This window comes from Paenibacillus sepulcri (genome assembly GCF_042647105.1).
GTDB lineage: Bacteria > Bacillota > Bacilli > Paenibacillales > Paenibacillaceae > Paenibacillus_Z > Paenibacillus_Z sepulcri.
The window spans coordinates 288,358-346,028 of sequence record NZ_JBHRUP010000002.1 but is presented as its reverse complement, the minus strand read 5'-3'; the positions used below and the strand labels follow the sequence as shown (position 1 = coordinate 346,028).

The 57,671-nt window shown below is 51.5% G+C and carries 43 protein-coding genes (1 of these 43 running past the window's edge); 9 read left to right on the top strand and 34 right to left on the bottom strand.

What is annotated here, in order from left to right:
- Positions 1 to 226 carry the 5' end (the start) of an ABC transporter substrate-binding protein gene (locus ACFOLF_RS36570; RefSeq protein ID WP_379113173.1) on the bottom strand. Its footprint begins 1,046 nt before the window's first position, so only the first 226 of its 1,272 coding nucleotides appear in the window; the start codon lies at positions 224 to 226; the stop codon falls past the left edge of the window.
- Positions 223 to 2,040 carry a cache domain-containing sensor histidine kinase gene (locus ACFOLF_RS36565; protein WP_210040087.1) on the bottom strand — a complete coding sequence of 606 codons (1,818 nt, stop codon included), beginning with the start codon at positions 2,038 to 2,040 and terminating at the stop codon, positions 223 to 225. The genes ACFOLF_RS36570 and ACFOLF_RS36565 overlap by 4 nt, the downstream gene beginning before the upstream one ends.
- Positions 2,041 to 2,428: 388 nt before the next feature.
- On the opposite strand from ACFOLF_RS36565, the gene ACFOLF_RS36560 reads away from it, so the two are divergent.
- Together ACFOLF_RS36560 and ACFOLF_RS36555 are read left to right on the top strand one after the other, a co-directional pair.
- Positions 2,429 to 2,872 (top strand): MarR family winged helix-turn-helix transcriptional regulator, encoded by a 444-nt coding sequence (locus ACFOLF_RS36560; RefSeq protein WP_210040088.1) that lies wholly within the window; start codon positions 2,429 to 2,431, stop codon positions 2,870 to 2,872.
- Between the two features lie 107 nt (positions 2,873 to 2,979).
- A complete protein-coding gene (locus tag ACFOLF_RS36555) occupies positions 2,980 to 3,732 on the top strand; it encodes an SDR family NAD(P)-dependent oxidoreductase (protein ID WP_379113175.1) in 753 nt (250 codons plus the stop codon).
- 177 nt (positions 3,733 to 3,909) lie between these two features.
- Here the strand turns inward: ACFOLF_RS36555 and ACFOLF_RS36550 are convergent, their stop codons facing one another.
- Positions 3,910 to 4,440, bottom strand: a complete 531-nt coding sequence (locus tag ACFOLF_RS36550; RefSeq protein ID WP_379113177.1) for an SRPBCC domain-containing protein — start codon at positions 4,438 to 4,440, stop codon at positions 3,910 to 3,912.
- Between the two features lie 225 nt (positions 4,441 to 4,665).
- Between ACFOLF_RS36550 and ACFOLF_RS36545 the strand changes: the two genes are divergently transcribed.
- Positions 4,666 to 5,850: a cytochrome P450 gene (locus ACFOLF_RS36545; RefSeq protein WP_210040089.1), complete on the top strand. Its 1,185-nt coding sequence runs from the start codon at positions 4,666 to 4,668 to the stop codon at positions 5,848 to 5,850.
- A gap of 205 nt (positions 5,851 to 6,055) precedes the next feature.
- On the opposite strand, the gene ACFOLF_RS36540 is transcribed toward ACFOLF_RS36545, so the two are convergent.
- Positions 6,056 to 6,346: a hypothetical protein gene (locus ACFOLF_RS36540; RefSeq protein WP_210040090.1), complete on the bottom strand. Its 291-nt coding sequence runs from the start codon at positions 6,344 to 6,346 to the stop codon at positions 6,056 to 6,058.
- A gap of 24 nt (positions 6,347 to 6,370) precedes the next feature.
- On the bottom strand, positions 6,371 to 7,039 hold the full coding sequence (locus ACFOLF_RS36535) for a helix-turn-helix transcriptional regulator (protein ID WP_210040091.1): 669 nt from the start codon (positions 7,037 to 7,039) through the stop codon (positions 6,371 to 6,373).
- Between the two features lie 164 nt (positions 7,040 to 7,203).
- Between ACFOLF_RS36535 and ACFOLF_RS36530 the strand changes: the two genes are divergently transcribed.
- From ACFOLF_RS36530 to ACFOLF_RS36520, 3 genes are read left to right on the top strand one after another with little or no spacing between them, the layout of a single operon-like run.
- Positions 7,204 to 7,818, top strand: coding sequence for an FMN-dependent NADH-azoreductase (locus ACFOLF_RS36530; RefSeq protein WP_210040092.1), 615 nt, complete (start codon positions 7,204 to 7,206; stop codon positions 7,816 to 7,818).
- Positions 7,819 to 7,858: 40 nt separating this feature from the next.
- A complete protein-coding gene (locus ACFOLF_RS36525) occupies positions 7,859 to 9,394 on the top strand; it encodes an MFS transporter (protein WP_210040093.1) in 1,536 nt (511 codons plus the stop codon).
- 38 nt (positions 9,395 to 9,432) lie between these two features.
- Positions 9,433 to 10,572, top strand: a complete 1,140-nt coding sequence (locus ACFOLF_RS36520) for an NADH:flavin oxidoreductase (protein ID WP_210040094.1) — start codon at positions 9,433 to 9,435, stop codon at positions 10,570 to 10,572.
- 274 nt (positions 10,573 to 10,846) lie between these two features.
- Here the strand turns inward: ACFOLF_RS36520 and ACFOLF_RS36515 are convergent, their stop codons facing one another.
- The 6 genes from ACFOLF_RS36515 to zwf all read right to left on the bottom strand — a co-directional run bounded on the left by ACFOLF_RS36515 (position 10,847) and on the right by zwf (position 19,201).
- On the bottom strand, positions 10,847 to 11,668 hold the full coding sequence (locus ACFOLF_RS36515) for an alpha/beta fold hydrolase (protein ID WP_210040308.1): 822 nt from the start codon (positions 11,666 to 11,668) through the stop codon (positions 10,847 to 10,849).
- A 459-nt stretch (positions 11,669 to 12,127) separates the two neighbouring features.
- Complete coding sequence (gene gndA, locus ACFOLF_RS36510) at positions 12,128 to 13,540, bottom strand: NADP-dependent phosphogluconate dehydrogenase (RefSeq protein ID WP_210040095.1); 1,413 nt, start codon at positions 13,538 to 13,540, stop codon at positions 12,128 to 12,130.
- A 16-nt stretch (positions 13,541 to 13,556) separates the two neighbouring features.
- Positions 13,557 to 14,906 (bottom strand): glucose-6-phosphate isomerase, encoded by a 1,350-nt coding sequence (locus tag ACFOLF_RS36505; RefSeq protein WP_210040096.1) that lies wholly within the window; start codon positions 14,904 to 14,906, stop codon positions 13,557 to 13,559.
- 42 nt (positions 14,907 to 14,948) lie between these two features.
- Positions 14,949 to 15,614, bottom strand: coding sequence for a fructose-6-phosphate aldolase (gene fsa, locus ACFOLF_RS36500; protein ID WP_210040097.1), 666 nt, complete (start codon positions 15,612 to 15,614; stop codon positions 14,949 to 14,951).
- Between the two features lie 82 nt (positions 15,615 to 15,696).
- Positions 15,697 to 17,694, bottom strand: a complete 1,998-nt coding sequence (tkt, locus tag ACFOLF_RS36495; RefSeq protein WP_210040310.1) for a transketolase — start codon at positions 17,692 to 17,694, stop codon at positions 15,697 to 15,699.
- A complete protein-coding gene (gene zwf, locus ACFOLF_RS36490) occupies positions 17,678 to 19,201 on the bottom strand; it encodes a glucose-6-phosphate dehydrogenase (RefSeq protein WP_210040098.1) in 1,524 nt (507 codons plus the stop codon). Before zwf ends, tkt begins: the two co-directional genes overlap by 17 nt.
- Before the next feature lie 196 nt (positions 19,202 to 19,397).
- Between zwf and ACFOLF_RS36485 the strand changes: the two genes are divergently transcribed.
- Both ACFOLF_RS36485 and ACFOLF_RS36480 read left to right on the top strand, forming a co-directional pair.
- Positions 19,398 to 20,276 (top strand): LysR family transcriptional regulator, encoded by an 879-nt coding sequence (locus tag ACFOLF_RS36485; protein ID WP_210040099.1) that lies wholly within the window; start codon positions 19,398 to 19,400, stop codon positions 20,274 to 20,276.
- Positions 20,277 to 20,546: 270 nt separating this feature from the next.
- The gene (locus ACFOLF_RS36480; protein WP_210040100.1) at positions 20,547 to 21,500 is read left to right on the top strand and encodes an L-lactate dehydrogenase; all 954 of its coding nucleotides are present in this window, start codon (positions 20,547 to 20,549) and stop codon (positions 21,498 to 21,500) included.
- A 113-nt stretch (positions 21,501 to 21,613) separates the two neighbouring features.
- On the opposite strand, the gene ACFOLF_RS36475 is transcribed toward ACFOLF_RS36480, so the two are convergent.
- From ACFOLF_RS36475 to ACFOLF_RS36385, 19 genes are all read right to left on the bottom strand, one after another.
- Complete coding sequence (locus tag ACFOLF_RS36475; protein WP_210040101.1) at positions 21,614 to 22,843, bottom strand: MFS transporter; 1,230 nt, start codon at positions 22,841 to 22,843, stop codon at positions 21,614 to 21,616.
- 235 nt (positions 22,844 to 23,078) lie between these two features.
- Positions 23,079 to 24,344 carry an FAD-binding protein gene (locus ACFOLF_RS36470; protein WP_210040102.1) on the bottom strand — a complete coding sequence of 422 codons (1,266 nt, stop codon included), beginning with the start codon at positions 24,342 to 24,344 and terminating at the stop codon, positions 23,079 to 23,081.
- Between the two features lie 107 nt (positions 24,345 to 24,451).
- Positions 24,452 to 26,263, bottom strand: a complete 1,812-nt coding sequence (locus tag ACFOLF_RS36465; RefSeq protein WP_210040103.1) for a sensor histidine kinase — start codon at positions 26,261 to 26,263, stop codon at positions 24,452 to 24,454.
- Positions 26,206 to 27,843 carry a response regulator transcription factor gene (locus ACFOLF_RS36460; protein WP_210040104.1) on the bottom strand — a complete coding sequence of 546 codons (1,638 nt, stop codon included), beginning with the start codon at positions 27,841 to 27,843 and terminating at the stop codon, positions 26,206 to 26,208. The genes ACFOLF_RS36465 and ACFOLF_RS36460 overlap by 58 nt, the downstream gene beginning before the upstream one ends.
- Positions 27,844 to 27,950: 107 nt before the next feature.
- Positions 27,951 to 28,862 carry a carbohydrate ABC transporter permease gene (locus tag ACFOLF_RS36455; protein WP_210040105.1) on the bottom strand — a complete coding sequence of 304 codons (912 nt, stop codon included), beginning with the start codon at positions 28,860 to 28,862 and terminating at the stop codon, positions 27,951 to 27,953.
- A 27-nt stretch (positions 28,863 to 28,889) separates the two neighbouring features.
- Positions 28,890 to 29,852 (bottom strand): ABC transporter permease, encoded by a 963-nt coding sequence (locus ACFOLF_RS36450; protein WP_379113179.1) that lies wholly within the window; start codon positions 29,850 to 29,852, stop codon positions 28,890 to 28,892.
- A gap of 17 nt (positions 29,853 to 29,869) precedes the next feature.
- Positions 29,870 to 31,225 (bottom strand): hypothetical protein, encoded by a 1,356-nt coding sequence (locus ACFOLF_RS36445; protein WP_210040106.1) that lies wholly within the window; start codon positions 31,223 to 31,225, stop codon positions 29,870 to 29,872.
- A 135-nt stretch (positions 31,226 to 31,360) separates the two neighbouring features.
- Positions 31,361 to 32,974: an ABC transporter substrate-binding protein gene (locus ACFOLF_RS36440; protein ID WP_210040107.1), complete on the bottom strand. Its 1,614-nt coding sequence runs from the start codon at positions 32,972 to 32,974 to the stop codon at positions 31,361 to 31,363.
- A 254-nt stretch (positions 32,975 to 33,228) separates the two neighbouring features.
- Positions 33,229 to 38,841 carry a carbohydrate-binding protein gene (locus tag ACFOLF_RS36435; protein WP_379113181.1) on the bottom strand — a complete coding sequence of 1,871 codons (5,613 nt, stop codon included), beginning with the start codon at positions 38,839 to 38,841 and terminating at the stop codon, positions 33,229 to 33,231.
- A gap of 657 nt (positions 38,842 to 39,498) precedes the next feature.
- Complete coding sequence (locus ACFOLF_RS36430) at positions 39,499 to 41,355, bottom strand: sensor histidine kinase (RefSeq protein WP_210040108.1); 1,857 nt, start codon at positions 41,353 to 41,355, stop codon at positions 39,499 to 39,501.
- Positions 41,352 to 42,041 (bottom strand): response regulator transcription factor, encoded by a 690-nt coding sequence (locus ACFOLF_RS36425; RefSeq protein ID WP_210040109.1) that lies wholly within the window; start codon positions 42,039 to 42,041, stop codon positions 41,352 to 41,354. Before ACFOLF_RS36425 ends, ACFOLF_RS36430 begins: the two co-directional genes overlap by 4 nt.
- 80 nt (positions 42,042 to 42,121) lie before the next feature.
- Positions 42,122 to 43,243 (bottom strand): efflux RND transporter periplasmic adaptor subunit, encoded by a 1,122-nt coding sequence (locus ACFOLF_RS36420; RefSeq protein ID WP_210040110.1) that lies wholly within the window; start codon positions 43,241 to 43,243, stop codon positions 42,122 to 42,124.
- Positions 43,244 to 43,264: 21 nt separating this feature from the next.
- Positions 43,265 to 44,143 (bottom strand): carbohydrate ABC transporter permease, encoded by an 879-nt coding sequence (locus ACFOLF_RS36415; RefSeq protein WP_210040111.1) that lies wholly within the window; start codon positions 44,141 to 44,143, stop codon positions 43,265 to 43,267.
- Between the two features lie 12 nt (positions 44,144 to 44,155).
- On the bottom strand, positions 44,156 to 45,043 hold the full coding sequence (locus tag ACFOLF_RS36410; RefSeq protein WP_210040112.1) for a carbohydrate ABC transporter permease: 888 nt from the start codon (positions 45,041 to 45,043) through the stop codon (positions 44,156 to 44,158).
- Positions 45,036 to 46,448 carry an ABC transporter substrate-binding protein gene (locus tag ACFOLF_RS36405; protein ID WP_210040113.1) on the bottom strand — a complete coding sequence of 471 codons (1,413 nt, stop codon included), beginning with the start codon at positions 46,446 to 46,448 and terminating at the stop codon, positions 45,036 to 45,038. Before ACFOLF_RS36405 ends, ACFOLF_RS36410 begins: the two co-directional genes overlap by 8 nt.
- Positions 46,449 to 46,657: 209 nt before the next feature.
- Positions 46,658 to 47,197 carry an NADPH-dependent FMN reductase gene (locus ACFOLF_RS36400; protein ID WP_210040114.1) on the bottom strand — a complete coding sequence of 180 codons (540 nt, stop codon included), beginning with the start codon at positions 47,195 to 47,197 and terminating at the stop codon, positions 46,658 to 46,660.
- A 154-nt stretch (positions 47,198 to 47,351) separates the two neighbouring features.
- Positions 47,352 to 48,128: an SDR family NAD(P)-dependent oxidoreductase gene (locus tag ACFOLF_RS36395; RefSeq protein WP_210040115.1), complete on the bottom strand. Its 777-nt coding sequence runs from the start codon at positions 48,126 to 48,128 to the stop codon at positions 47,352 to 47,354.
- A 479-nt stretch (positions 48,129 to 48,607) separates the two neighbouring features.
- Positions 48,608 to 49,579 (bottom strand): oxidoreductase, encoded by a 972-nt coding sequence (locus tag ACFOLF_RS36390; protein ID WP_210040116.1) that lies wholly within the window; start codon positions 49,577 to 49,579, stop codon positions 48,608 to 48,610.
- A gap of 240 nt (positions 49,580 to 49,819) precedes the next feature.
- On the bottom strand, positions 49,820 to 50,704 hold the full coding sequence (locus ACFOLF_RS36385) for a LysR family transcriptional regulator (protein WP_210040117.1): 885 nt from the start codon (positions 50,702 to 50,704) through the stop codon (positions 49,820 to 49,822).
- A 153-nt stretch (positions 50,705 to 50,857) separates the two neighbouring features.
- Here ACFOLF_RS36385 and ACFOLF_RS36380 point away from each other — a divergent pair, with 153 nt between their 5' ends.
- Complete coding sequence (locus tag ACFOLF_RS36380; RefSeq protein WP_210040118.1) at positions 50,858 to 52,267, top strand: MFS transporter; 1,410 nt, start codon at positions 50,858 to 50,860, stop codon at positions 52,265 to 52,267.
- 344 nt (positions 52,268 to 52,611) lie between these two features.
- Here ACFOLF_RS36380 and ACFOLF_RS36375 read toward each other — a convergent pair whose 3' ends face one another.
- From ACFOLF_RS36375 to ACFOLF_RS36360, 4 genes are all read right to left on the bottom strand, one after another.
- Positions 52,612 to 53,607, bottom strand: coding sequence for an oxidoreductase (locus ACFOLF_RS36375; RefSeq protein WP_210040119.1), 996 nt, complete (start codon positions 53,605 to 53,607; stop codon positions 52,612 to 52,614).
- 608 nt (positions 53,608 to 54,215) lie between these two features.
- Complete coding sequence (locus ACFOLF_RS36370) at positions 54,216 to 56,273, bottom strand: molybdopterin oxidoreductase family protein (RefSeq protein ID WP_210040120.1); 2,058 nt, start codon at positions 56,271 to 56,273, stop codon at positions 54,216 to 54,218.
- Positions 56,274 to 56,430: 157 nt separating this feature from the next.
- On the bottom strand, positions 56,431 to 56,877 hold the full coding sequence (locus ACFOLF_RS36365; RefSeq protein ID WP_210040121.1) for a DUF2269 family protein: 447 nt from the start codon (positions 56,875 to 56,877) through the stop codon (positions 56,431 to 56,433).
- Between the two features lie 180 nt (positions 56,878 to 57,057).
- Positions 57,058 to 57,642 carry a TetR/AcrR family transcriptional regulator gene (locus ACFOLF_RS36360; protein ID WP_210040122.1) on the bottom strand — a complete coding sequence of 195 codons (585 nt, stop codon included), beginning with the start codon at positions 57,640 to 57,642 and terminating at the stop codon, positions 57,058 to 57,060.
- Positions 57,643 to 57,671: the final 29 nt, after the last annotated feature.

Genomic DNA, 57,671 nt, shown 5'->3' with positions numbered 1-57,671 from the left:
TATCGTCGTATTGGGAAGTGACAATCTCCACATCGATCCCCTGATGACTGTCCTTATAGGCTTGAATCAGTGATTCCAGACCGCTGCCCTGCCAAAGCCATATGCGGATTGTGGTCTTGTCCGGATGCGCTTTGATGGTCGGCAGGGATGTTTGCGGCATACAGGAACACACGACGATCATGAACGCCGTCATCAGAAAAGGCAGAATGAACCCATGTCTGCTCAACGGCCGTCACCTCCAAGCAAATCGCTCCACACCGATGCCGGTTTTGCCTTGTCAAGGGGGAGCGACAGAATGACTCCAAGCCCGCCAAGCGGACTGGCAAAAAGCCTTAAACCGTAAGGCTCCCCGAAGAAGGATTGAAGCTGGCTGTGCAGATTGGAAAGGCCGATGCCGCCATCTTTTCCCTCGGGCATCTGATTCTGACGAACCCGTATTTCCAGCCTTTTCATGGCATCCGCATCCAATCCCGTACCGTTGTCTTCCACCGCACATAGCAATCGGTCGCCTTTTCGGCAAATGCAGACGCGAATGCGCCAGTCGCCCTGCTCCTTCTGTTCGAGCCCGTGCCGGATCGCATTCTCGACAAGCGGCTGGAGCATGAGGCGGAGCACCCGCTGCTCCTCGAGTCCTTCTTCGACCTCCACGTTCACCTGCAGGACCCTCCCGTAACGGGAACGCTGCAGGAACAGGTACCGCTCCAGCTGATCCAGATCATCCCTGAGCATGACCATATCCGACGTGGGATGAATGCTGTAACGAAGCAAATCGCTTAAGGCAAGCGTCATCTCCTGAGCCTCCTCGGCGCGTCCGTCCTCGATAGTCCAATAGATCAAATTCAGCGAATTATACAGAAAATGCGGACGGAACTGCGCTTTTAGCGCGACGAGCTGAGCCCGCTGCACGCTGATTTGCTGCTCCGACAACCGTTTGATCAGCGTCTTCAGCTGGTTGACCATCTGGTTGTAATTGGCATACAAAAGCGATATCTCCCTGCTGGTAAACCGCATCTTCACCGGATGGACCGCCTGTCTGCCGATTCTGTTCATCCCGAGCGCGAGGTAGCGGATAGGCTTGGTGAGCGTCCATGTGAAATAAGCGACCAGAATAAGGGCGACAGCCGTGCCTGCGGCGATGGTCAGCAGGGCGTGGATCCAGATTTGCGAGGTGTCGCTGTACACCGCTTCTTTCCTGAAATAAGCAATCGTTGTCCAGCCCGTATAGGCGGATTTTGCGTAGGTTACATACATCTGCTCGCCTTCTTCCCGGGTAGTCCAGTCGAAGAACAGCGGTCCTCCGTCGGCGAATTTGGCGAACAGACCAGTATCGGCAGCCGTACCTATTTCGCTCGATTGCGTAGAATAGACGATGTTGCCGAGCGGATCCATCACCTGTACCTTACGCTCAATCGGTTGAACGGTCTGCCCGATCATCCGGTTCAATTTATCGACAGGAAAAACGAGGAATTCGTCGCCGATGATATGAAGGTCTTTTGTATACTTGATTTTGCGCGCCCCGATGATGGCCGGGATTTCACCGTCCCTCCATGCGGGACCGTACACCCACAGCATTTTACCGTCCATGCGGGCCATCTTGCTGTACCATGTTACAGAGGATGCTTCGTCATATTCGCGCCAGAACAGCTGCAGCGAATCCGTTGAGGAGTATCCATGACCGCTTCTGTCAAACAGATGAATCAGCATGCCATTTGCAATATGCCGCGTTTTCTGGCCAATGTACCTGCTGAATTCGATCGGATCTTCCGCAACGCGCTTCCCGCTTCCTGCTTCGTTCAATGTTTGCTGGACACGGTCGTCAAACACGACAAGCTGCGATAACTGATCATACTGAGCCAGCAGCACATCGATTTTATCCGAGAGCTGCTCGACTGATTGCTGGGTGTAATCCGCCATCCGGTTAAGCATCACCTGGGAGGTCAGGCGGTAATTCAGAATATTCGTGAGAGCGATTACAAGAACGGAAATGAGGAAAATCCCGGCCAGCAGCTGCACGAATATTGGCAAAGGACGGCGAAGCATCGCGGATCACATTCCCTTCCGTTACAAATTCCGACACAATTGAAATTTCAGTGAGTCTCCATACTCAGGCACGATAACCCTCCTTTCAAAAATAAAGTTAACATAAAAAGATTCCACCTTTCCATAATAAATCCTTTTCTGATGTTATTTAACTGTCCTTTCACTTATTGCAGCTGTCCACTCTCCACCCGTGACGGCGATTTGAATCCACGAGCCCCACCGCAGCTGCACCGACAATGCAGGCAGCTTGACAGGGAACAGGTAAAGTATTATTGTTAAGTAGCTAATAGTTAAACATTTAACTATAGAGCGGCAAGCGGGACAATGCGAGTCCGCTTCACGGCAAATTGGAAAATCCGCTTGGTGCGACAGGCTGCGGGGAGGTTATATGAACGGGAAATGGGATCCATTTGAACAGCCGATTATGTCAGTTGATGTTTTTTTGACTCTCTATAAGACCAATCATCATTTGGTCAAACAGCTTGAGGAGCAGCTGGGGAGCTTCGAGCTGACGCTCGGCCGATGGTGCTTGCTGGTGGCGCTGAAGTCTGGAGGAAGAGCGATGCTCCCTTCCGAATTAAGCGACGATCTTGCTGTTACACGGGCCAATATAAGTAATTTATTAAATGCGCTGGAGCAAGCGGGCCGGATCAAAAGAGAATTCGACCCCTCCAACAGGAGACGAATTTTTGTCAGTTTAACATCCGAGGGTCATGATGTGATATCGCAGGTATGGCCTGTTTATGAGCAGACGATCACCCGGAATGTTGGCAGCAAGCTCACCATAGAAGAACAGGAGCAGTTAAAAGGACTGCTGAAAAAGTTGTTTTAGACGCAGCTCGCACTGCCCGCCGAAATTGAGCGGAATTCCCTTTTGATTTGGACAAGAAGTTATAGGTGAAACGGTGTGTGAAAAATTTAAAACTGAAGGAGAATCTTATGAATATACTCGAAGACAAGGTTGTTATTATCACAGGTGGCGGCGCGGGTATCGGACTTGCAGCGGCAAAGCTGTTTGCTGCAAATGGAGCAAGGGTGCTCATCACCGGGCGGCGAAAAGCTGCTTTGGAAGAAATATCGGCCGGCAACCCGGGCATTAAGGGTTTTGCGGCGGATGCAAGCGATCCGGATTCGGCTGCCCGGACGGTCGCAGCGGCCATCGAACATTGGGGCCGCCTCGATGTCATCGTCAACAATGCAGGTGGCGGCAACCTCCAGCCGCTCATCCAAGCAAATGCAAAATCGATATCCGATATTTTCAACGTCAATGTCGCCGGCCCAACACTGCTTGCTGCCGCCGCCATCCCGTACCTGGAAAAAACGAAAGGCACAATCATCAATTTGTCGAGTACCTATGGAAGCAAGGCGGCTGCCGAGCTGTCGCTTTATGCCGCGAGCAAGGCAGCTTTGGAGCATTTGACGCGCTGCTGGGCGCTTGAGCTCGCCCCGAAGGGCATTCGCGTGAATGCCGTTGCGTCCGGTCCGGTCGAGACGGATTTCCTCCGCGAGCGGATGGGGCTTTCCGATGAGCAAATCAATGCCGTCAAGGAGCAGGAGCGCCAGGCTATCCCGCTTGGCCGCCGTGGCGAGCCGGATGATGTAGCACGCTGGATTGTGAATTTGGCCGCTCCGGAGGCAGACTGGATCACGGGACAAATCATCGCGGTTGACGGCGGTCTTGTGATTGCCTGACCTCTCCCCTATGCTGTTCCCCCCACTTTCTCATACCTTCCAGCACCGTATAAGCAATTGGCGTATTGTCTATTCATAAACCAAAGAGGAGCTGCCTTAAGGGCTAGCTCCTCTGCTATTGCGATTTATTTGAAAGAATGGATTGCCTTCATCCTTTGGGGTATTAATGAATTCCCGTCAAACCTTCGCCAGATATTCATCGAGCTGATCGAAAGTATTGCCGAAGCCTTCCTTCATGGACTCGAACATGCCTGCAAAGAAGCTTCTTTCTTCCTCGGTTGCATGGATCGGACCGCCGCGCAGGGTAATGGTGGTTTTGCCGTCATTTTCAGCAAGGGTCAGAACATTGCGTATTTTCAGCGGAAACTGATCGCTGAAATCCGGCCGGACAATATTGCCCTCCTCATCCGAAAAACAATTGTCCCAAACGATCTTCTCCAGTGCCTCAATTTCATGATAAATAAATTTGGCCCACATTAGGTAACCATCCGGGGATTGCATACTGTAATGGAAAAAACCGCCCGGACGAAAATCCAGTTCAGCGAAACCCCAGTTGAATCCCTTCGGTCCCCACCAGTGCTTCAGATGCTCAACCTCGGACCATACTTTGAACATAAGCTCACGAGGCGCATTAAAGACACGTGTGATTACCAGTTCGTTATCTTCCATTTTCACTGTCATGTTCTTTGCTGCATGGCTTTCAGTCATTTCAAATTCCTCCATTCAAGATTAATCAAAGCAACAGTAATTCCTGTTTACAATATACCCTAAATGGAATATTCCTGTAAAGGAATATATTTAGTAAATAGCTGCCATGTTGATAGGGAAGAATGCTTCAGCGCGAGGCTCCGGATGCTCTAAAGTTTGTATCTCCGGATACTTTCCTGTATATTCCTAGTTGTTAGAAACTTTCTCAAAGGATGGTGTCCGATTATGATTAATCTACTATCTCCTGAGTTTTTATCAAATCCGTATCCTGTTTATGAGATGTTCAGAAAAAATCAACCCGTCGCGTATATGGAGTCGCTTCAGTTATGGTCCGTGTTTACCTATGATCACGTCAAAACGGTACTGACCGACCATGCCCATTTCTCCTCGGGACCGAATGGCCAAGCCAAGACTGCAGAACCATCTGAACAAAAGCAAGAAGGATTCAGCTTGATTACTACGGACCCTCCAAGGCATACCGACCTGCGTTCTTTAGTAAATCGCGCATTTACTCCAAAAGCCGTCGCCGCTCTCGAGCCAAGAATTGAAGAGATTGCGAATGAGCTGCTGGATAAAAACGCCAATACTGGCGAACTCGATCTGATCAGAGACTTTGCTTATCCGCTTCCCGTTATTGTGATTGCTGAATTGCTGGGAGTGCCTGCCGCAGACCGTGACCGTTTCAAGGAATGGTCGGATGAAATCGTGGCGGGCGCCGATGCCATAATCGGCGGCGGCCAAGCAGGATCCCGTCAGGCACATATGGAGATGAACGACTATTTCAAAGACATCATCGCGCAGCGCCGGGTCCAGCCTCAAAACGATCTGGTCAGCACATTGCTGGCAGCAGAAGAAGGAAACTCTCATCTGTCGGAATCGGACATCCTGTCTTTTTGCCGCTTGCTGCTGGTAGCCGGTAATGAGACGACCACCAATCTCATTGGCAATGCCGTTCTTGCTTTTCTGGAGCATCCGGCTGAGTGGGACAAGCTTGTATCCCGGCCGGAAATGCTGCCCAATGCCATTGAAGAAGTGCTCCGCTTTCGTTCTCCTGTTCAGGCCATGTTTCGGACCGCCAAACAGGATGTGCAGATCGGGGACCAAACGATTCCGCAAGGAACCCGCGTTGTGGCATGGATCGGCTCTGCCAACCGGGATGAAGCAAAGTTTGACGAACCTGCCCGTTTTGATATATCCAGGGAATCCAACGCGCATTTGGCCTTCGGCCAAGGCATCCACTTTTGTCTCGGAGCGCCGCTCGCTCGTTTGGAGGCCAAAGTCGCACTGACAGCGGTCAGGAACCGACTGCCGGAGCTTGCCCGGCAAAACACGGAGCCGCTGGAGCCGGCACGCGGATTTATCGTACATGGCGTAAAGAGCCTGCCGCTTCGTTTCGCCACACAAAGCTAGTATGCGTGCGGCTATGTAAAGTATGCTCAGGTCATCTTTCAAATGATTGTAAATGATTAACTATATTAAATAGCTGCACTCAAACCAGGAACGGCTCGCTTCGCATCATTTTGCGAGTGAGCTGTTCTGACATTTGGGACCTATATATTATTCCAAAAATACTATATTCAAGTTTTCTGAACATGTAGTATCGATCGTATTTCAGTTATTCATCCGAGTCCTTAACGGCTCCAAACTCCGTTTTACGTGGTAATTTACGTAAACGCAAAGAGTTATAAGCTCCCTGCATATTCGGCTTATTCGTCTTAGTCAGTACCATTCCGCGGATTAAATCTCTCAACGGGAGCAAGAGTTCCATATCCAAAGAGGCCAGTTCCTCTGGTTTAAGTCCAATATCGACGTTATATTGCATACTGAATGCACGTTTGATTTCAGCTTGCTCTTCTGCTGTTATATTCTCTAACCATTGGTTAATTTGATACTCCTCAAATCGCATGCTGCCCCTCCTCGTAATCTCATATCAGAATGGAATGACCTCTTTGTGCAATTCCGTTATCCGGTAAGCGCAGCGGCTGCCGCCTGATAAAAGATACTCAACCCGTTCAATCTGCACATGGTCTCCCAGCACGGATTGAAAGAGTTCCATCTCGTTACGGCAAAAACCATTGCATACGGCGGCGGCCTCCAGAATCGGGCAGTGCTTCTGCACAAATAAAAAGCTGCCATCCTCCAGCTCTTGAACCTCGGCAAAATATCCCTCGTTCATGCGGATCGTGAACAGCTTTTGAAGCTTGTCCCGCAGGCCGGCTGCACCGGACATAAGCTCTTGGTATTGATTCTTTTTTGCATGATTTTGAGATTCCAGTACCTTCTCGATTCCCGCGTCCCCGAATGACATTCTTATGGCGCCAAGCAAGCCGACCGATAACTGCTGGTACCCATTTGGAAACCAGAGATTGGCTTGGGATGTCAGCTTCCATATCTTGGCCGGTCTGCCCATGGGCCGGGCCTCTTCTTCATATTCAACGACCTGCTGGGACTGCAGCTCATATAAATGCTGACGCACTGCCATCCCCGTCAATGTCAGCCTGGACGCTAATGTAATGGCATCCATTGGCCCGTACTGTTTCAGCAATGTTACAATCGCTCTTCGAGTGGATGTTACGGATGACTGATCTTTCTTACTCATGATGGAACTGCCTCCAATGACTTGATTTCCGAACGGTACCTGCATGCTCCACATTGTAAAGAAAAATCTTGACAAAGTAAATGACTCAGGATAAATTTGGTTTGTAAACTAAAAACTTTATAAAGTATTTGATATCAAAACTAATCATGGACGGAGGAATAAAATTGGCTGCCACATTGTTTATTAAAGCGAACAACCGACCAGCGGAGCATTCGGTAAGTGTGAGAATGTACGATACGTTCCTGAAGAGCTACAAGGAAGCGCATCCGGACGATCCGGTCATGCAAGTAAATTTGTTTCAAGAACAACTGCCTTATTTGGGAGACACGATGATTACGGGGAATTACAAATTCGCCAACGGCCTGGCACTCACCCCGAAAGAACAAGCCGAGCAAACATCCGTCCGCAAACATCTGGAGCAGTTTCTGACTGCCGATAAAGTAGTCATCGCCTTCCCGCTATGGAATTTGACGGTTCCCGCTGTATTGCATACGTATCTGGATTATCTGCATCAACCGCGTAAAACCTTTCAGTACACAGCCGAAGGTCTGGTTGGACTATTAACCGCCAAGAAGGTGGCTTTATTAAATGCCAGAGGGGGAGTATATGGAGATCTGGAGGAACTTGCGGTTAATTTCGTCAAAAAGCATTTGCAGGTGTTCGGCATCCGTGACATTACAACGATTGTGATTGAGGGGCATAATCAATATCCAGACCGCAGCCGGGCGATTATTGCGGAAGGGCTCCGGAATACGGATCGGGCGGCAAAAATGTTCTAATGGTGCTGCGCAGTTGAATTTCGGAGTGGAGGAAACTTGTTTGACAGAACAAAAGAAGGGCATTATTCTATTGTCCATCGCTCTGGGATTTGTGCTGACCGCTTTGGATAACTCGATCGTATCGGCAAGCATCAACAAAATCCTAGACGATATTGGCGGATTGAATAAAATCATTTGGGTTTATACAGCTTATGCACTTGCCGGAACCAGCACGATGCTGATTTTCGGCAAGCTCTCCGACCTGTTCGGGCGAAAAACCTTTTATCTGATCGGCATCGGCATCTTCCTGCTGGGTTCTGCGCTCTGCGGAACGGCCGGAAGCATTGAACAGCTCATTTTCTACCGGGTCATTCAAGGCATCGGATCCGGCGCCATTTTGCCGATTTCATTCTCATTGATTTATACCTTGTTTACCGATCCGAAAGATGCGGCGAAGCTATCCGGTATTTTTGGTTCCGTGTTCGGACTGTCTTCCATTGCGGGACCCCAGATCGGCACATGGATCGCGGATACGCTCACCTGGCGGTGGTGCTTTTATGTCAACCTGCCGATCGGTATCGTTTCGTCTGTTGCACTGCTCTTCACGCTCCGGGAATCCCGGTCGGAGACAAAACCCAAAATCGATGTGACCGGCGCGCTGCTGATTGTCATCACGACGGTCTCTTCCATGCTTGCGCTTGAATTGGGCGGAAAAGACTATGCTTGGGGTTCCCGGAGAATTGTCGGCTTATTCATTATTTCAGCATTGGCGGCCATCAGTTTCTACGTTGTGGAACGGCGGGTTAAGGAGCCGATATTGCCGCTCCGGCTTTTCAGAAACCGCATGGTGGCCGGTACAAGCATCGTCGTGTTTTGCCAAGGCGCACTCATCTTCTCCGCGATGTCTTACCTGCCCCTGTATGCCAATTATGTACTCGGTGAAAGCAAATTGAATCTGCTGCTGACCCCGCTGATGCTTTCCATGATTGGCGGCGCTGTTCTGATCGGATTCTTCCAGACTCATTTTCGGTTTCGAACCGTCATGTTCGTCAATATGGCGCTTGGAGCCGGAGTTTCCTTGCTTTTCATGAATATGAACCAGGATGTGCCCTTTTGGCAAATCATCGGCCTTGTCGTCATTCTCGGGTTATTCGTTATCGGTCCGCTCAACAGTGTCAGCCAGAACGCCGCCTCATACAGTGTCGAAAAACAATTCATAGGAGTCTCCGCTTCGCTTATCGGGTTCAGCAGAAGTATAGGCGGCGTTATGGGCGCCTCGGTCACGGCCGTAATCGTCAATTCCCATATGGAATTGTCGGTCAATACGGCAGCCTCCCTATTCCATCTGGTTCCGGGTTCAGACAAGGCCCTTAATCCAATGGATCCCGAAACCGTATTCCGGTATAAGGAATACTTTGACCCCGAGCTTGTTTCCTACTATAAGCTCGCGATGGATCATGCGATCACGCAAGGATTTATTCTTTCGCTTTGCGTATCCATCATCGGCACAGCCGCTGCCCTAACGGTCGGTCCCATGAAGCTGGAGCAGCGATCCAAAGAAACACCCGCATCCTCCGGCTTCAAGCCTGATCTTTGATATAAAATAAACTGCATACACGCAAGGAGGGCTTAACCATGAGCAGAAATTCAAAATCGGACGCCCCGCCCGTTCATCCGTCCGTTCAGCCTTTATTTCTTCCGTTCACGCTTGGCAAATTGAAGCTGCGGAATCGAATCGTCATGTCGCCAATGACGAGAGCGTTCTCGCCAAACGGCATACCCGGACCTGATGTGGCCCGTTATTACCGGCGCCGTGCGGAGAATGGCGTAGGACTGATCATTACGGAAGGGACGGTTATTAACCATCCTTCGGCAGCGGATAACCCGAATGTTCCCCATTTCTACGGTCCTGCGCTTGCCAGCTGGTCCGCCGTCGTTGAGCAAGTACATGAAGCAGGCGGCCTGATCTTCCCGCAGCTATGGCATGTTGGCATGACCCGGTCGGTCTTGCAATCGGCGGATCCGGAATCACTCCCAATCGGGCCGTCCGGTCTCGATCTGCACGGCAACCCTGTAACCACGCCTATGACCGAAACGGATATCCGCTTAATTATTGATGCATATGCCAATGCAGCTTCAGACGCTAAGAGACTGGGGTTCGACGGCATAGAGATCCATGGCGGGCACGGCTATTTGATCGATCAATTTTTCTGGAAACACACCAATCGAAGATCGGACCGGTATGGCGGTGATGACTACGGGGGACGTACCCGTTTCGCTGCCGAGGTGATTGCTTCCGTCAGGAAAGCCGTTGGAGCCGATTTCCCCATCATGCTTCGCATATCGCAATGGAAAATTTCATCGTATACGGCCAGGCTGGCGGACACGCCGGAGCAATTGGCTGCTTTCCTGGAGCCGCTAACAGCCGCGGGCGTTGACGTCTACCATTGCTCGACACGTCGGTTCTGGGAGCCGGAATTTGCGGGCTCCAGCCTGAACCTGGCCGGCTGGGTCCGGGTGATCACGGGAAAACCCGTGATCACCGTTGGATCAGTAGGCCTTGACGATGAATTCATGAGTTCATTAATGCCGGGAAAGGTGACCGGGACAACCGGTATTGAAGACTTGATCGAAAGGTTGAGCCATAATGAATTCGATCTGGTAGCGGTTGGACGATCGTTGTTGGCGGATCCGGAATGGGTCATGAAAGTTCGGGGTGGAAGGTGGGAAGAATTGAACCCTTTCACCTCGGATGCGCTGAAAACTCTGATATAATGCCGGAGAGTCCGGCATGAGGATAAGAAGGCCGATCATGCGGTACTGACTCACAGAAATAAAGAGACTGCCACTCAGCCGATTTACGTCAGCATTTCCAGAGTAAAAAACAGGGCTGTCTCAAAAGGTCAATTGATGACCTTTGAGACAACCCTGTTCGCCGCGGCTGATTCATTTAGTAATTCTTCAGCTCCACTCGATTCGCTGTACAGCAGGTCTGCTCCAGTCCTCAATCACCCGGCTCTTCAACCTGGGAGAGCTGCCAAAGGTTCAGCTATCTCCCCTTACCGTTTGGGCCAAAGAAGGCTGTAAGCTCCTCCGCAATTAGATGTGCGGCGAGCTTCTTGGTATGTCCGAGTCCCTTCTTGCTCAGCAGCTGGGCATTGGGTAGTACGTTCGCCAGCGCCTGTGCGCCATGACGCAATGATGCCGGGCTTTCCGTGCCTTCGAGCACCAGCGCTGGCATCGTGACCGCACTCCACAGGCTAACAGGCAGCGGTTTGCCGTCCATATATCCATCCAACAAGGCCGCATCGTAAGGGAGCGTATGGGCAACGGCCATGAGCCTGGACCAAACGCCTGGCATAATGCGCATCAAGCTGATAACGAATGAAGGAGCGCCCATGCCCTGGGTCATGAAGTACTTGATGGTCTCAGCCCGGCGATTGGCGGCTATAAGCCCGGAAACATGTTTGAGGAAATTTTCGGGCGGCTTGCGGTCCGCTGCATCGACCACAAATGGAGGCTCATGCAGGGCCAGCTTTGTGATATTCAACCCCTTTGCCGCTGCCTGCAGGGCAAGAACCGCCCCGGATGACAACCCCCATACATTTGCCGATCCGCCGGCTTCTTCTATCATGGCCTGTAGATCCTCAATCTCGCGCTCTATGGCATATGGCTGGGTGTCTCCGCTGTCGCCGCGGCCGCGCCGGTCGTAATTGTAGACCGTGAAGTGCTCTGACAACAGACCGGCCAGCTGCACCTGTCCCGGAAATTTGCGGTAACTGAACGCCCCTGCTACCAATACGAGTGACGGCCCTTGTCCAACCTTGTCAAAAGCGATTCTGGTGCCGTCTCTTGAAATTGCTGTGTTCATCATGTATCTCCTTTGCTGCTGCTGCAGATTATTTATTTAATATGAGTTTCTTCAAACCACGGACAGATCCTGGAACTGACGCCTTTAACGTGATCCGGGAATGCTTCACTGACCGACGAGATTGCATGTGCTTCAGTGCTTCAGTTTATCCTATCCCGTTTCAGGTGCAGACGGCAACACGCCGAATTGATTACAGGCGTTCAATTGTTCTGCCAAGTTCAAATTAGTTACCCGAAATCCCGGCCTCTATTAAGACGACGATCCAATATCGGCAAAATCGACACATTCGAAAAATATTTATTTATTATGAATCAACCAGTGACTCCTTCCTTGGAAGGTGACAACATAAAAAGCACTCCTGTGCCGGATACCATGAAATCGGGAATTTCATGGTATCCGGGAGGAGTGCTCTTTTTGCAGTTAATTAATGATATTAATATTCCAATGATCTTTTACCCGTTAATTTTTCATCCATTGAAAGTGAAAGCTTCCTTCTTGATCAAGCCGCTCGAACGTATGCGCCCCAAAATAATCCCTTTGCGCCTGCAGCAGATTAGCCGGCAGTCTCTCTGTGCGATAGCTGTCGTAATATGCCAGAGCGGAAGCAAAAGCAGGAACCGGTATTCCCCTGGTTACGGCAACTGAAATGACTTTTCTCCAGGCTTCCTGGTAGTTATCCACGATTCCGCCGAAGTATTCGTCCAGAAGGAGGTTTTTCAGAGCCGGGTCGCGGTCATAAGCATCCTTGATATTTTGTAGAAATCTTGCGCGGATTATACATCCGCCGCGGAATATCATCGCAATGCTGCCATAGTTCAAATCCCAGTTGTATGCGTCGGAAGCAGCCCTCATTTGCGCAAAGCCCTGCGCATACGATGCGATTTTGCTGGTATACAAAGCTTTGCGGACGGCTTCGATGAATTCCCCGGGATCGCCGTCATAGCTTGATGCCGCAGGGCCATTCAGCCGCTTGCTTGCTGCCGTGCGTTCTTCTTTCATCGCGGAGATAAACCGGGCAAACACGGATTCGGTAATAATGGACAATGGAACGCCCAAATCCAATGCGCTTTGACTTGTCCATTTTCCGGTTCCTTTTTGCCCTGCCGAATCGAGGATCACGTCCACCATCGGTTTACCTGTATCCGGATCTGTTTTCGCGAAAATATCGGCCGTGATTTCGATCAAATAGCTGTCCAGCTCGCCATTGTTCCATTCGGTGAAAATGTCATGCAGCTGGCTTGTATTCAAGTTCAATACATCCTTAAGCAAATGATACGCTTCGCCAATCAACTGCATGTCGCCGTATTCGATGCCGTTGTGCACCATTTTGACATAGTGGCCTGCGCCGTCTGCTCCGATATAGGTGGAGCAAGGATCGCCGTTCACTTTGGCCGAGATGGCGGTCAGGATAGGCTCTACCAGCTCATAGGCGTCTCTTTGCCCGCCAGGCATTATCGCAGGGCCGTTCAGCGCACCCTCTTCCCCGCCCGACACGCCTGCGCCGATAAAACGGAAGCCTTGTGCCTGCAGCTCTTTATTTCTTCTTTGCGTGTCAGGGAAAAAGGCGTTTCCGCCGTCGATCAGAATATCGCCTTGATCCAGGTAAGGCACGAGCTGATTAATCGTATCGTCTGTCGGTTGTCCCGCTTTGACCATGATTAATATTTTACGCGGCGTCTCAAGCGACTGCACGAATTCCTCGATGCTGTACGTGCCTACAAGATTCTTTCCTTGCGCTTCCGCCACAAGTTCATTTGTTTTCTCGGCTGAACGATTATATAGAGAAACCGAGAATCTTTTGCTTTCGATATTCAAGGCCAGGTTTTTACCCATGACGGCCAATCCAACCACGCCAATTTGCTGTTTGCTCATTGTTATTCCCTCCTTGTTATTCCTGTCCTGCTGCAGATAAACGCTTCACGAGCTCGGCTTTTTGCGCTTCAAATCCAGGCTTGCCCAGCAGTGCAAACATATTGATCTTGTATGCTTCCACGCCAGGCTGGTCAAACGGGTTCACCCCGAGCAGCAGGCCGCTGATGCCGCATGCCTTCTCAAAGAAGTACACCATTTCGCCGTACGTGTATTCATTCAGCTCATCCAGCTCAACAATCAGATTGGGCACGCCTCCGTCAACATGGGCAAGGCGGGTGCCTTGGGCGGCTTTCTTGTTCACTTCGTCCATCGTCATGCCCGCGACAAAATTCAGTCCGTCAAGATTGCCGGAATCCTCCTGTATGGTCAGCTCAATCCGGGGCTTCTTCACCGAGAGGACCGTCTCGATGAGATCGCGCCGGCCTTCCTGGACATATTGGCCCATCGAATGCAGATCGGTTGTGAAGTCGACGGATGCGGGATAAAGCCCCTTCTGGTCTTTGCCTTCGCTTTCGCCGAACAGCTGCTTCCACCACTCGGAAACAAAATGCAGGGACGGTTCAAAATTAGCCAGCAGCTCGATGGACTTTCCTTTGCGGTAAAGAGCATTGCGGACGGCCGCATATTGATAGCTCTCATTGGCGGCAAGATCGGCATTATTGTATTTCTTTGCTGCGGCTGCGGCTCCCGCCATCATTTGATCGATATCGAGCCCGGCAGCAGCAATGGGCAGAAGTCCAACGGCTGTAAGAACGGAATAGCGTCCGCCTACATCGTCGGGAATGACAAAGGTTTCATAGCCTTCTTCATCGGCCAGTTTTTTTAATGCGCCCTTGGAGGTATCGGTTGTGGCAAAGATACGCTTCTGCGCTTCGCTTTTGCCATATTTCTTCTCCATATAATCCCGCAGAATACGGAATGCGATTGCCGGCTCCGTCGTCGTTCCCGACTTGGAAATGACATTCAGGGAAATGTCCTTGCCCTCCAGAAGCTCCAATAAATGGGTGATGTATGTCGAACTGATATTTTGTCCGGCAAAATAGACCTGGGTATTCCCGTCCATTTGATTATGAAACGTATGGGACAACGCTTCGATCGCGGATCTTGCGCCCAGATAGGAACCGCCAATGCCAATGACGATCAAGGCGTCGGAATGGCTGCGAATACGTTCGGCAGCCTGTTTGATTCTCGCAAACTCCTCTTGATCATATTGAAGCGGCAGATTCACCCAGCCCAGATAATCGGATCCGGGTCCTTTCTTATCATGAAGCATATGATGAGCCGCGTTCACAAACTCGCTGAAGTAATCCACTTCATGCTGTCCGATAAACGATAATGCATTGGAATAATCAAATGAAACAGCCACAGGGTACATCTCCTTTGATTTCGAATTTATCTTGAGCGCATCTTAAAGCGTTGTTTTCTTCCAATCAGCTGCGAATTTCTCCATTCCTTGATCCGTCAGAGGATGCTTGGAGATTTGCTCGATAACCGCGAAGGGAATCGTTGCAATATGTGCGCCTGCCATGGCTACGCGGGTCACGTGATCCGGATGGCGGACAGATGCCGCTATGATTTGCGCATCCAGCTTGTGCGTGCGGAACAATTCTGCGATTTTTACGATCAATTGGACGCCGTCTTCTGAAATATCGTCCAGGCGGCCAAGAAACGGTGATACATAGGTAGCGCCTGCGCGGGCAGCCAAGAGTGCCTGATTCACCGTGAAAATCAACGTCACATTTGTTTTGACGCCTTTTTTGGTCAGATAACGGCAGGCTTCCAAACCTGCCAACGTCATCGGCAGCTTGATCGTGATGTTTTTGTCGTTATTGTTGATTTTGATCAGTTCATTCGCTTGCGCGATCATTTCCTCGGCTGTTAGCGCGTCAGGCGTTACTTCGGCAGAAACGGATTCAACCTCGGGCACTAACTGCAGGATTTCCGCAATCCTGTCCTCGAATTTAACGCCTTCCTTGGCTACAAGAGAAGGGTTCGTTGTAACACCTGATAATACGCCGATTTTATACGCTTTTTTGATGTCTTCCACATTTGCAGTATCGATAAAAAATTTCATAGTTGATTACCTCCGTTTTTTAGTTGCTGATTTTTTGAATTTCATAACATGCGGCTGCGCAGCCGCTTCTTCTTGATCATTATTAGTTCGTTTTATTCAATAATTCTTTCGTCAAGCGAACTACATTAGCCGTAGAGAAACCAAAGTATTCCATGACTGCTGAGCCTGCTCCTGAAGCGCCGAACGTATCGATAGACAAAACGCTGCCAGCGGGTCCCGTATAACGCTCCCAGCCGAGTGAAATGCCTGCTTCGATGGCCAGCCGCTTCGTGACGGAAGCAGGAAGCACGCTCTCTTTGTAGGCATCGGATTGGCGATCGAACAGTTCTCTGCTCGGCATAGCGACTACGCGTACTGAGATATTGTCCCGCTCCAGCTCCGCTTTGGCGCTTACGGCAAGAGAAACCTCGGATCCGGTTCCGATCAGGATGACGTCCGGCTGACCGCCTGTTTCCGTCAGGACATAGGCTCCCTTCGCTACCTTGTCAACATTGGCTTTGGTTTCTTCATATACGGGCAGATTCTGTCTGCTCAGCACCAGAGCTACCGGGCCATCATTTTGCTGCAGGGCATAGGCCCATGCGCTTGCCGTTTCGTTGGCGTCGCTTGGCCGGATGACCGTAAGTCCGGGAATGGTGCGAAGTGCAGCCAGGTGCTCGACGGGCTCATGAGTAGGTCCATCTTCCCCGACGGCAATGGAATCATGGGTAAACACATAAGTCACGGGCAGCTTTTGCAGCGCAGCCAAGCGAATGGATGGGCGCAAATAGTCGCTGAATACGAAGAAGGTGCTGACGAAAGGTTTAATGCCTCCATGCAGCGCCATGCCATTGCCGGCTGCGCCCATCGCATGCTCGCGGACGCCAAAGTAAATATTGCGTCCCGAGTAGGATTGAACAGCGAACGTTTGCTCTCCGCCGATATCCGTCATCGTCGAATGCGATAGATCCGCGCTGCCTCCAAAAATTGAGGGAACAGTTTTCACGTAATGATTGATGGCTTCGCCGCTCGCTATACGGGTTGAAACGGTTTTGGAGGCGTCGAAGGTAAGAATATCTGCCGCATCAAGCAGTACGGAGCCGTCGATCGCTTGCTCCAGCTCCTTGCCCTGCTGAGGATACTGCGCTTTATAGGAAGCGAATAATTGGTCCCATTCTGCTTCTTTGGCCGCGCCTTTATGCTTAAGCTGGTCGAAATGAGCTTTGACTTCCGCCGGAACGGTGAACTCTTCCTCATACTGCCAGCCATAAGCTGCCTTGGTTGCCTTGGCTTCATCTTTGCCCAGCGGATTGCCGTGCGCTTTGTTCGTTCCGGCCACCTTGCTGCCGTAACCGATAATTGTCCGGATTTCGATAATGGTTGGCTGCGAATCGTTTTGCTTGGCCGCCGCGATTGCTTCGGCAATTCGCGAAACGTCGTTGCCATCCTCGACCCGCAGATATTCCCAATGAGCCGATTCGGCTCTTTTTTGGATGTTTTCCCCGAAGGAAAGGTTCAGCGCTCCGTCCAATGAGATGTCGTTGGAATCATACAAAACGATTAATTTGCCCAGTTTCATATGTCCTGCCATGGACATCGCCTCGTACGAGATCCCTTCCATCAAACAGCCGTCGCCGACAAGCGCATACGTATAATGATCCACAACCGGGAAGCCGTTCTGATTGAATTTCGAGGCCAGATGAGCTTCGGCCATCGCCATCCCGACTGCCATGGCAATCCCTTGTCCCAGAGGGCCAGTTGTGGCATCTACGCCATCCGTGTGCCCAAATTCGGGATGTCCCGGCGTTTTGCTGTTCAGCTTGCGGAATTGCTTCAAATCATCAAGCGTTACCTGATAGCCGGACAAATGCAGAAGGCTGTAAAGCAAGGCTGAACCGTGGCCCGCAGAAAGAACGAAACGGTCGCGGTTAAACCACTTCGCATGGCCGGGATTGTGATTGAGCAGTCTGGACCAAAGCGCATATGCCATCGGCGCAGCTCCCATTGGCAGACCTGGATGACCGGAGTTGGCGCTGTTTATGGCGTCGATTGACAAGGTACGGATCGTATCGATTGCTAATTGATCAATTGTTTTTGTGATAGACATATTGCTCTCCCTCTTTTAATTCGATTTCTTGTTCAGGTTTGGCATCAAACCACCAATGATAGCCATCCTCCGCCAGCAGCGCGTCGGACTCGGCAGGTCCGTAAGTACCCGCTGCATACAGATGAAGCGGAACCAGATTCTCCTCGAATGCTTCTAGAACCGGTTGAACCCATTTCCAGGACAATTCGACTTCGTCCCAATGCGCAAAGAATGTAGGATCTCCGTGCAGAGCGTCGAAAATCAAATTTTCGTAAGCCTCGGGGACATCGTCCCTGCTCGTATGAAAATCTATATTAATGGGTGTAAACTCCCCTTTATGGTGGGGATCCCTTGTATTTAATTGAAGCGTAATGCCTTCGTTCGGACTAATTTCAAATACGAGAAGATTAGGCACCTTGCTATCCTCGTCGGCCTGGGAGGACTTCAGCGGTTCTTTGAACTCAATGACGATCCGCGTTGATTTTTCCTTCATTCTTTTGCCTGTCCGGATGTAGAAAGGCACCCCGCGCCAAAAGAAATCATCGATTTGCAATCTGGCGGCAATAAACGTATCGTTCATGGACGAATCCGCAATTCCCGGTTCGGAAGTATAACCGATGACCGGTTTCCCTTGAATGGTTCCCGCTTTGTATTGTGCGCGGATGATGTTGGCGGCCACATTCTGTTTTTCAATGGGCTCGAGGTCTTCCATCACTTTTTTCTTCTTGAAGCGCACTCTTTCGGAGCTGCTGTTGTTCGGGAGGTGAATCGTGAGCATCATAAGCAATTGCAGCATATGGTTTTGGAACATGTCTCTTACTGCGCCAACATGATCGTAATAACCCGCTCTTTCTTCAACGCCGACTGTTTCGTTCGCGGTAATCTGCACATTGGCAATGTAACGGTTGGTCCAAAGCGCATGGATGACCGGATTGGACTGCTGCAGAATCTCAAGCTTCTGCACCATCGGCTTGCCGAGATAATGATCGATCCGGAAAATTTCTTCCTCCGTAAAATCTTTGCTCAGCTTCTGATTTAAATCCCGGGCAGATTGCAAATCATGACCGAAAGGCTTCTCGATCACCAGACGCTTCCAGCCATCCGCGGAACCAAGCCCGCTCTCCCCGATGTTCGCTGCAATCGTTTCAAAAAATTCAGGGCCAACCGATAAGTAAAACAGGCGATTCGGCGAAATGCGCAGCTCTTCTTCCCGCTGTTCGACCAGCTGCAGGAGCTTCTGATAATCCTCTTTACGGCCAATATCCAAAACGCTGTAACGAAACGCGCTGAGAAATTTTTGCATCGATGCGGAATCGTCCGGTTCGCGTCTGGAAAACATACGAAGAGACTGCTCGACATTTGCCTGAAAGGATTCATCAGTCCATTCTCTTCTTCCAAGGCCAATCAAGGAGAAGGATTCAGGCAGCTTCTGATCGACGAATAAATTATACAAGGCAGGGTAAATTTTTCTTTTGGCTAAATCCCCTGTCGCTCCAAACAAAACAAAGGTTGTTGGATCCATTTTTCATTCTCCTTCCATCAGAGCTTTTCCGCCGAAGGACGATCGTCAGTTGTTTTACGCTTGATCGTCCGGCATTGGGGCAGCATGACTGCTTTCCAATCCGCAAGCTCTGGTTTCTTTTTCGTATTTCCACTATAATACGATTATCATCTATACGTGTAATTAATATATTTGACAGGAGCTATAGACCACGTCTATGACCAATAATTACGAATTGTACAAAGTTTTTTATTGGGCTGCGAAGACAGGCAGTTTGACCCAGGCTGCCAAGGCCTTATATCTTACCCAACCGAGCGTCAGCCATGCCATCAAACAGCTGGAGGACAGCTTCGGCATTACGCTGTTTTACCGGAATTCCAAAGGCGTTGCGCTGACGCAAGAAGGCGCCATTCTGTATTCCTATATTGAGCAGTCCCAGATTTTGATTTCGCTGGCTGAAGAAAAAATGGCCGCGCTTAAAAATCTGGACAGCGGCGAGCTGCGGATCGGCGGAAGCGATTCGCTGTTCAAGCATTATTTGCTTCCCTACCTGGAGGACTTTCATCAGAAGCATCCCGGCATCCGGCTTCACCTGAACCATGGAACGACGCCGGAAATCATCGCTTTCTTAAAAGAAGGCAGAATTGATTTGGGCGTCGTTCGGATGCCTATCGGCGATTCCCAGCTTGAGGTGCGGGAAAGTATCCAGCTGCAGGATTGCTTTGTAGCGGGGGCCCGTTATGCCGAGCTTAAGGATGTGGTGCTATCGCTGGATATGCTGCTTCAGCACCCCGTCATCCTATTCTCGCGCAACAGCCGGGCGCGAATGGCCATTACGGAATTATTTCAAAGCTATGGCTATACGCTCAAGCCTGAAATCGAGGTCGGAAGCGTGGATCTTCTCATCGAGTTTGCACGGAAGGGTCTTGGAATCTCTTATGTGACCAGGGAATTTGTATCGAAGGAGCTGGAAGAGGGTTCCCTCTTCGAGATTCAGCTGGACGTGCGGCTGCCGCCTTCTCATGTGGGGCTAATGATTATGCGCAATATGCCGCTTTCCAGCACAGCAAGCAGGTTTATTGAGCTGGTTCGATAGCGTCTCATATAATCGTAGAAGATTATGCTGCCATTACAGAATAAGCTATGGCTGAGTGAATCTATGACAAGCTCAAAACCGCCAAAACCTTGATTATCAAGGGTTTTGGCGGTTTTTTTCAGGTGGAGCGCGAGAAATAATAACTGCCCCCGGGGCCTCCGCTAAAAGCATGTCTGGTTAATGTGATTCTTTATCACATAATAGTGACAACTTAACCGCGCAATATCATATAATAGAAGCAAATGCATCACGAGAGCGGGGGATCGGGCAATGGGAAGCAAAACACGGAAAGTGGCGGTTGTCGGGGTTGGATTTGTTGGGGCGAGCTGTGCATATTCGATGGTTAATCAATCGATCTGCGACGAAATTCTGCTGATAGACAGGACGGCTGAACGTGCTTACGCGCAGGCGCTCGACCTGTCGCATTGTATGGATTTCACACATACACGGACGAAAGTTTACGCCGGCGGTTATGAGGATTGCGGCGATGCCGACATCGTTGTTCTATGTGCGGGGGCAAATCCGATTCCGGGCGGCACACGGCTTGCTCTCTTGGACAGCTCTTATGAGATTTATAAAACGATTATTCCCCTTATCATGAAGAGCGGCTTCAACGGTATTTTCGTCGTGGCTGCGAACCCGGTCGATATCGTCACCTATATGGTGTGGAAGCTATCAGGTTTGTCTCGCGGCCAAGTGATAGGAACCGGCACTTCAATCGACTCTTCCCGTCTGAAGACACTGCTGTGCGAGTTTTTGCCCGTCGACCCGCGGAGCGTGCAGGGGTATGTGCTCGGCGAGCATGGAGACTCCCAGTTCCCGGCCTGGTCGCATGTAACGATTGGCGGCAAGCCGATATTGGACATTCTGGCCCAGCATCCCCACCGGTTCGGACATATCAAGCTCGACGAAATTGCTGCGAAAACACGCAACGCCGGATGGGAAATTATGCAGCGGAAGGGATCGACGCATTACGGAATTGCAAATGCTATCGCACATATCGTCCGCTCTGTTTTGAATGATGATTACAAGATAACGGCAGTATCCGCCATTTTGGAGGGGGAATATGGGGTTAACGGACTATGCGCGGGCGTTCCGGCCATATTGACACGGCGCGGCATAGCCGAGCTGGTCGAATTGAACCTGACCGAGAAAGAACAGGAACAGTTCGCCTATTCCTGCTCCGTCCTCCGTGCTGCAGCCGCTCCGCTGGATCTGAAGTAAAAGAACTATTGATATATAGTAATATCCAGCTTAAGAGGAGCAAGCCCCTCCTCATTTCTCCGCCGCGTGTTGCTTCGGTTGTCCCGGAGCATCATCACGTTTACTCCGTCCCGCTAACTTTCCGTTAACGACCGCAGGCGCCTGAGGGACGGAAATAAATACATCCATAAGCCAGCGACGGCTATAGTTCCTATACCGCCGATGAAAGCAGCCGGAACGGCTCCAACAAATCCGGCCAGTGTACCCGACTCGAACTCGCCTAATTGATTCGAAGTCCCGATAAACAGCGAATTCACTGCGTTCACCCGGCCCCGCATCTCATCCGGTGTTTGCAGCTGCACGAGTGAAGACCTGATCACGACGCTGACCACATCCGAAGCTCCGACGAAGAACAAGGCAACCAGCGATATAAGCAGGCTCGTCGAAACGGCGAAGAGCATGGTGGCCAGTCCGAATACGGCGAGAGCACCGAACAACATGGGTCCAAAGTTCTTTTTAAGCGGATAATAGGAGAAGATGACGGACATTAATAATGCGCCAATTGCCGGTGCAGTTCGCATTAATCCTAATCCCCAAGCACCTGTATGTAGAATATCCTGCGCAAATATCGGTAAAAGTGCCGTAGCTCCGCCAAGCAGAACGGCAAAAAGATCAAGCGAGATCGTTCCCAAAATTACGGGATGCCGAAAGATGAACTCCAGGCCCAGGAAGACAGAGCGCATGGAGACGGGTTCCGACTTTCGGATGCTTGGCTCCATACGGATCAGGAAGGTGAGGATTCCGGCGACCAGCAGCGCTATGGTAGATGTACTGTATACAAAAGCAGGACCTAATGAATAAAGCACTCCCCCTAGAGAGGGGCCCAAAATTTGAGATGTTTGCCCGACCGAGGTAGTCCAGGCGACGGCTTGCTGGAGCATGGCTTTTGGAACAAGCTGCGGCAGCAGCGCAGATGACGAAGGGCCTTCGAAGGCACGGCATGCACCGATAATCGCCGCTGCCACCAGGATTTGCTCACGGCCAAGCCACCCGGCAAAATTTCCGATTAGCAGAAGAGCGGCGATCCCGCCTTCGATGATCTGACATAAAAAAACAATTCTGCGACGGTCAAAACGGTCTGCGACATGACCCACAACGAAAGTAAGCAGCACCATGGGCAAGAACTGGGCCAGCCCTACAAGTCCAAGGCTGAAGGCGTCATGAGTTAGCTCATACATCTGCCATCCGATCGCCACGGAGAGCATCTGGAAGGCGGTTGAAGATAAAATTCGCGAGACCCAGAAGTTTGTGAATGAAGGCTGCTTGTGAATAGAATCGCTGGATTGAAATAAAATACGGCTCACACCCTTTTCGAGGACCAGCCATATATAACTGAAGTTAGAGGTTGGTCCAGCCCACTTATTGTGAAAACAGAATACATTATACTATTAACACGGCATCAGTTGAATAGTTCATACCAAAATAAGCTGACGATTGTTGATCAGTTCAACGTCTGCTGCGTGAACCGGAACGATAAATGTGCAAAAATATAAACAGCGGCAGCCATGGACTTGGAATAAAGTCCCGGACTGCCGCTGTTTAGTTCGCCATAATATATTTATTCAAGAAGTCGTTGCGGAATTTCCCTTGCGGGTCGTAACGAAGGAGCAGCTGTTGAAAGTCGGGCAGCTTCTCGTACAGGGGCTGCAGCCGTTCGGGCGGCATGGTAAACAGCTTGGCCCAGTGCGGGCGGGCTTGGAAGGGAGCAAGCTGCTTTTCGATGATCGGCAGTACCTGCTGAACGGCCTCCCAATCGGATTTCCACGTAAAGTGGATCGATACCGACTCCTGCTTATAGCAAGGGCTCATCCAAAAATGGTCTTCCGCAATCGTGCGAACCTCGGAAATATAAAGAAGCGGCGCTATGTACTCCCGTATCTGGTTAATTGCGCATAATGCCTGATACGCCTCATGGCGCGGCACGAAGTACTCGCTTTGCAGCTCCTCTCCGGCGCTTGGGGTGAAATCCATGCGAAAATGCGGCAGCCTTTCGTACCACGGTCCCGGAATGCCCATCTGTTCGCTGCAATTTTCCGATGCGTAGCCCGGCACCGGGTGCCGCCGCGCGGTTGCAGGTGTCGCGCCGAAAAAATCAGGCTCTCCTTGAGCGGAGACTTGATCTGTCAGGATGCGCTTCAGCCAGACCTGATTGAATGATGCATTCTTCCAATCCGAAAACAGACTGACACTGTAGCCGCTCGAGAAAATATCGTCAAAGTGCTCTTGAAGCTGCTCCAGAGGCAGGTTGTCGTAAACATGCTGACTCATCTGAAACGTCGGGAGCACATCCAATGTAAGGCTTGTAACGACGCCCAAACCTCCAAGTCCAACGACCGCTCCGTCAATGATCCCGTCTTGTTGATCACGGGAGATTACGGCCACCTCTCCGTCCGCTTTGACGATCTCCAGGGCATGAACCGCTGTAGCAAGATTGCCGTTCCGATCACCGGAACCATGCGTAGCCGTTGCACACGCGCCTGCAACCGTAATATGGGGCAGCGATGCCAAATTGTGCAGCGCATAGCCGTTGCCGTGAAGATATTGGCACAGTTCTCCATAGCGGATTCCGGCTTGGACCGTTACCGTATTGCGCGTTTGATCTAATGCTGTCACCCGGTCAAGCTTCTGAAGCGAGACAAAGCTATTAGCAGAATCGGCAATACCATTAAAAGAGTGGCGCGTGCCAAGCACCTTGATTTGACTGCTGCGAGCCACCAATTCCTGTACTTGCTCCACGTTTTCGGGAACATGGAGTTCAGACGCGCTATACCTGTAGTTGCCTGCCCAGTTACGATCATTTTCCATATGTGCATGCTCCTTCCCGTACTAAATCGAATAAACCCGATGTAAAAAGAAGATTTCATCATCAAATCTAATCATACCTCAACACGAGGTTGTTTGCGATTCCTAGATTATGATGATTCACGGGTATTCGCTTTCGCAGCGCACCAAACAGGAATATTTATGATGACCGTAATTCCCCCGCCCTCGCGGGAAGCGTACCTCAGGCCGTAGCTCTCGCCAAAATGCAGCTGAATACGCTGCTGAACATTTCGGATACCAAAGCCCTTGTCCTCGGATTCCCCCCTCACGATCCGCTCGAACATCTGGATATCTCCTCCGATAAACCCGTTGTCCTCAACGGTCATGTGGATTTCTTCACCCGCTCTCTTGATCCGGATCCAGATTGTACCTTCACCGTCCATGCTGCTGACGCCGTGAAAAATAGCATTTTCAACCAGCGGCTGCAGCACCAGCTTCGGCGTCATGAATGAAGTAACGGACTCTTCAATATCCCAATTTACCTCGAAGGTGCCCGGATACCGTTTCATCTGAAGACGGGTATACGCCTGGACATGCTCCAGCTCTTCTGCGATTGTAATGAGGCTCTTCCCTTTACTCAAGCCGATTCTCAGCAGCTTCGACAGATCCTTCACCATATCGCCGACATCGCGATTGCCGCTGTCCACTGCATACCAGTAAATCGAATCCAGCGTGTTGTAGAGCAGATGCGGCGTGATCTGGGAGTGTAGCGTGGATAGCTCCATCTCCTTCTGTTTCATCTTCATGACCACATTTTCCTCGAAAGACTGGTCCAGCCTCCTGGTCATCTTCATAAAAGATCCATATAGAATCCCGAATTCATCCGCGCGCGGGGGATCCATGCCGATATTCAGCTTCTTCCCCGGCTCGTAAATTTTCGTGATCGAAATCAATTTGGCGAGCGGCTTTAATATGACGCGCAGCAGGTACAGCACGAAGATAAGAACAAACAATAAATAGACGGCAGACATGGTCATGATCACCCATTGAAACGCCGTTTGATTGCCCGTGATTGAACCGGCAGGGATTTTGTAAATGAGCCGGGTATTGAACTGGGGACGGTGGGAAAAAGCGTACAGCCACTCGCCGCTTCCCTCTTTGACCAGGCGGTAGCCTTCTGTCCGTTCTTTCAGCTCGCTCGGGAAATCCTCCACCGCCTGATCCTCTTGCCCAACCTTCATTAACAATTCATCTTGTTCATTCAGCAAATAAATCCCTGTGTTTTCCGGCAGCTGTACCGTTACGATGTCCTGCATCAAGAGCACCTCCAGCCTGGATACGACAAGGAGCCCGATCGATTTGTCATACTTGACCGGGTCCAAAATACTTCTCATATAGGCAACCGTAGTCAGACCATTCGCCGCCTCGATCAGACGCACGCTCCCCTTCCCGCCGTCCTGTTCAGTCTGCTTGGCCCAGGAAGGCAGCCCGGAGTAGACATCATCCGTATACCTGAAGCCTCTTGTCTTGTAGGAAGTATCGATCGCAGCCCTCCTGTTTGCCGTATTTTTCATGTAGAGCATATATTCGGTGCCATCGGAGGACAAGCGCTCCAGAATCGTATCCGCTTCGCTGATCTGGGAAAGGGTTTCAATGCCCGACCAGAACGCAAACTGTTTGCTGTTGCTGAAATAATGGTTGTTGAGGAACGTGATCGTTGTGTCATTCACCGTGGAGACCGTTTTCTCCATGGTGACATGATTTTGCCTGACCAGCTGCAGCATGGTCTTTCCGACCTCATCCTTCATCGTATCCGAGGCGTGAAACGCTGAAATCCAGCCTACGACCAGGAATGGCCCGATAATAAACAGACAAAATGATAAAGAAACCTTGTATTTGAGGTTCAGCCCGCTTCCTCCTGACGCTCTTTCCTGTATTCGGCGGGACTTATGCCCACGCATCTTTTGAAAATCCTGCTGAAATGCTCGGGAGACTCATATCCTACCTGATAGGCAATTTCATAACGCCGTTTGTCCGTCATTTCCAGCAATCGCTTGGCTTCCTCGATCCGGACCATGGTGACATATTCCCAAAGATTCGTTTTCATAATTTTTTTAAATAAATAACCTACGTAAGCCGCGCTGAAATGCACTTCACCGGCAATGTCCTGCACCTTCAGCCCGCGGTTTCCATAATGCTTGTGGATGTATCCCGCAACTTGCGAAATAATCGACTGGTCGCGTTCGATCAGGCATTTCCTCAGCAGCAGACTCAGCTCCGGGATATATTCGCCCAGCCTTTCGGTTTTATGATCAATTGGGGTTCCCCGAAAATAGATGTCCGGATCATAGCGGCGAAGCGGCAATCCGGAATCCTGCCCGCACTCCAGCAGCAGACCGTATAGGCGGTAGACCAGCAAGCCGAAGCAGCTGTTGAACATTTCCTCCGAGCGTCCAAGCTCGGACAACAGCCGGACGATACTTTCCGTATCCTCGGGCGGAGGTTCTCCACCCATGAGCTTTAGCTGATCGACGAATTGATTCACCTTGGTCACCCAATCGATATAATTCATCCTGCCCGGCCCGCTCATATCTTCAAAATAGAAGACCTTGTTGCTGGGATGCAGACTGCTCCATTCGGACGCCGCCGACGCTTCCCCAAGCAGCTTGGGGAGAGCGGATATATCCGTTGTAAGCGTACTCATTCCCACAATGGCTTCAACATTCAAAAATTGTTTGAGATTGATATAGATCAGCTGACCAATCAGATTAAGCTGGGATTTAAGATGCACCCGCTGATCGGACACCTCCTGGGCGTTTAACTGAAACGCGGCAATAAGCTGATTTCCGAGGCCATAGAAGGCAATCCCCTTCCAATCGGCCAAGCTCTCTTCCATAATATTGACGGATGCGTACTTCAGCAGCTTGCGGTCCCGCAATGTAATTCCGCGGCTGCTGAAGCCGACTCTGCTCAGATCGAAATGCACCGTCATCATGCCGTAGTGGGTTTCTTTCTCGTGAGCATCCAGCTCCTGTAACAGATCCGAATAATCCGATTGCTGCAAATCCGTCTCGGTTATGAGTTCGATTAGCGCTTTCTTGCGTTTGGTGGCGAGGCTTTCCCCCCGGTCCGTCCGGGCCGAATGCTCCAGAAGCTGTCTGCCGGTCTCCCCTTTCTCCTGAAGCACCCGTCCGACCACACGGATCAGCTCATCCAGCTCCACCGGCTTGATCAGATAATCCCTGGCGCCCAGCCGCAAAGACTTCTTGGCAAAATCAAATTTCTCATGCGCGGATATGACGATGATTGGAAGGTGGGGCTGCTCCATATAGATCGCTTCCATAAGCTCGATTCCGTTCATCAAGCTCATCTGGATATCGGTCAGGATCAAATCAAACGTATCCATCCGCAGGTAATCAAGCGCCTCGAATCCGTTCAGAGCCGTCTCCACCAGCGATATTTCAAGCTCGGAGCGGAGCAGATAGTTTTTGATCCCGGTGCTCACTCTTGGTTCATCGTCGACGACCAGAATCTTATACATCCGGATTTCCCCCTTCCAATCCTGAGTTTCCGGGAGCTTCCCCAGAAGCTGTAGTTTGCTTCTTAAAGTATATCATTTTCCTGCAAAATATTGGATACCGGACTCTATCATCCTTTAATAGAGCCAACCGTCAGCCCTTTCACAAAAAACTTCTGAAAGAACGGATAGACCAGAAGAATCGGTCCCATGCCGACAACGGCCATCGCCATCTGCAGGGATTGGTCTGGAAGTTTACTGAGAAGCTCCGGATTCTGCGCAGCCAGCGTGATGTTGTCTCTTAGAAACTGTACGTCATTGATGACCCGTCTCATTAGAAATTGCAGCGGGTATTTATCTTCGCTGTCGATATACAGCAGCGCATTAAACCAGTCATTCCAATAATTGATGGTGCTGAACAGCGACATCGTAGCCAGCACGGGGAGCGACAGCGGAAGCACGATCAGCATGAAAATGCGGATCTCGCCGGCGCCGTCCATTCGGGCCGAATCGATCAAGGCGGGATGAATGGTCGTTTGAAAAAAGGTTCGCATGATAATGACGTTAAACGGGATAATGAGCAGCGGAAGAATCAGCGAAAAATAGGAATCCTTCAGGCCCAATACTTGCGTATAGACCAGATACCGGCTCACCATGCCCCCGTTGAACAGCAAGGTGAAAAATAGAAAGAAGGTAAAAAAGTTCCGATAGGGATAATCCCCCCGGGAAATCGGATAGGCATATAACGCCATTAATACGACGCTTGCTGCCGTGCCGACCACTGTGATGCCGATGCTGATCGTATACCCCCGGATAATGGTCGTATAATCCTTGAACAAGGACTCGTACGCGATAAACGAGAACCTGCCCGGAAGGAAGCTGTAGCCGTTGCTCAACAAAGAGTCATTATGCGTGACAGATACAATAAACACGAGAATAACCGGCATGACGAACAAAAGCGACATCACGATAAAAATCAAATTCAACACCATATTCGCGGCCGGGGATATCTGATTGTTCCGGCTGCTGCTTTGTGTATTCACGATAGGTTCCTCCTTGAAACGTCCTTGCTAGAATAACGCTTGTTCGCGGTTGATTTTCCGAACGGCGGAATTGGTGATAATGACCATGATAAAGCCTAATATGGATTGCATGAGCGCCGCCGCGGACGACATCCCGGTATCGTTTAGACGAAGCAATGCCCGGTACACATAGGTGTCCACCACATCCGTTGTCGGATACAGGACTCCGGAGTCCATCGTGACCTGATAGAACAGACCGAAATCGGCGGAGAAGATGCTCCCCATAGACAGAATAGTCAAAATAATAATGACCGGCTGAATGGTTGGCAAGGTGATATGAATGATCTGACGCCATTTCGATGCCCCGTCGATAACAGCCGCTTCATAATATTCCGGATCGATCCCGGCAATTGCCGCAATATAGATAACCGCTCCAATTCCTACACCCTGCCAAGCGTTGACCAAGGTCAGAATATACGGCCAATAGTCTTTTTCGGAGTACCAGAACACCGGATCGATGCCGAACCAGTCAAGAACGGTGGTATTGATAAAGCCCTGGGTCGGGTTCAGGAAAGCGTAGACCAGATAGCTGATGACGACCATGGACAAGAAATAAGGCATAAGAATAACGCTTTGGTACACCTTGGGCAAGATGCGGTTGCGCAGCTCATTGATCGCAACGGCAATCGATACGGATATTACGAGGTTAAAGACCATAAACGTCAGGCTGTAGAGGACTGTGTTTCTGGTAATTCGCCATAGAGAGCCGGAACTGAACAGAAACGTAAAATTATCAAAGCCCACCCAGGGACTTCTCCAAATGCCGTCGACATAGTTGATGTTCTTGAATGCGATAAATATGCCGAACATCGGCAGATAGTTATGGACAAGAAGTACGATGACGGCAGGCAGGAGCATGATCGTCAAGTAGCGGTATTTCCACATGGTCCGGAAAATTTGCGCCCTCCCGCTGAAGGCAGCCGTATCTCGAACGGAGGTTTTTATTTTCAAATTTGATCCACTCTTTTCTATTCTATGCGTTTGCGGCGAAGCGCCAGCCTTACCGTTCGCGGCTCTCCCGTATGGTTGAACCGCAGGAACACCAGCCTATCCTTGATCAGCTTTGTCTTCACCCCATCCGGGCAGGATTCGATTTCGTATCCGTTCAGATCCTCCCAATACACAAGCCCGTATGGCATGGGGCTCCAGATATTTACTTTATATTCAATATCAATCCGGTCCCCAGTTTTGTCATACCGGGTGACGAATACGGATGGAGTCTTTTCTATAAAATCTTCGTTCATATTACCCTTGCCTACATAATTGCGCAGCAGATGCGGTCTGTTCTCTCCTTCAACGAATGCCATCTGACACTCATGGTCATAGTACAGGAAGGTATCCGGCCAAGGGCCTGAGCCCACGCCTCCGAGCGTCATCGTATATTCGTTGATTTGCGGTCGAATCTGCGTGTCCCGGGTCAGCATAAATACCGGGGCCGTTACAGAGTTCCTTGCGTGATACTCTTCAATGGCTTGGGGCAGCGTGGTGATCGTAATGCCGAAGGTGCTGATATATCCGAAGAACCGGTCCAGCATTTCTGAGCAGGCTTCAACATCGCCAGCCGGGAATACGGAGAACTGTTCGGTATATTCCATCTCATGCCCTTCCTGCTGCTGAAGAAAATATATCCGATCGTTATGATCCGTGTTAGCCAGATAATCCTGAAATACGTTTTTCCAGTAATCAATGTTGTCCCCCGAGCACAAGCCCGCACGCAGCACATCGTTGGGATCGGTGGAATATATGCACGGGCTTCCGGAATGGAAGGTTAGATTCAAATCCCGCGCCGTCCATTCGCAAGCTACGACGCTCCCCTTCCCCGAATGGGGCACCTTGTAACGGCTGCTGTCGATATACCATGAACCCCATGGAATGCCTGCATGCGTGATGCCGTCCCACCAGACCTGCTCCCAGCAATAACCCCACATGCCTTTGAAATCCAGCTCCTCCAGCACCTCGATCACTTCATTGTAGATTTTGCCTCTGCCTGCCACCTTCGTCTTTACCCAGGGGAACGCTTCTTCAACGATCCGCCAGTCCTTCTGGAGCGCCGCTTTCAGCTTCGCCTTGGACATCCCCGTATCCTCGACAAACAAGGGGCATTGAAGAATGACATCATCCCCGTATTGTTCATGCCACTCCGAAATTCGCTCCCGCAATACGGGGACCGACCCGCCATTGACGATCCAGGTGACCGGAATGCCGTGTGCATGGGCGATTCCGGCCGTTCGTTCAATTCCTTCGATCGCCGTTCCTTGTCCCCAGGGCGTATCGTAGCGGGATGCATAGCTGACAAAAGTATAAATCAGGTTCTCCGGCCGCAAATCTTCACCTCTCTCTTCTCTGGCTATTGATCCTTCAGTAGAAGGGTTTCATTTCTATAAGGTCTGAGGGAAGAAACAAACTTTGCCGCCATAGGACGGCAAAGCCGTTCTTTTTACCAGTTTTATTTTACCCTGCTATTTATTGTTAGCCGCCCGCCAGGCATCAATTTGTGTCTGAAGCTCAGCCGCGACTTTCTCAATCCCCGCATCCTTAAGCTTCACATTGCGCTCGTCGACCATCTTCGACGGTTCAGGCACCGCTCCGGTCGCGATCATCGAATATTCCGTAATAATGGATGTAAGCTGGGCCACCTCGGGCTTCACTTTCGTATCGTCGAACACAAAGCCCATCAATGGGAAGGCTTTCGCTTCGTCGTTGAACGTCTTCCAGTTCTCATAGAGATCGTCCGGCTGTCCCGGGAGCAGGTAATTCAGCATCTGGCTGCCGACAACCCAGGAGATTCCAGATTGATAGCCGGAATCGGGGATCCACTCGATACGGTTGTCCACTGTCTTCTTGTAATGCATATCTTCTATGCCGTGAACCATCAGGTTGATCAAATAAGGATCGGTGTGCAGCAAATTCAAAACCATCATTGCCCGTTCCGGGTCCTGGGACGTTCTGGAAATGGACATCATCGAGCCTGTAGCCAGATCAGTCGTAACGATTGGTTCTTCAACAACGTGAGAGACGAAATCGTATTTGTTGTCTGTGCTGAGTTTTAATTCAATATCGGCTCCTGGCTTCCAGACCGCTCCTTGTATCCAGATTTTCCCCTGTTTTCTCAAATCGCCGATGTTGGCTTTGGTCGTTCCCGCATCCGCGTTCGTGTAGCCTTTCTCGAAAAAGCTGCGCATCAACTCGTATTCCGGCTTGATGATCGACACGATTTCCTGATCCAGAACGGTCTTTACTTGAATGTCCTGCGATGTATAATCGATCAGAAATAACGGAACCTGATTCGGTGTGGGGCCGATCGGACGGAAGTTGGAGCGTGTTTCATACATCATCCCGCTGCCGCCGATACTGTTGCCTACGAAGTTTATAATGAGACCAGGCTCTTTCTCCTTCAACACCTTAAACCATGGCTCCAAATCGGAAATCGTCTGAATCTGCTCGATCGGGATATTATACTTGTCGACTATATCCTTCCGGTAGGTCCACGATTTTCCCTGCGTGATCTCCTTGTTCGTCGGGATGGCGTACAACTTGCCATTCAGTCGAGGGGCTTCCAGATACTTCGAATTAATCGTTTCCTTGATTCCCTGGCCATGTTTGTCCAGAAGCTCATCGAGCTCGAGGAAGGCCCCCTTCGTAATATTTCCGAAGTAGTTTAGCCAGGAAGCGGTAAATACCAGATCCATCGACTCGCCGGTATTCATCATCAGCTCCGTTTTGGTCTGGTAATCGCTGCTGGCGATCGGACGAAGCTTGACGGTTGCATTGATCTTCTCCTTCAGATATTCGCTCATTTTGGCTTCGACCAATGCGCCGTCCCGCTGCGGCTTGCCGAAATAAACGATGGAAACCTCATAAGGCGCCAGATCCGCTGCAGCGGAATCCGCCGGCTCTGCAGGGGAAGTGGCTGGCGAGGAATCGGCCGGCTGTTGATTGCCGCCGGTATCGGCCGGACTGTTCGCCTGACCCGGATTGCCCCTGCCTTCCCTGCCTGAGCACGCTTGCAGGAATACTGTCAATACAAGCAGAGATAACAGTAATGCAGGCCAAACCATTTTTCTTTGTTTCATCTTAACCCTCCTGTAAATATTCAACTATAGTACGACTTTCGGCTGGGAGCCTTTGTCGAATCTACCGCATCTTTGAACTTGATTTTAGTATAAGTCTACGCTAACGGCATTTCGATGATCTATTGCCGTATAAACGTGACCTATATCATAATGACCGCAAGCGGTAAATGCCGCGCTTATAAACAATGAGAGGAGAAACGGGCCTTAAGACCCGTTCTCCTCTCGTTTCACTCGAGTTTACATGTAACTCGCTTCTACTCTCCCGTAAAGCTGAGCCAATTGAGATTGAAGCCGCCGCCGCTGGCATGCACTCTGATGGTCTGCACGCCGGCGGCCAATTCCACCGTATCCGTAATAGTTGTCCAGGACTGATTGCCGCCGGTAACCGGCACATCCGTCGCTGCCAATACCGTCTCTGCTGACTTCAACTCGATAAGGCCGGCAGCGGCATTGCTTGCCACACGATACTCCACCGTAAAGCTGCCGGCCGTGTCCACATTGATGACGTAATCCATCCAGTCTCCCGTGTGGACCCAGCCTACGTTCAAGCCGCCGTCCGTATCCGTTGTTGCTTGCGTCTGGATGCCATTCATACCGATATAGGCTTCGGCTTCGATTTTGCCGGGAACGGCCGCAGCCTCAAGCGCAGTAATGTTGAGCCAATTGAGATTAAAGCCGCCGCCGCTCGCATGCAGTCTTAGCGTTTGCACGCCGTCCGGGAGTTCGACTGTCCCGGTAAGCGTAGTCCAGGACTGATTGCCTCCGGTGCTCGGGACATTCTTCGTCGCCAGCACGGACTCACCCGATTTCAGTTCAATTTGACCCGCTGCCGTGCTGCTGGCCACGCGGTATTCCACCTTGTAGAGCCCTGGCGTGTTGACGCCGATCACGTAATCCATCCAGTCTCCCGTGTCCACCCAGCCTACGTTTACTCCCCCGCCGGCATCCGATGAATTTTGCGTCTGGATGCCGCTCATGGCATCGTAAGCCTCCGCTTCAATTTTTCCGGGGATCAGGAAAGACGGGTCCGGCACGTACGTAAAGCCAAACCAGTTGAGATTGAAGCCGCCTCCGCTTGCATGCAGCCTGAGCGTCTGCACGCCGGCAGTCAGTTCAACCTCTTCCGTAACTGTTGCCCATGTTTGAGAGCCTCCGGTATTGGGCACATCCGTCGCCGCTAATACCGTTTCTCCCGATTTCAGTTCGATTTGTCCCGCTGCCTCTGTGCTGGCTACGCGGTATTCAAGCGCATAGGTTCCTGCCGCGTTCACGTCCACAACATAATCCATCCAATCTCCCGTATGGATCCACCCTACGTTCAAGCCGCCGTCCGCGTCGGTTGTCGTTTGGGTCTGGATGCCGCTCATGCCGCTGTAGTTTTCGGCCTGGACTTTACCGGGGATTGACGTTATCGTTGCAGGCTGGAAGTTGATCCAGTTCATATTGAACCCCCCGCCGCTTGCATACAGCCTGAGCGTCTGGACGCCTGCCGGGAGTTCGACGGTATCCGTAACCGTTCTCCAGTTCTGATAACCTCCTGAATTCGGCACAGCCGTATCGGACAGCACCGTTTCTCCCGATTTCAGCTGGATATGCCCCGCAGCCGCGCCGCTTGCTATCCGGTACTCGACTTGATAGAGTCCTGTGGTGTCCACGTCCACTTCGTAATCCATCCAGTCTCCCGTATCGATCCAGCCGACGTTTAACCCGCCGCCTGTATCGTTTGTGTTTTGCGTCTGGATGCCGCTCATGCCGCTGTAGTTTTCGGCTTCGATTTTGCCTGGGATGGCGGTCGACGGCTCCGGCGCACCCAGACCTACCGCGGGTCCGGATTGGACGGACGTGCTTACCGCGTTGGTCGTCGTGTCGGAGGTCGTGAAATAATAAGAGTGGGTGCCAAGAGGCAGCTTCGTCGTATAGCTGTAGGTTTTGCCGTCGGTGTAGGTCTCGTCGGCGGTATTGAGCGGGCTCATCTCATGAATGACGCCGTCCACGACGACCTCCACCACAAACGGCTTCTGGTTGTTCGCATCCGTGTACGTGGCCGTAAAGGTGAAATCGGTCTCTGCGTGCCCGACCGTCGGGCTTATGCCCGTATTTGTCAAAGCTGGCGCGGTGCCGCTTTGCACATTCGTTCCTTTTATTTCGTCAATAAGCATTTCGCCGTATTGTCCACCCGCCTGAACCAGCCATAACGTAAGCTGCAAATTTTTCTTGTTCAAATTTGGAATCGCATCCAGGTCGAAGGTGTAATCCGTCCAGGTATCCGCTACGGCCATATTTCCGTTGGATACGATGGCCCCGGCGCCCAGGCCGTCATTGATATCGACCCTGATCCGGCTGTCCGCAAAGCCCGGATTTTTCATCGTCAGGGTCAAAAAGCGGTAACCCGACAAATCGAACCGGGTATGCCACGGTTGAAATTTGGCTCTGGACCATTGCGATGCCGGGGTTTGCGTAAATTTGCCGACCGTCCGGCCGTCCACCGTTGTCTTGGCGTAGGTTGCCGTTCCCCCGTCCTGGTTCCACCAGTTCACCCAGGCAAGTCCCTGGCTTCCCCAGCTTCCGTTGCCGCCGAAATCGTCGTACAGGGACGGCGCAGACGGACTTGGCAGCGGTGGAGCGACCCTGTAGTAGGTGGTGCTTATAGTCTTGGCGCCAGTGCTTTCCGTTCCTCTGACATCTACTCTCCTGTTCGTCAAGGGCGCCAGAGCGCTTGTATCGTAAGAGGTTTTGTATACTCCGTCGCCGGCATCCGTCATCGGGGTAAAGCTGCCGATCAGGTTGGATTCAATCGAGCTTAAAGCCGGATCAGGCTCTGCGAACACCGTCACATTGCCGCGGACGAACTCTCCGGTAATCGGCGAGGTGATGGACAATCCGCTAGGCGCGTTCGCAACGGCTGGATCTCCCGGGTTCATCGCCGTAAGCGCCATGACGGAATAGAACAGTCCGGCCTGAATGCTGATACTATATTCGTTGTATCTCCAGGAGCTCATGTTATCCTGGAAAAGTCCCCTGTCCTCGTACCATGGGCTTGCGCTGACTGGATTCAAGGGATCCTTCAAATTCGGTCCGCTGACCAGAGCGCCGGGTATGACGATGCCTGCCAGAGCCGCATCATAAGCCTGTTCGTCCAGCCGCGTGTGCAAATATTTGACGAAATCGGTTCCTACCCCTGATACCCAGCTGAAATTCCAGGGATTCGAGCCTACCATCCAGTACAAGCCTTCCGTGGCTGCCCGCAGCGCCGAAGGATCGTTGAACAGCTCGTAGTAGCGGATCGCATCCGCAACATAGCCGGCATGCGGCTCGTTGACGCCAAAGTTGCCGAATTGATTGATTACCCCATATGGCGTATCGTCGACGGAGGACAGGAAGCCGTCAAGCTCCTTCTTCAACGCCTGCTGGATCTTCGTCTTGGTCGCCGTGTCCGCGAGCGGATAAAACTCCGCAAAAGCCAGCGGCCCCATATCCCAATAGTTCGTCGCTCTCAAATCCGGGAAATTGGCAATCCGGTCCGACGCGGAATCGATATAGCCGGCATCATTGGTCAGCAAGGCCAGCTGCACTTCGGCGAACAACAGGGCATTGTTGATGCCGGATGTATAGGAGCCCTGATTGCCCGATTGATTATTCATGGCATAGTTGTACAGAACAAGGGCTCCTTCCGTGTAATTCGCGGCGGCTTCTTCCATAGCTGTCAGGTTGGGCGCGGATATATCCCCGTTATCCAGCGCGATGCTGATTGCGCGCGCCGTTGCGGCCAGCGAACCTGCGCCTTTGGCCGATCCGTTGACAGCGACTTGAACCGGTTTCCGGTCGTCCGCGGTACCGATGATGTTATCCGTGACTTTCTCCGGGTGCTGAAAAGAAGTATGGCCGTTAAAGTCGTATAAGGCGCCATCCAGCTGATCGGCAAACTTCATTAAATAATCGCTTCCGTACTTCGCCTCGTCAATGAGGTCCGGAATGCCGTTGCTGTCGTTGTCGAAGCTGACCAGCGGCGAATCGGCATGCCGGTTGTAGGATATGGCGATATTGCCGATAACCCACATATTTCCGGCATACTTGCCGTAATCTCCGGCATCATGCCAGCCGCCCGTCAAATCGTAGTGCGTTCCGTCGATAACCGCATCATCCTGGAAGGAGGCGGGGTGGAACACCTTGTCCGACGGTGCAATGCTGCTGTAGCCTTCCGGGTAGGCCGCTCTCGTATCCTCGAGCCGCTGCAGTCTGTAGAACGTCGTCATTTCATCCTTGTACGCGTCCCACATATTGGTCTGAATCGGGAAAACATAAGAGGAAACGCCGTTGCTCCTTACCGTGAAATTGGAGCCCGTCTGCGTAACCGCCGAGAAATCGATGGTGTACACATGCTTGTTCCACGTTACGCCTTCATCTGTCATCGTTCCGCTTGCAATGACGTCGGTACCGTCCAAAATTTCATATGACAAGTCCGTCATGGCGTCGACTGCCGTTACTTTGGCGGCTTTATAAGCATTGGCGCTGTATCCGGCCTGGCTTACGTTGATGCTGTCGATCAGGCTTGCCGCATAGGCATTGACATTGGTCCGGTCGACAGCGATCTGCGTTCCGGACGAGCTGGCATTTTTGAACCCGGTCACCCTTGCCTTCAGCGAATGAATGCTGTTGGACAGAGCAGGGCTTGCATAAAGCAGCACGTTATCCTGTCTTGTCGGCGCGTACGTGTCCACATGGAGCTCGGCTCCATTATCAATGGAGATGGCTGCAATTCCTTTGTCCGGGCCTTTGGTTCCGTAAAGCTTGACCTGCGTGCCGATAAACCGGAACGCTGCATACTCGTCCGTTGTCGCAGTATAATGGTTGTCCGATTGATAGCTGCCTGTTGCCGCAGCATCATACTGCCATCCGGCGCCTTCATACTGAAACTGGTTAAGGCCGGCTCCGGTTGTGTTGTCATTGATGTCGATGAGCTGCGTGATTCCGTTCACCGTCACATTCTGGCTTGAAGTAGCAGTAGGATCGGAGGTTCCGTCTGCAGCGCGGAAGTAATAGGAATGTCCTCCTGCCGGCAGTCTGGCAGAGAATGTATAGGCTTTGCCGTCCGTATAAGTATTGTCGGCGCTGCTGACTTCTTCCATTTTGTAGATGGTTGAATCGTCCAGGACAATCTCCATGGCGACCGGCGGCTCGTTATCCGCATCTGTATAAGTGGCATCGAAGGTGAAGGTGGTATTTTCAAAGCCTGTGCTTGCGTCGATACCGGCTGCGGTAAGGGTTGGCGCGGTACCGCTGTATTCGGATGTTGCGCGGATCTCGTCAACCAGCATTTCCCCGTATTCTCCCCCTGTCTGGTTCAGCCATATGGAGATATGGGCATTTTTTTTGTTCAGGTCGGGAAACTGGTTCATATCAAAATTGAAGGTCGTCCAATCGGCAGGGACGGCCGTGAATGCAGTCATCCAGTAATTGGCGCTGCCGTCCGAAATATCAAACCGGATCCGGCTGTTGGCATAACCGGGGTTTTTCATGACGACGGTCAGATAGCGGTAGCCTTCAAAATTAGCGATATCATGCTGCGGCTCGAATTTGGCCCATGAATAGCCGGAAGTCGGCGTCTGTGTAAATTTCCCGACCGTTCTGCCGTCTACAGTCGTCTTCGTATAGGTCCCCGTACCGCCCGACTGATTATACCAATTGGACCATTGCTGCTTGAAGGTACCGCCCGCCGGATTGGCAAAATCGTCATAGACAGACGGGTACGCCGGGCCCGGGAGCGGCGGTACTGCCCCGAAAGCTGCCAATGGCAGCGAAGCGAGCAGGCTGACTGCAAGACATAAGGATAACATCCTTTTATAAGAAAAATATGGAATTTTCAACATTCTTAACCTCCATTTTCTTGTCACTATAATAGATTCGCAGCTTGCCGCTTAATCCCGCCACATTTTGATGGTGACAGCCTCCCTTCTTTTTGGGGATTGGGAACTAAATGTTCATCGTCCACCCCTTGAAACACACATCCCCTCCATTTGATTGCGCTTACATATTTATTTTATGTCTTCGGATTCCGCTTTTCCATGATCTATAGCTGGATAAGTGTGATGTATAAATGATAAATGCCTGATACCTCCTCTTAGAGGGCATCAGGCACTACGAATGTGCTGCGATAGAAATTTGCCGCGAAAAATCTGTTACGTATCTGCCAGGGATCCATCTGCCAGGTTAATAGAGCGATTATATTTATATGCAATATGGAAATATCAACCAGACCGGATTGCTTTGGAATTTTAGTTTACATAATCATAGTTATGTAACTTATATTTAAAGTTTACATAACTATGATTATGTTATCTTAATATGAAGCGGCCATAACGCAAAGAAAACCGCGAGGACTATGAAAGCTCCCTGCGGTTTCGTGAACAAATTTAAATAACTTTACGCTCGGGACCTCCCGTTGCTCCCCGTGCAAGGTCTGACGTTGCGTGATGGCTGCCAGCCTCATGCATGTTTCCATGATACTGCTGCGTGCCATCCCTGCTTTATTGCTTTTTATTCAGATAGAAATAAAAGGCGACGCCATTCTGCGTATTGGCGGCTCCGTATTCCACTCCGTGAAGCTCCAGAATGTTTTTCGAGATGGCCAGTCCCAGCCCTGTGCCTCCCATGGAGCGCTGGCGGGAAGTGTCTCCGCGGTAGAAACGGTCCCATACCTTATCCAGCTGCTCCGGCGGAATTCGCGCGCCCATGTTTTCCACGCTGACGGCGACCCGATCCGCCTCTTCAATGGCGGTCACGTTGATGGCTTGACCTGCAGGCGTATACAGGATCGCGTTTGTTATAAAATTGGTCATGACCTGCTCAATGCGCAGCTGGCTGGCCACAACTTTGACAGGTGACAACTGAAGGTGCAGCCGCAGCATTTTCTCGTCCATTTCCACCCTGAACTGCTCGCAAACCGCTTCGATCACGGTGTCGATATCAAACTCGTCCATCTTCAATTTATACGTGCCTGACTCGTATTTGGCCAGCTCAAGCATACCGACGATGAGCGCATCCATTTTGTCCACTTCTTTCTCCATCGCTGCGAAATAGTGATCCTTTTTGTGGGCGGCCACGCCGTCCTTCAGAATCGAGATGCAGCTCTTCATCACGCTGAGAGGTGTCTTGAGCTCATGCGATACACCGGATATAAATTCCTTGCGCGTGTTCTCCAGCCGCTTCTCCTTCTCGATGTCATCCTGAAGCTGCTTGATATAAGAATGCAGCGTTTGCGAGAGCGAGTTTATGTTTCTGGACAGATCGCCGATCTCATCCTTCGATTTAATCGGAATTTCAGCCGAGAAATCGAGGTTGGCAAGCTTCTTCGTCATCTGGTTGACCCGCAGCAGAGGTCTTGCAATCGTCATGGAGTAGTAAAAGGAAGCAAACAGGACCAGCAGCGATACAAACGCGATAATGTAGACATAGTAGCTCTGGACCATCTGCACAGCTTCATCGACCGGCTGGAGGGATGCCATCGCGTAGAGATAGGCGGTATTCCCGTCGGAGCCGCGCATCGGCTGAATGATCAGCTTGTATTTCGCGTTGCTCTGCTCGAAGTCCTGCGTTTGCGGACCCGCATCCCCGGGAGCGTATTTCAAGAGCAGCTCCGTCTGGAAAACGTTGATCCGATCGAGAAACAAGGCATTCGTATAGAGCAGACTATTCGTATCGTCCAGCATCTGGAATCGTGTCTTCACGACTTTGCCCTGCATGTAAGTGAACGGATCGTACAGCTCCGCCTTGCTGCCATTAAAGTCCGATTCGTGGTTCAATTTCTCCTCCAGGCTCTCGTCCATATTTTTCAATTTCTCAGCTACGAGGTCGGTCATTATCCTTTTCAAGCGCGCGTTTTCGAACGTTTCGATTTTGATCCCGCTTCCGTTATTCTCTGTCCGGATGGCTGCCGGAATTAACGTGCTCCCTTTCACGATGCCGTAGATCCAGAAAGGCGTTTGATCCGCAAGGAAGCCTTTGAAACCCTCCCCTTCGTCCGCGCTCACCAAGTGATACAGCGGCACCTTATAGGTCACGGTTTGGCCGCTCAGGCTCTCGCCGGTCAATTCCATGTCGAACGCGTCGGTTTGGATCAGCTCGCCATTGTGGTCCAGAACCGCCAGCCATGCGCCGTGATCCCGGTAAAAGTCCTGCGCGAGCGATTGCGCGAGCATGGCGTCTCCCTCGCCGGATTCATACTGTGACTTATAGCTTTGCAGGCTTGTCTGAATGTCTTTCACTTTCTGATTGACATAATAATCCTTGAAAAATACCGTTTGCCCAATGTATATAGACGCCAAAATAAGCGTACACAACAGGATGGTCAGCAGGAACAGCTTCAGTACGATACGGCTTGTCATACGCTTGCCCCGAACCGGTAGCCGGTTCTGACAATGGTTGTAATCAGCTTAGCTTTATCGCCCAGCTTGATTCTTAAATTGCGGATATGGGTATTTATCGTACGATCGTCGCCGGCGTATTCGTACCCCCAGATTTTGGTGATCATCTGCTCCCTGGTCATCACAATGCCCTGGTTTTGCATCAGGCTGCTCAAAATCTCGAATTCCGTATGCGTCAGGTTGATCGACACCCCGTCGCTTTCCACCGTCCGCGATGGAAAATGAATGCGGATGCCGTAACGGATCAACGAATCGCTTGTACCAGGCGATTGGCTTTGCCGCGAGCGGCTGTCGAGCAGCCGTTTTGCTCTGGCCAGCAGAACCGGCGGACTATACGGCTTCGTGACGTAATCGTCGGCGCCAAGCTCGAAGCCCAGCAGCGTGTCGTCTTCGTCCACGCGTGCGGTCAGCATGATAATCGGAACATCGGAGGTCTTCCGTATGCGGCGGCAAACTGACCATCCATCCAGTCTTGGAAGCATGATGTCCAGTATGATGAGGTCCACTTTCCTGTCTTGAATCAGCTGCAAGGCCTGCTCGCCGTCCACAGCCTCCAGCACCTCATACCCTTCATTCAGAAAATAATCTTTCACGATTTCCCTCAGGATGGGTTCATCCTCCACAACTAAAATCGTCCTGACGTCCATGCGAAGCCCCCAAGTCGTGTCCTTTGTTTACCGTTCCATCATATCAAACTTCGTTTTGAAAAGGGAACCGGCGTGTCTTGCTAGTAGCGGACCTGAGTGCCGTCGGCCAGAGGGTCGCTGCTTTCCACAATGACCTTTTCACTGCCAATTAAACTGTCGACTACCGCGGTTCTCATCTCGTTGGCGGCAGATATGGTGACGGACATCTTTCTTGCAAAGTTGACATTGCCAAGCGGTCCTTTCTTATTGTCGATAACAAACACATAGGCGCCGTCTCTGTCTTTATGGACCGCCTGGCTTGAAATGACAAGCGCGTTCTCGTCCCCCTTGGCCGTGAGATTGAGCTCAACCCGGTCACCTTCGCGGAGAGCCTCATCATGCAGGCTGACGAGCAGACGAATCGTTTCCGGAGCTGATTCGCTTGGCTTAGAGGCATCGCTCTCTCCGATTTCCACAATGTTCCCCTGAACGGAACGGCCGCTCTTGCCTGAAATCATGACCTCCAAAGACTCGGCTGTATCCAGCGTGGCGGCAATATTGACAGGCACCTGCATCTCGAACTGCAGTCCCTTGTCCGAATTAACAAGGCGGATATCACCTTCTCCCGTGCCTGAAGGCAGGCCTTCTACCGCATGAACAGTTCTTACAATGCCATCGAACGGGGCTTTCAGCTTTTGTTGATCGGCAAGCTGGCCCTCCAGTGCCTGAATACGCCTATCCTGAGCGGCAATATCCAGCCGCGCGCTTTCCAATGCGATTCGGGCGTCGTTCTGTGCCCCCGAATCCGCATTTACAGCAGCTTCGATATAGTCGCGCTGCAGGCTTTGCACAGGGAGCTTCAGCTTTTCCAGCGTGTCCCGTTCCGCCTCGATCTGCTGCTCCGTCTCGCTGTTTTCATACATGACGAGTGCCTGTCCTTTCTGGACGGCATCCCCCTCCTTGACCAGCACCTGTTTAACTTTCCCGCCTGACGGATTCGATAGATCCAGCTCCGACACAAACTTCACGGCGGCGCTTCCCTTAAACTCCTGATTCAGAAGACCGGTGTCAGGCTGCTCCACAGTAACTTTAGGCAGCGTCAGGGCAAACAACGTATTGCTGAATAATGTGAGGACGATCAGCAAGCCAAAAAACAAGCCGGCGAGCAGGCGGATTTTTCGCTTTCGGCTTTTAGAATCGCCGGTTCTGAAGGCTGCTTCCATTTCATCACTCCTGATACTTGGTTACCCCTTGATTCCCGAATGCTGAATGCCCTCGACAAAATAAGTTTCGGCGTACAGGAACAGCAGGATCATCGGGCACATGTACAGGACCGAGGCGGCAAAAACCACATCTGTTTCCTGTTCACTGATCTGAAGCAGATAAAGCGACAGCGGCTGCTTGAACTCATCCTCCAGAAAGATGAGCGGCTGTTCGACCATATTCCAATAGTCGACGAACAGCAGGACGCTCAGCGCAGCCAAGCCCGGTTTGACCAAGGGAAGGATGATCCGGACGAAAATAGCGGCATGTCCCGCACCGTCCGTCTTGGCAGCTTCCATATAGGCATTCGGAATTTGAGCCATAAATTGACGGATCATAAATACGCCAAAGGCGCCGAAAATGCCAGGCAGAATAATCGCCGCCGTTGTGTTGAATAATCCCAATCGGTCGATGATGATGTAATTGGGAACCAGTGTCACCTGAAACGGCATGAGCATCGTCATCAGATAGACCATGAACAGCGCATCCCGTCCTCTGAAACGGAGCTTGGCAAAGGCATAAGCGGCCAGAGAAGCGATCAGTGTCTGTCCGGCGACGATCGGCGTGACGAGTCCTGCCGAGTTCCAGAACATCTGCAGAAACCGCGGCGTCGTAATGAGCAGTTTCTTATACTGCGCGAAGGTCACCCAGTCTGGTATCAGCTTCAGATTGATAAAGGCATCCTTATCCCCTGCTGCGGCATCGGTCATCGTGCCGATCAAGCCGTAATTAGCGGCGAACTCGTTTTGGGTCATGAGCGAGTTTGCGGCTGTGAGGACAATTGGAACGAGCAGGAGTGCCGCCACTGCCGCGATTAAAGTAAACAGCACCGCCTTGGGAAGCGCACGAATGTTCCGCATAAGCTCCCCCCATTACTCCAGATTTTGCTGAAACCGGCGTTCGGCCGATAACAGGCCCGATACCAGAGCAATAATGCAGCCGACCATCAGCGTAGCGGCCGCCGTCAGCTTCTGAATATCCAGCGAGACAAACATATTGTTCATATAATGCTGCATCATATAAATGCGATCGTACGGATAATTTCCGGCAAGCATGTAGGTTTCCCGGAATACCTTGAACGAATTGATAATCGAAATAAGAATGACGAAAAACATGGTCGGTATCAAGTAAACGAGCGTAATGCCGAATAGCTGGCGAATGCCGCCTGCTCCCTCGATCCGGGCCGTTTCGTAATAGCTTTGGGGGATCGACTGCAGACCGGCAAGGAAGAGAATCATATTGTAGCCGATATTTTTCCAGATATACATCAGCACCAGTACGGCCATGGACCAGTTCGAGTTCATCCAATCGATCCGCGGCAGTCCCATGAAGTGCAGCCAGCTGTTCAAAGTGCCGTTCCAATCGACGAATATTTGCCAAACCATGACGATAGAAGCAACCGGAACGACAAGGGGCAGAACAACCGCCGTCTGCAGCCCGTTTCTAAGCCACATCCGTTGATTCAGCATGAGTGCCAGAGCAAGCGACAGCACGATCAGAATGGGAACGCTGATCCCCGTGAAAAGCAGCGTATTGGCTGCCGCCTGGCGGAAGGAGCTGCTGTACAGCAGCTCCCTGTAATTGGCTAACCCGGCGAAGGAACCGCCTTGCAGCTTGTCGGTGAAGGAGTAATAGATGCCCATGGCAAAGGGTATCGCATAGAACAGCGAGAAGCCGAGCAGACTGGGCGCAAGAAACAGCAAGGCTGCGGGCCCGTCCTTCTTCAGCCGTCCGGGAAACCGGAACCGCGGCTTATTCATTGAGGTAAGTCGTCGCTTTGTTTTGCATAATGTCCGCAACGGCCTCGGCCGACTTCTGCCCGCTGAAGAAGGCCGACGTTTCGTCCCATATGAGGATCTCGATCTCGTAGGGGAGCGTCGATTTCCGGTTGCTCGCTTTGGAAATAAAGTCAGTCACAGTCTGAAGCTCCTCCTGCTCGGCCTTGCCGTCCTTCACATACTCAGCCTCCTGTGCTGCAAATACGGTCTTGGATACCGGAAACGTCCCATACACGGAAAAACTCCCATCCTGTTCCTTGTCCCCATTGCCTGCTCCCCCGGACATCAAGAATTTGAGGAAGTCCCATGCTTCCGGCTTAACGGCGGAATTAGCATTAATGGCGATGTTGAAAAGCGGGGAAAAGGATCCGCCGCCCTGCTGCCCTTCGCCCTTGGGAGCCTGATATAGCGCCGGTTTTTCAAACTTGCTCTCTGCAACCCTGAACATATAATCGCTAAAGGAAGAAATATCCGTCTGCCGGAAATATACATGTTCGTAGTTTCGAAAATCAAAGCTTACCACATTGTCCTTTTCCAGCTGCTTTATTTGATTCAGCAGGCTGATAAATGCATCTGTATCAAAATGGGCTTTCCGGTTGACCCGATCCACAAATTGGGAATACGACGCAGTCACCAGCGCATACAGAAAATTGCTATCTCGCTTCTCGGTATAAGCGTATTTGTACCTGCCTGTCATGGGCAGCTTTTTCGCGGTGGCGGCGAACTGCTCCCAGTTCCAGCTGCTGTCGTCAATAGTCACACCCGTGCTTTTTAGCGCATTCTCATCCGCCAGCAGGGCGGACACGTAGAAGGACAGAGGCATGGCATACACGCTGCCGTCGCTTTCCTTCACACCATCAAGGATGTTCTGAAAGTAATCCTCTTTTTTAAAGGATGTATCGCCATTCATCATGTCACTCAGATTGGCCAAGAGTTGTTTACCGATGAAACCTTCAATCGGCAAATCATCCGTGACAATCATATCGGCCCCTTTGCCGCTGAGGAAATCGGCGCTCGTCTTGGTCCTGTACTTCTCCACCAGCGTGCCGGAGGGGTCAAAGTCCTTGGTTACATACTTCAGATCGACGGTAATGTTCGGATGTTCTTTCTCATAAGCCTTCTTCGCGTCATCATAATACTGATCGTAACCGTACATAGATAAAACGATGGTGCTTTTTTTGTTGGGATCGGGGGCGGGGCTTGGGGAAGGATTGGACGTTGAAGCCGCGCTCTCCGGTTTGCTGCTCTCCGGTTTGCTGCTGTCCGGTTGTGTTGATTGATCCGTGTTTGCGCCGCCTGATGGCGAGCCAGGTGTCGTATTGCCCCCGCTGCAGGCCGTAATGGATAACATCAGCGCGATGCAAAGGAACAGTATGCTTTTTTTCAATTCACTTCATCCTTCCATTTGTCTTGACTGCAAGGCTAGTTTAGTAAAGTCAGGTCAAGAAAGGATGAAGCGCAGATCAAGATGAAATAAAGATTGCAAACAAGGCTACCCAGCAGCGATTGCTGAATAGCCTTGCTCTATTTTAAGCTGAAGACAGTAACTATGAGGACTGACTCTAAGTATTCACAGCTCCTGATTTTAAAACAGCTTTACCGCAAAGGCTTTAATGCGCCGCTCCATGCAACCACTTGATCAAGCATGGAATTAACATTGTTTACATGTAAATCAGCCGGTTTAAACACGCTGTAATTTTCAAAATCTGTAAATAAGGACAATGTTGGATGCACACGGACATGCGCAACGCTCAGCTCTGACAAGATTCCACGCAAATGCTCGGCAGCACGGGCTCCGCCTGTTGAACCATAGCTTACGATGCCGGCTGCCTTATTGTACCAGGCCTCCCGGGCTGAATCGAGCGCGTTTTTCAAGACTGCCGACACGCTGTGATTATATTCTGCCGTGACGAAGACGAATCCATCCAGGCTATTCAACTTCTCTGACCATGCCCTTACCTGCTCTTCGCCATCTTCAACTCCAAAAAACGGTAATTTAAAGTCTGCAATATCTACGATTTCATAGTTTGCATCACCCCGTTTGTCAGCAATTCCTTTCACCCATTCTCCTACCTGTGGACTCACGCGTCCTTGACGGGAGCTTCCCAAAATAATTCCAATATTTAATTTAGACATTGTTATTACCTCCTGTTTAATATTTGCTGAGTATTGCGTTGAGCTTCATTTCTCGGCGATATGGGGCGAGTCCTGCCGCTATTTGGAGAACACCGCACCCACAGAATATTCACGTTAAATGGTAATTATGAAAGAACTTGCGCCAATTGCTTTCTTATCCTTTTGCCCGATAGATGGGGGCCCCAGCCGGCGAGGAAGTTGCGCCTCCATCGACAACGACTTCAGTACCCTGGATATAGGAGGAATCATCCGAGGCCAGGAACAAGACGGCCTTGGCGACTTCATCCGGATCGGCCAGGCGATTAAGGGGAATGGAGGGCGATAGCCCATTCTCCAGGTTGGACATGCCTTCAGGCGTCGATTGTCCCCAGATCGGCGTACGAGTTGCTCCCGGAACAATCGTATTCACCCGGATACCATGAGGCGACAGCTCGGTAGCCAGCACTCTAACCATGCTTCTGACCGCACCTTTGCTCGCTGCATAGGCCGAATACCCGGATGCGCCCAATGACGCCAGCACCGAGCCGTTCAAAATGACCGATGCCCCAGACTTCAGATGCGGCAGGGCCGCTTGTACGGTAAAGAATACTCCGGTAACATTGACCTTGATAATTTCCTCAAATGCAGACAGCTCGGTCCCGCCCAGAGGTGTATGTCCGGCAATGCCCGCATTCGCAAAAACTACATCCAGTTTACCGAATTTGTCCACCGCTGCAGCCACCGCTTTTTCCATGCTTGCCGGATCACCCGCATCCATCTGGACGGCAAAGGCATTGACACCAAGCTCTTCGGCCGCGGCGGATAACTTAGCCTGATTCCGGCCTGTAATAACTACTTTCGCCCCCTCCGCTACAAATAATTTTGCAGTTGCCAGACCGATACCGCTGTTTCCTCCTGTGATCAATGCAACTTTCCCATTCAATCTTTCCATTTCGATTCCTCCAGTATTTAGTTTCTATTGTGTTGATTTTGTTTTTATGAAATAATTACTCCATTGAGAACGATCATTCTCCATAGGGCAAAAAAAATTAATTTTGCTCTGAAGCGAATCTCACACGGACACAACAATAACGATATTTCAAATTTCCCTGGTCCTCAGTCACCTGCTATATTCTGCTCATTGAAGATCTCTCCTTTAAATCAATATAATTTACCAACTATTGTTTTATATTGATTAGGGACTTTATTTTCTGTCGAGATAAGACAGACCGTTCATTTTTTTATTATAAGCACAGCATTGGGATTAGTCAACTCCAGAATGGAGAAATCATTTTGACCGAATTGGAAGAATGTTATCCTTGCACCTATTTTGAGCAAAAAAAAGCAGCTGATCCTGCAGATGCAGAGGCTCAGCTGCTGTTCAAACTACTCTTCATAGTCAAATGTAATATTGTTATTTTATGATCCGGATCAAGCCGTGAACTTTACGCCCGTCATCTCCTCGCTGACCTGCCAAAGCCTCTCCGCCAGGCCGGGATCGATCGCCCAGGGAAGTACGCCTGTCATCACCTGGCCCAGCCCTTGCAAAGCTTCTTCCGATACAACCCCGGCAATATCGGCATCCATACAGAATACGCCGCCTTTTCCCTCCAGCTGATCACTTGTTGCGCACCAGACGCTCGTCGCCGCTCCCTGTTCGGTGGTCTTTAAATTTCCTCCTGCTGCTCCCTTCTCCTCGTCCGACATATGCCGCACCAAATCGGTCAGAATTCTGCCGGGATGGACGGAAAAGGCGCGGATGCCGTACGCCGCACCGCGCCTGTCCAGCGCGACGGCAAACAATGCGTTGGCGGATTTGGACTGGCCGTAAGCCTTCCACTTGTCGTACTCCCGCCGCTCGAAGTTTATATCGTCAAAATCAACGCCTCCGAAGCGGATTCCAGTTGATGAGAGCGAGATAACCCGCGCGCTTCCAGCCCGCTTCAATGCAGGCCACAGCCTCGCCGTAAGCTGGAAGTGTCCCAGATGATTGGTGGCGAATTGGGACTCGTAGCCGCGTGCATCGCGTACCAGCGGGGCAGCCATAATTCCGGCATTATTGATGAGGAAATGCAGCGGCCGTCCCGAGTCCAGAAAGCGCTGCGTAAAGGCATCGATGGAAGCGGGATCGAAAAGATCCAACTCCTCCAGCTCCACAAGGGAGATACCTGCAACCGCAGCGCGGGCTTTCTCCGGCGTACGCGCAGGCACAATCACCGTTGCGCCTGCTTCGGCCAGAGCGCGGGTGGTTTCAAGGCCGACACCGGAATATCCGCCGGTGACGATGGCGATCTTGCCCGACAAATCGCGTCCGCCCAGCGCTTCCCGTGCTGTTGTTTGCGGACCGAGGCCGGATGGGATTGGAGCCTGGGGTGTAATTGTATAGCTGTTACCTGTTTGCATATTAATCTCCTCCTGGTTTTGAACGCTTCAACAGGTCCTATATTTGGCGGTCCGGATTGTCATTTATTATTCCCGAAGCAGCATGCATTTCAGCCATCAGCGAGCTCAATTTGGGACTTCAGCCCAAGCCTCCTCATTGCTTATTGACAATCGCGCCAAGCTTGTTCCTGTTCCATCGCATCATATCGGATGGAGTTCACTCCATGTCAAGCGATTTTCATCCAGCCTTATATGGAAATGTCACGGTGAAATGCTCTTTTTCCCGTATAGACGGACGACGAAATCTTGAAACCGGCGTGCCGCCTGTGACAGATAGCGCTGTTCAAGCCAGGTCAAATGGAGGGTCCATTGGCAGACAGGCTCTGCAATATCCAGCAAATGAAGCGAAGAATACTCTTTTCTTGCCGCCGCCGGCAGAAAAGCGATCCCCAAACCCGCTCGGACCAAGCCGTCTATCGCCGCTGGCTCGTCTCCCTCGCACACAATATTTGGGACAAAACCTGCTTTCCGGCAGCATTCATCGGTTATATCGCGGAAGCTGTATCCGGTTTTCAGACTGACGAAAGATTCGTGGGCCACCTCGTGAAGGCTTATGCTTCGCCGGCCTGCAAGATAATGTGAAGCCGGTACAGCCAACAGAATGTCTTCCGTAAACAAAGGCAAACAGCGGACCTCCGGCTGCTCAAATGGCTGATAAGAGAAACAAAAGTCGATTTCACCGCTGAGCAGCCGGGTTTTCGATTCCTCTGTAGGAACCTGTATTACCCGAAAGCTGACATCAGGATGCTTGGAAAGAAAAGCGCCCAACAGCTTGGAGAAACGGTTTAAAGTTGTCACCGCCAGAGATACGCGCCCATGCTCCAGCCCCGACATATCCGCGAGCTCGCGCCGTCCTTCCTCCAGAGCTTTCAGAGCCGTCTCCGCTTTGATGAGAAAAGCTCTTCCATAGGCATTGAGCCGGATCTGCCGTCCAAGGCGGTCAAATAAGGGCACTCCCAAATCATTCTCCAAGCGTGCAATTGTCATGCTTAGGGCCGGTTGGGCAATTTGAAGCTCGCGTGCCGCCTTCGTCATATGCTCCAGCTGCGCTACTTTTTGAAAATATTGGAGCTGCAATAAATCCATCGGAATTTCTACCTCAATCCATAACTCTAAAGTGATTAATTTATAATTAAATATATATTTTTATTTATGAGTAATCAATCTTACAATAACAGTGTGGCCGGTTGGGATGAAAGAGGCTCCATAAGACGATCACATAAAAGGAGGCAATATATAATGACATCGGCTGCGAGCACAATGGCTGCCCCAATAGGGTCTGACCATCAGCGAGTAATGAAACGGGTCACATGGGTCGTTTCACTTGGCGTTTTGCTTAACCCGCTGAACTCATCCATGATCTCCGTCGCGCTTCTGAATATCGGGTCCAGCTTCGGGGTCGGCATAACGACCGTAACCTGGCTGATTTCGAGTTTCTACCTTGCGGCGACGGTAGGCCAGCCCTTGATGGGCAAGCTTGCGGATCTGTTTGGTCCCCGCCGCGTTTTCAGCACCGGAATGGCGCTGGTTATCATCAGCAGTCTTCTCTCTGCCTGGGCGCCGTCTTTCGGTTGGCTGCTCGCACTCAGGATCCTGCAGGCTTTCGGAAGCACATGCGCATTTCCTGCCGGTCTGTCGATCATTCGCTCCGTTTCCCGAACGGCAGACCGTGATGACGGTAAAAGCTCAACTGCGGCACTTGGGCTAATCTCCATTACCGCCAACGTCATGGCCGCATTTGGGCCTACTTTGGGCGGCCTTCTGGTTGCTCATGCGGGATGGCAATCCATCTTCTGGATCAATGTACCGGTTGCGGTTCTGGTGCTTATCCTGGTATTCAAGTGGATCCCTGCGGACATGCGGAAACAGTCTCCGGAAGAGCAGAAAGGCGTTCTGCATATGATCGATCTTCCGGGAATCGTCTTGTTCAGCGGCATGTTCGCAAGCCTGATGTTCTTCCTGGTCACGCTTGGAAAAGGTACCCAGTGGTGGCTGCTGATCATCGTTCCGGTTGCCGGGGTTCTCCTGATCCTGCGGGAGCTGCGCACAGATAAGCCGTTTCTGGACGTCAGGATGCTGGCTTCGAATATCCGGCTTACTTCCGTTTTTGCCCAGTATGCCGGTCTGAACATCGTGTTCTATTCGCTCTTCTTTGGCTTGCCGTTATGGCTGGGCCAAGTTAGAGGCTACGATCCGCAGACCGCCGGATTACTGATGCTTCCTTTTGCTGGCATCGGTGTATTGACGACCCCGCTCGCGGTCCGGATGATTCGCCGTTCAAGCTACCGGCAGCCTGTCATCATCGGCAGTATCGTGCTTGTAGCGGGTACCCTCCTGCTCCTTGTGCTTGGGCCTCATACTTCTGTTCCGATCATTCTGCTGGTCGCTGCAGTCATCGGCATCTCAAATGGAATGAACAATATGGGGCTTTCAACAGCCTTGTACAGCCATACGAAACCGGAAGAAACCGGCGTTGCATCCGGCTTGTTCCAGACTTTTCGTTCCGTAGGCAGCATCTTCTCCACCAGTTTGCTGGGGCTTATATTCGGCGGCTCGGTGACGACTTCAGGTTTACACATCATTGCCGTGGTGACGGCAGTGATCAGCGCCTGTCTCCTCGCGGTCGGTTGTTCCCGAAGGCTAACTTGAAGCCCGATACAGAAGGAACTATTTTCAAATTTTAAGAAAGCTGCACTTTCGGAAAACAGCAAAAAACGGCTCTATTCGCATGGTTGGCGAAAGAGCCGTTTTTGCTATCAGATGATCCCTAACGAAATCTTTTTCATGAGCGCAGCGCAGGAGCTTTGCGGCAGGAGCGAATAACTGAAGGAAAAGCTGGAGATTTTATAGGTGAATATCAAAATCAGGACACTTAGGCGGCACTGCAAGCCCGCCGGCTATACGGCAAAAGCCTGTTGAGAGTTCTCAACAGGCTTTGCGCAATGATGCAGTTATCATGGCTATGTTCATGCAATCGTTAAGGCCGCGTACACTCAGATCGTGAATTTCACGCCGGTCATCTCTTCGCTGAGCCGCCACAGCCGCTCTGCCAAGCCGGGATCGATCGCCCATTGTACGACACCAGGCCCCATCGGAGCTTCAGCGGGGACAACTACGGAGATATCGGCATCCTCGCAGTAAACGCCGCCCTTGCCATCCAGCTGCGTATTCGCTGCACACCATACACTTGTCGCCGCTCCCTGCTCCGTGGTCTTGAATACGTACAGGGGTTCAGCAGGAGGATTGCCTTCCTCGTCAAGCCCACCTGAGGCGCTCAGCTCCTCTTCCGACATATAACGCACCAATCCGCTCATGACCGCGCCAGGGTGAACGGCGAAGGCGCGGACGCCATGCTCCCGGCCCCGCCTGTCCAATGCGATTGCAAACAACGAGTTGGCAGATTTGGACTGTCCGTAGGCCTGGTATTTGTCATATGCCCTGCGTTCGAAGTTGGGATCGTCAAAATCTACGCTTCCGTAGCGGATGCCAACGGAAGAAAGCGAGACGACCCGCGCGCTTCCCGACTTGACCAAAGCCGGCCAGAGCCGCGCGGTCAACTGGAAGTGTCCCAGATGATTGGTGGCGAATTGGTTATCGTAGCCGCGCGCATCGTGCACCTGCGGCGGTCCCATAATGCCGGCATTATTGATCAGGATGTCCAGCGGCCGTCCAGAATCCAGAAACCGCTGCGCGAAGGCGTCGATGGAAGCGGGATCGATCAGATCCAGCTCCTCCAGCTCCACTCTCGGGATACCCGATAATGAAGCACGGGCTTTCTCTGGCGTTCGGGCGGGGACAATGACCGTCGCGCCTGCTTCTGCCAACGCGCGGGTTGTCTCAAGGCCGATGCCGGAATACCCGCCGGTTACGATGGCGATTTTGCCCGTCAAATCACGTCCGCCAAGCGCCTCGCGTGCTGTCGTTTGCGGCCCGAAGCCCGAAGGAATCGGTGCCTGAGGTGTAATTGTATCTATGTTGTCCGTATGCATATTCAATCTCCTCCTCATTTCAATGATGCTTAATCTTGTCCAAAAAAGTGGTTTAGCTGCGTTCATTATTCCCGAAGCAGTGTATATTTCAGTCATTGACGACTCGATTTTTATTATTTCCCTACAATAGGCTGCAGCAGAGAAACGATCATGTCATATTCCCGCAGCCGATTTTCTCAACATCTTGTATGGCATTGCAGCAGCGGCTTGTCCTCGTTCATAATCTTGCTGTCTAAAAAATGCAGGCTTCCACCACTTGTCTTCCTCTCTGCCTATTGCCTATTCGGCTAAGCAACTGAAGCTTATTCCATGGAGTATACTCCATGTCAAGCGATTTTCTTTTTCTTTTAAATAATGCTGCCGCCTTAAAATGCTCCCTTCCGGGAGCGGGAATAGGCTCCGGACGAAAAAAATACCCGGATCCTGTCAATCCGGGCCATTCTCCTATTTAACTATTTTAAGAAGCAGCTGCCGGCAAGCTGTGAAGTATTTAGAACTTCAGTCATGCCTCTGTCCGCCGCTAATGTAAAATCACTTTGTCGCAAGTCCGCATCGTGGTCAATCGATTGTGATAACTTCCCGTTAAGGCAAAGGGGATGCTTCGCCTGTCAATGCTGCAGATGAAGTGCTTGTGCCACCTGCACCCTTCCGGAGAAAAAGGTCGCGCCATTGCCCATATCGGCAACGCGGTCCGGCGTCAGCGCGTTGACGAGCGCCTTGCCGCCTGCGGCATCGGACCAGAGTCCCTGACTGACAACGACTCCAGGCAGAACATCGCTGCCAACCGCCGCCGCAAGCTCACAGCTTCCCCGTCCATTCCATACCCGTACCGTGTCTCCGTCCCGGATACCGCGTGCTTCGGCATCCAGGATATTCATATAAAGCCGCGGCGCTTTTTCCATCCGTATATGCTTGTCGTTCCCGGCGAATGTCGAGTTGAGAAAATTGTGATTGGCCGTCGGTATGAACAGCAATGGATGCGGACCGTCGTCAACCAGCGGTACATAGGTCGGCAGAGCCGGATAACCGCTGCGCTGCATCGCTTTGGAATACAGCTCGATGCGGCCGCTCGGAGTATGCAGTTTGTCCTGGAGGACCGGCTTCACGTCGGCCTTGGCGAACTGGCTCGCCGTCAAGCCTTCCAGCGTAATTCCCCGCAGGCGAGGATTGCCCGGAGCGTCCAGCGCCTGTTCGATCATCTCCTCCTCCGTATCGCGCAGCGGCTGCTCGTCGAAGCCCATCGCCTGCGCCAGCAGCCTGAATACCTCGACATTGGACTTGCTTTCCCCGCATGGCTCGATGACCGGCTGCTGCAGCTGCACATAGTGATGCCAATACGATGTATAAAGATCGGTATTTTCGAATGACGAGGTCGCAGGCAGCACGATATCGGCGAACTTCGCCGTCTCGGTCAGAAACAGATCGTGAACCACAGTAAACAAATCCTCGCGCGCCAGCCCTTCCCTTACTTTATTCGCTTCGGGGGCGACAATCGCCGGATTGGAGTTGTACACGTAGAGCGAGCGGATCGGCCGGTCCGGCTCCAGCAGGGCGCTGCCCAGCAGATTCATATTGATTCGCCGGGTGTTCTTGCGGCTCAGACCGGGACGCTCCAGGGCGGATTTGTTCAGGCTCAAATAACCGCCGTTGCCTTTTATCGCGCCGCCGCCCTTGACCAGCCACTGCCCCGTGAGCGCAGGCAGACAGGCGATCGCGCGGGTGGTCATGCCCCCGTTATCGTGATGCTGCGGTCCGTTTCCGATCCGGATAAACGACGGTGTCGTGCTGCCGTACAGCCGCGCAAGCTTATAGATGTCATCCACAGGCACGCCCGTAATGGCGGATACGACGTCCGGCGGATACTGACGGACATGCTCGCGCAGCTCCTCATGTCCGACCGTATATTGTTGAAGAAAATTCTCGTCCGTCAGCCCCTCCGCAAACAAAATAAACATAATTCCAAGCGCAAGCGCCGCATCCGTGCCGGGCATAACGGGAATGAACCAGTCCGCCCACTTCGCCGTCCGGTTCCGGTGAACATCGATAACGACGATTTGCGCCCCCTGCTTGCGCGCCTTCTCGGCGATCGTAACCTGGTGCATATTCGTGCTGACCGCGTTGATGCCCCACATGATATGAAGCTTGGCATGAACCGTTTCCTCCGGATCCGTGCCGTAGCTGCCGCCCATCGTGTAGCGGTAGCCCTCTGAGCCAGCCGCTTCGCATATGGAATAAATGAGCCGGCTGGCTCCCAGGCGGTTGAAGAACCTCCGCCCCATTCCTTCGGTGCCTATTCTGCCCATATTGCCGTAGAAGCTGTAAGGCAGAATCGACTCTGCTCCCTCCCCGGAAGCCGCAAGTGTCTTCCACCGGGAGGCGATGGTCTCCAGAGCCTCCTCCCAGCTGATGCGCCGGAACTGCCCGGAGCCCTTGGGCCCCGTCCGCAGCAGCGGATGCTGCAGGCGGTTCGGATCGTAGATCCGCTCCGTCATATTGCGCACTTTGTTGCAAATGGCCCCTTGTGTGACGGGATGGGACGGGTCACCGTCTATTTTTACGATTTTCCCCGACTCCTTGCGGACCAGCAGGCCGCATTGATCCGGGCAATCAAGCGGACATACGGAAGGGAAAATTCCGTTCGGTTGATCAATAAACGAAGAATTCATAGCGATGACTGCTCCTTTCGGCGAGGCGGGAGATTGATGTTTTATCGTTTAATGATAGCACAAACGGGAAGAAATGCCTGCTGCATAATGATTGGCGGGATCAATTCACGCTTTCTCGTTGGCAGTCGCCGTTCAAAGCAAGCCGCTCTTCGTAGGTTTAAAAGGGTTTGAACACCATCAGCAGAATCGAGATGAAAACGGCCAGATTCGCAATTCCTTCCAACCAGGCGGAGCGCCTGCGGCTCCGCCGGTACTCGTCCGGCAGCGCCTCTCCTTGCGTCTGCTGCAGCAGCGCAAGCTGCTCTTTGATGCCGGATGGAAGCAGGATGGCCAGAATAACCAGAATGACGAAGAAGATGGCTATCGAGACCACATACCACATCTGGTGAAACAGATAGGTTTGCAGGAAGCCGAGTGCCAGACCGGTCAGAAGCAGCAGTGTCCCGCCGGCTTTCGGGAGGATTGCCATCTTCTCCAGCAGCGCCAATCCGAACCTGGCCTGCCCTGCCGTGCGGACGCTGCTCATGATTAATGGATAGCCGATAACGGCGCAGATAGCTGTCACGGCCGAGATAATATGGATGAACAACAGATAAGTATACATGGGAATGCCTCCTAATATGATGGTGTGTCCTGTCAATCCTTAACGAAAGGGGCTGCCCGGTACGCCGGTCATACCCGAGTTTTCCGGCAAAACCGGCTGCCTGCTGAAGCATGGCTTCCCGCGATATTATCATCGTTCAATTATCTAACTGTGTTATTTTTTGCGAAAAGAAAAGGGGAGCTACCCCCATGCCTTGATATATAACTCCACCATTCGATCGACCAGCACCTCGGCGCGTTCCTTCCCGCCTTTCATGCGGCCCTGGATCGTCAGCGAAATCATGCCATGCAAATTGCTCCAAAATAAATCGACTTCACCGTCGAGATCATTCGTCTCGATGTTCAGACAGTCAGTAATGGCATCGCGCAGCAGAAAGAATACCCGAACAGGTTCCTCGGGAGTTTCCCGGGTCCCAAACGAAACGCCTCCAAGGCCATGCATAATTTCGTATAATTCGCGTTCCCGGAAAGCAAAAGCCCAGTATGCTTTGGCAATGGCGTACAGTGTTTGCTGCGGTGTTTCCTTGTTCTCCTCTTTAGCCTTCGCCAGATCGAGATAGAGCAAGTGAAATCCATCCTTCAGCAGCTGAAAAAGCAGCGCATCCTTGTTCTCGAAATACTCGTAAATAGTCGGCGGACTGTATTCGATCCGCTCTGCTACCTTGCGTATCGTTATGCCCTGCCATCCCTCTTCGGAAGCGATCTCCCTCGTCGCAAAAATAATTCGCTGCCGAAGCTCCTGCTTATGCCGCTCACGGCGACTCAAATGGATTCAGCCTCCTTTTAAATTTTAAT

What these genes read in the sequence shown, in the direction of transcription:
- ACFOLF_RS36565 (WP_210040087.1), bottom strand. Translation starts at nt 2,040, where the DNA reads ATGCTTCGCCGTCCTTTGCCAATATTCGTGCAGCTGCTGGCCGGGATT.
- ACFOLF_RS36560 (WP_210040088.1), top strand. Translation starts at nt 2,429, where the DNA reads ATGAACGGGAAATGGGATCCATTTGAACAGCCGATTATGTCAGTTGAT.
- ACFOLF_RS36555 (WP_379113175.1), top strand. Translation starts at nt 2,980, where the DNA reads ATGAATATACTCGAAGACAAGGTTGTTATTATCACAGGTGGCGGCGCG.
- ACFOLF_RS36550 (WP_379113177.1), bottom strand. Translation starts at nt 4,440, where the DNA reads ATGACTGAAAGCCATGCAGCAAAGAACATGACAGTGAAAATGGAAGAT.
- ACFOLF_RS36545 (WP_210040089.1), top strand. Translation starts at nt 4,666, where the DNA reads ATGATTAATCTACTATCTCCTGAGTTTTTATCAAATCCGTATCCTGTT.
- ACFOLF_RS36540 (WP_210040090.1), bottom strand. Translation starts at nt 6,346, where the DNA reads ATGCGATTTGAGGAGTATCAAATTAACCAATGGTTAGAGAATATAACA.
- ACFOLF_RS36535 (WP_210040091.1), bottom strand. Translation starts at nt 7,039, where the DNA reads ATGAGTAAGAAAGATCAGTCATCCGTAACATCCACTCGAAGAGCGATT.
- ACFOLF_RS36520 (WP_210040094.1), top strand. Translation starts at nt 9,433, where the DNA reads ATGAGCAGAAATTCAAAATCGGACGCCCCGCCCGTTCATCCGTCCGTT.
- ACFOLF_RS36515 (WP_210040308.1), bottom strand. Translation starts at nt 11,668, where the DNA reads ATGAACACAGCAATTTCAAGAGACGGCACCAGAATCGCTTTTGACAAG.
- gndA (WP_210040095.1), bottom strand. Translation starts at nt 13,540, where the DNA reads ATGAGCAAACAGCAAATTGGCGTGGTTGGATTGGCCGTCATGGGTAAA.
- fsa (WP_210040097.1), bottom strand. Translation starts at nt 15,614, where the DNA reads ATGAAATTTTTTATCGATACTGCAAATGTGGAAGACATCAAAAAAGCG.
- zwf (WP_210040098.1), bottom strand. Translation starts at nt 19,201, where the DNA reads ATGGATCCAACAACCTTTGTTTTGTTTGGAGCGACAGGGGATTTAGCC.
- ACFOLF_RS36485 (WP_210040099.1), top strand. Translation starts at nt 19,398, where the DNA reads ATGACCAATAATTACGAATTGTACAAAGTTTTTTATTGGGCTGCGAAG.
- ACFOLF_RS36480 (WP_210040100.1), top strand. Translation starts at nt 20,547, where the DNA reads ATGGGAAGCAAAACACGGAAAGTGGCGGTTGTCGGGGTTGGATTTGTT.
- ACFOLF_RS36470 (WP_210040102.1), bottom strand. Translation starts at nt 24,344, where the DNA reads ATGGAAAATGATCGTAACTGGGCAGGCAACTACAGGTATAGCGCGTCT.
- ACFOLF_RS36465 (WP_210040103.1), bottom strand. Translation starts at nt 26,263, where the DNA reads ATGCGTGGGCATAAGTCCCGCCGAATACAGGAAAGAGCGTCAGGAGGA.
- ACFOLF_RS36460 (WP_210040104.1), bottom strand. Translation starts at nt 27,843, where the DNA reads ATGTATAAGATTCTGGTCGTCGACGATGAACCAAGAGTGAGCACCGGG.
- ACFOLF_RS36440 (WP_210040107.1), bottom strand. Translation starts at nt 32,974, where the DNA reads ATGAAACAAAGAAAAATGGTTTGGCCTGCATTACTGTTATCTCTGCTT.
- ACFOLF_RS36435 (WP_379113181.1), bottom strand. Translation starts at nt 38,841, where the DNA reads ATGTTGAAAATTCCATATTTTTCTTATAAAAGGATGTTATCCTTATGT.
- ACFOLF_RS36430 (WP_210040108.1), bottom strand. Translation starts at nt 41,355, where the DNA reads ATGACAAGCCGTATCGTACTGAAGCTGTTCCTGCTGACCATCCTGTTG.
- ACFOLF_RS36425 (WP_210040109.1), bottom strand. Translation starts at nt 42,041, where the DNA reads ATGGACGTCAGGACGATTTTAGTTGTGGAGGATGAACCCATCCTGAGG.
- ACFOLF_RS36420 (WP_210040110.1), bottom strand. Translation starts at nt 43,243, where the DNA reads ATGGAAGCAGCCTTCAGAACCGGCGATTCTAAAAGCCGAAAGCGAAAA.
- ACFOLF_RS36415 (WP_210040111.1), bottom strand. Translation starts at nt 44,143, where the DNA reads ATGCGGAACATTCGTGCGCTTCCCAAGGCGGTGCTGTTTACTTTAATC.
- ACFOLF_RS36410 (WP_210040112.1), bottom strand. Translation starts at nt 45,043, where the DNA reads ATGAATAAGCCGCGGTTCCGGTTTCCCGGACGGCTGAAGAAGGACGGG.
- ACFOLF_RS36400 (WP_210040114.1), bottom strand. Translation starts at nt 47,197, where the DNA reads ATGTCTAAATTAAATATTGGAATTATTTTGGGAAGCTCCCGTCAAGGA.
- ACFOLF_RS36395 (WP_210040115.1), bottom strand. Translation starts at nt 48,128, where the DNA reads ATGGAAAGATTGAATGGGAAAGTTGCATTGATCACAGGAGGAAACAGC.
- ACFOLF_RS36390 (WP_210040116.1), bottom strand. Translation starts at nt 49,579, where the DNA reads ATGCAAACAGGTAACAGCTATACAATTACACCCCAGGCTCCAATCCCA.
- ACFOLF_RS36385 (WP_210040117.1), bottom strand. Translation starts at nt 50,704, where the DNA reads ATGGATTTATTGCAGCTCCAATATTTTCAAAAAGTAGCGCAGCTGGAG.
- ACFOLF_RS36380 (WP_210040118.1), top strand. Translation starts at nt 50,858, where the DNA reads ATGACATCGGCTGCGAGCACAATGGCTGCCCCAATAGGGTCTGACCAT.
- ACFOLF_RS36375 (WP_210040119.1), bottom strand. Translation starts at nt 53,607, where the DNA reads ATGCATACGGACAACATAGATACAATTACACCTCAGGCACCGATTCCT.
- ACFOLF_RS36370 (WP_210040120.1), bottom strand. Translation starts at nt 56,273, where the DNA reads ATGAATTCTTCGTTTATTGATCAACCGAACGGAATTTTCCCTTCCGTA.
- ACFOLF_RS36365 (WP_210040121.1), bottom strand. Translation starts at nt 56,877, where the DNA reads ATGTATACTTATCTGTTGTTCATCCATATTATCTCGGCCGTGACAGCT.